General features: G+C 65.1%; 53 protein-coding genes, 1 tRNA gene, 2 pseudogenes and 2 riboswitches (1 of these 58 only partly in view). Of the genes and pseudogenes, 27 read left to right on the top strand and 29 right to left on the bottom strand.

Annotated elements, in window-relative coordinates; translation table 11 throughout:
- Positions 1-27: 27 nt before the first annotated feature.
- Both NNX35_RS11810 and NNX35_RS16205 read left to right on the top strand, forming a co-directional pair.
- Entirely contained in the window at positions 28-1158 is a 1131-nt protein-coding gene (locus NNX35_RS11810; protein ID WP_255867863.1) for a VIT1/CCC1 family protein, read from the top strand.
- A 51-nt stretch (positions 1159-1209) separates the two neighbouring features.
- Positions 1210-1566: pseudogene (locus tag NNX35_RS16205) on the top strand (hypothetical protein); the annotation flags it as partial.
- Positions 1567-1571: 5 nt separating this feature from the next.
- Here the strand turns inward: NNX35_RS16205 and NNX35_RS11805 are convergent.
- Positions 1572-1769, bottom strand: coding sequence for a hypothetical protein (locus NNX35_RS11805; RefSeq protein WP_255867862.1), 198 nt, complete (start codon positions 1767-1769; stop codon positions 1572-1574).
- A gap of 196 nt (positions 1770-1965) precedes the next feature.
- Here NNX35_RS11805 and NNX35_RS11800 point away from each other — a divergent pair, with 196 nt between their 5' ends.
- The 5 genes from NNX35_RS11800 (at position 1966) to NNX35_RS11780 (ending at position 9191) form a co-directional block, all read left to right on the top strand.
- The gene (locus NNX35_RS11800; protein WP_255863784.1) at positions 1966-2667 is read left to right on the top strand and encodes a hypothetical protein; all 702 of its coding nucleotides are present in this window, start codon (positions 1966-1968) and stop codon (positions 2665-2667) included.
- The gene (locus tag NNX35_RS16200) at positions 2664-4529 is read left to right on the top strand and encodes an alpha/beta hydrolase (protein ID WP_255867860.1); all 1866 of its coding nucleotides are present in this window, start codon (positions 2664-2666) and stop codon (positions 4527-4529) included. Before NNX35_RS11800 ends, NNX35_RS16200 begins: the two co-directional genes overlap by 4 nt.
- Complete coding sequence (locus tag NNX35_RS11790) at positions 4526-5110, top strand: hypothetical protein (RefSeq protein ID WP_255766714.1); 585 nt, start codon at positions 4526-4528, stop codon at positions 5108-5110. Before NNX35_RS16200 ends, NNX35_RS11790 begins: the two co-directional genes overlap by 4 nt.
- Positions 5111-5454: 344 nt before the next feature.
- Complete coding sequence (locus NNX35_RS11785) at positions 5455-7362, top strand: BCCT family transporter (protein WP_255766713.1); 1908 nt, start codon at positions 5455-5457, stop codon at positions 7360-7362.
- Positions 7363-7628: 266 nt separating this feature from the next.
- The gene (locus NNX35_RS11780) at positions 7629-9191 is read left to right on the top strand and encodes a S9 family peptidase (protein ID WP_255766711.1); all 1563 of its coding nucleotides are present in this window, start codon (positions 7629-7631) and stop codon (positions 9189-9191) included.
- Between the two features lie 64 nt (positions 9192-9255).
- Here the strand turns inward: NNX35_RS11780 and NNX35_RS11775 are convergent, their stop codons facing one another.
- From NNX35_RS11775 to NNX35_RS11755, 5 genes are all read right to left on the bottom strand, one after another.
- Complete coding sequence (locus NNX35_RS11775; protein WP_255766710.1) at positions 9256-10665, bottom strand: sugar porter family MFS transporter; 1410 nt, start codon at positions 10663-10665, stop codon at positions 9256-9258.
- 79 nt (positions 10666-10744) lie between these two features.
- Entirely contained in the window at positions 10745-11647 is a 903-nt protein-coding gene (gene sucD / locus NNX35_RS11770) for a succinate--CoA ligase subunit alpha (RefSeq protein WP_227923050.1), read from the bottom strand.
- Between the two features lie 36 nt (positions 11648-11683).
- The gene (gene sucC, locus NNX35_RS11765; RefSeq protein WP_255766709.1) at positions 11684-12853 is read right to left on the bottom strand and encodes an ADP-forming succinate--CoA ligase subunit beta; all 1170 of its coding nucleotides are present in this window, start codon (positions 12851-12853) and stop codon (positions 11684-11686) included.
- 202 nt (positions 12854-13055) lie between these two features.
- Positions 13056-15506, bottom strand: coding sequence for a DNA helicase PcrA (gene pcrA / locus NNX35_RS11760; RefSeq protein ID WP_255766708.1), 2451 nt, complete (start codon positions 15504-15506; stop codon positions 13056-13058).
- 87 nt (positions 15507-15593) lie between these two features.
- On the bottom strand, positions 15594-16397 hold the full coding sequence (locus NNX35_RS11755) for an inositol monophosphatase family protein (RefSeq protein WP_255863781.1): 804 nt from the start codon (positions 16395-16397) through the stop codon (positions 15594-15596).
- Between the two features lie 91 nt (positions 16398-16488).
- On the opposite strand from NNX35_RS11755, the gene NNX35_RS11750 reads away from it, so the two are divergent.
- Complete coding sequence (locus tag NNX35_RS11750; RefSeq protein ID WP_255766706.1) at positions 16489-17127, top strand: hypothetical protein; 639 nt, start codon at positions 16489-16491, stop codon at positions 17125-17127.
- Positions 17128-17148: 21 nt separating this feature from the next.
- Here the strand turns inward: NNX35_RS11750 and NNX35_RS11745 are convergent.
- Positions 17149-19110 (bottom strand): annotated as a pseudogene (locus NNX35_RS11745) (MMPL family transporter); the annotation flags it as partial.
- A gap of 84 nt (positions 19111-19194) precedes the next feature.
- On the opposite strand from NNX35_RS11745, the gene NNX35_RS11740 reads away from it, so the two are divergent.
- On the top strand, positions 19195-19728 hold the full coding sequence (locus NNX35_RS11740; RefSeq protein ID WP_255766705.1) for a MarR family transcriptional regulator: 534 nt from the start codon (positions 19195-19197) through the stop codon (positions 19726-19728).
- 33 nt (positions 19729-19761) lie between these two features.
- Positions 19762-19835 (top strand) — tRNA-Arg (locus NNX35_RS11735).
- A gap of 147 nt (positions 19836-19982) precedes the next feature.
- Here NNX35_RS11735 and NNX35_RS11730 read toward each other — a convergent pair.
- The 4 genes from NNX35_RS11730 to NNX35_RS11715 all read right to left on the bottom strand — a co-directional run bounded on the left by NNX35_RS11730 (position 19983) and on the right by NNX35_RS11715 (position 23634).
- A complete protein-coding gene (locus NNX35_RS11730) occupies positions 19983-20360 on the bottom strand; it encodes a VOC family protein (RefSeq protein ID WP_255766704.1) in 378 nt (125 codons plus the stop codon).
- A 147-nt stretch (positions 20361-20507) separates the two neighbouring features.
- A complete protein-coding gene (locus NNX35_RS11725) occupies positions 20508-21413 on the bottom strand; it encodes a carbohydrate ABC transporter permease (RefSeq protein ID WP_255867859.1) in 906 nt (301 codons plus the stop codon).
- Position 21414: 1 nt separating this feature from the next.
- Positions 21415-22332 carry a carbohydrate ABC transporter permease gene (locus tag NNX35_RS11720; RefSeq protein WP_255863777.1) on the bottom strand — a complete coding sequence of 306 codons (918 nt, stop codon included), beginning with the start codon at positions 22330-22332 and terminating at the stop codon, positions 21415-21417.
- Positions 22333-22395: 63 nt separating this feature from the next.
- On the bottom strand, positions 22396-23634 hold the full coding sequence (locus tag NNX35_RS11715) for an extracellular solute-binding protein (RefSeq protein ID WP_255766700.1): 1239 nt from the start codon (positions 23632-23634) through the stop codon (positions 22396-22398).
- Between the two features lie 287 nt (positions 23635-23921).
- On the opposite strand from NNX35_RS11715, the gene NNX35_RS11710 reads away from it, so the two are divergent.
- Complete coding sequence (locus NNX35_RS11710) at positions 23922-24092, top strand: hypothetical protein (RefSeq protein ID WP_255766699.1); 171 nt, start codon at positions 23922-23924, stop codon at positions 24090-24092.
- Positions 24093-24097: 5 nt separating this feature from the next.
- Positions 24098-24901, top strand: a complete 804-nt coding sequence (locus NNX35_RS11705) for a DeoR/GlpR family DNA-binding transcription regulator (RefSeq protein ID WP_255766698.1) — start codon at positions 24098-24100, stop codon at positions 24899-24901.
- 3 nt (positions 24902-24904) lie between these two features.
- On the opposite strand, the gene NNX35_RS11700 is transcribed toward NNX35_RS11705, so the two are convergent.
- Complete coding sequence (locus NNX35_RS11700) at positions 24905-26800, bottom strand: ABC transporter ATP-binding protein (RefSeq protein ID WP_255766697.1); 1896 nt, start codon at positions 26798-26800, stop codon at positions 24905-24907.
- A gap of 195 nt (positions 26801-26995) precedes the next feature.
- Between NNX35_RS11700 and NNX35_RS11695 the strand changes: the two genes are divergently transcribed.
- The gene (locus NNX35_RS11695) at positions 26996-28708 is read left to right on the top strand and encodes an ATP-binding protein (RefSeq protein ID WP_255867858.1); all 1713 of its coding nucleotides are present in this window, start codon (positions 26996-26998) and stop codon (positions 28706-28708) included.
- Between the two features lie 17 nt (positions 28709-28725).
- Here the strand turns inward: NNX35_RS11695 and fdhD are convergent, their stop codons facing one another.
- From fdhD to NNX35_RS11650, 9 genes are all read right to left on the bottom strand, one after another.
- Entirely contained in the window at positions 28726-29571 is an 846-nt protein-coding gene (gene fdhD, locus NNX35_RS11690) for a formate dehydrogenase accessory sulfurtransferase FdhD (RefSeq protein ID WP_255766695.1), read from the bottom strand.
- A 90-nt stretch (positions 29572-29661) separates the two neighbouring features.
- Complete coding sequence (locus NNX35_RS11685) at positions 29662-30957, bottom strand: molybdopterin molybdotransferase MoeA (protein WP_255867857.1); 1296 nt, start codon at positions 30955-30957, stop codon at positions 29662-29664.
- Positions 30954-31238, bottom strand: a complete 285-nt coding sequence (locus NNX35_RS11680; RefSeq protein ID WP_255867856.1) for a DUF6457 domain-containing protein — start codon at positions 31236-31238, stop codon at positions 30954-30956. The genes NNX35_RS11685 and NNX35_RS11680 overlap by 4 nt, the downstream gene beginning before the upstream one ends.
- 36 nt (positions 31239-31274) lie before the next feature.
- Positions 31275-31952 carry a molybdenum cofactor guanylyltransferase gene (locus NNX35_RS11675; RefSeq protein ID WP_255867855.1) on the bottom strand — a complete coding sequence of 226 codons (678 nt, stop codon included), beginning with the start codon at positions 31950-31952 and terminating at the stop codon, positions 31275-31277.
- On the bottom strand, positions 31952-32452 hold the full coding sequence (locus NNX35_RS11670) for an HNH endonuclease (RefSeq protein WP_230026408.1): 501 nt from the start codon (positions 32450-32452) through the stop codon (positions 31952-31954). Before NNX35_RS11670 ends, NNX35_RS11675 begins: the two co-directional genes overlap by 1 nt.
- A 243-nt stretch (positions 32453-32695) precedes the next feature.
- On the bottom strand, positions 32696-33487 hold the full coding sequence (locus NNX35_RS11665) for an NlpC/P60 family protein (RefSeq protein ID WP_255863769.1): 792 nt from the start codon (positions 33485-33487) through the stop codon (positions 32696-32698).
- Between the two features lie 27 nt (positions 33488-33514).
- Positions 33515-34315: an NlpC/P60 family protein gene (locus NNX35_RS16195; RefSeq protein ID WP_255867853.1), complete on the bottom strand. Its 801-nt coding sequence runs from the start codon at positions 34313-34315 to the stop codon at positions 33515-33517.
- 3 nt (positions 34316-34318) lie between these two features.
- Positions 34319-34477, bottom strand: a riboswitch (cyclic di-AMP (ydaO/yuaA leader).
- A gap of 148 nt (positions 34478-34625) precedes the next feature.
- Positions 34626-35282: a M23 family metallopeptidase gene (locus NNX35_RS11655; protein WP_255766686.1), complete on the bottom strand. Its 657-nt coding sequence runs from the start codon at positions 35280-35282 to the stop codon at positions 34626-34628.
- 111 nt (positions 35283-35393) lie between these two features.
- Positions 35394-35590, bottom strand: a riboswitch (cyclic di-AMP (ydaO/yuaA leader).
- 90 nt (positions 35591-35680) lie between these two features.
- Positions 35681-36379, bottom strand: coding sequence for a metal-dependent transcriptional regulator (locus tag NNX35_RS11650; RefSeq protein ID WP_255766685.1), 699 nt, complete (start codon positions 36377-36379; stop codon positions 35681-35683).
- Positions 36380-36596: 217 nt separating this feature from the next.
- Here NNX35_RS11650 and serC point away from each other — a divergent pair, with 217 nt between their 5' ends.
- The gene (serC, locus tag NNX35_RS11645) at positions 36597-37724 is read left to right on the top strand and encodes a phosphoserine transaminase (RefSeq protein WP_255867852.1); all 1128 of its coding nucleotides are present in this window, start codon (positions 36597-36599) and stop codon (positions 37722-37724) included.
- 45 nt (positions 37725-37769) lie between these two features.
- Here the strand turns inward: serC and NNX35_RS11640 are convergent, their stop codons facing one another.
- The 3 genes from NNX35_RS11640 to NNX35_RS11630 are packed head-to-tail and all read right to left on the bottom strand — an operon-like array spanning position 37770 to position 40091.
- Positions 37770-39050 carry an MFS transporter gene (locus NNX35_RS11640; RefSeq protein WP_255766683.1) on the bottom strand — a complete coding sequence of 427 codons (1281 nt, stop codon included), beginning with the start codon at positions 39048-39050 and terminating at the stop codon, positions 37770-37772.
- 54 nt (positions 39051-39104) lie between these two features.
- Positions 39105-39686, bottom strand: coding sequence for a DUF3027 domain-containing protein (locus tag NNX35_RS11635; protein WP_255867938.1), 582 nt, complete (start codon positions 39684-39686; stop codon positions 39105-39107).
- Between the two features lie 21 nt (positions 39687-39707).
- Positions 39708-40091, bottom strand: coding sequence for a cold-shock protein (locus NNX35_RS11630; RefSeq protein WP_227922981.1), 384 nt, complete (start codon positions 40089-40091; stop codon positions 39708-39710).
- A 211-nt stretch (positions 40092-40302) separates the two neighbouring features.
- On the opposite strand from NNX35_RS11630, the gene NNX35_RS11625 reads away from it, so the two are divergent.
- From NNX35_RS11625 to NNX35_RS11575, 11 genes are all read left to right on the top strand, one after another.
- Entirely contained in the window at positions 40303-40614 is a 312-nt protein-coding gene (locus tag NNX35_RS11625) for a hypothetical protein (RefSeq protein ID WP_255867851.1), read from the top strand.
- Between the two features lie 39 nt (positions 40615-40653).
- Positions 40654-43086, top strand: a complete 2433-nt coding sequence (locus NNX35_RS11620; RefSeq protein WP_255863765.1) for a helicase-associated domain-containing protein — start codon at positions 40654-40656, stop codon at positions 43084-43086.
- Entirely contained in the window at positions 43079-44725 is a 1647-nt protein-coding gene (locus NNX35_RS11615) for a DNA repair helicase XPB (protein WP_255867849.1), read from the top strand. Before NNX35_RS11620 ends, NNX35_RS11615 begins: the two co-directional genes overlap by 8 nt.
- A gap of 267 nt (positions 44726-44992) precedes the next feature.
- Positions 44993-45340, top strand: a complete 348-nt coding sequence (locus NNX35_RS11610; protein ID WP_255766678.1) for a DUF6507 family protein — start codon at positions 44993-44995, stop codon at positions 45338-45340.
- A complete protein-coding gene (locus NNX35_RS11605) occupies positions 45337-46485 on the top strand; it encodes a hypothetical protein (protein ID WP_255766677.1) in 1149 nt (382 codons plus the stop codon). Before NNX35_RS11610 ends, NNX35_RS11605 begins: the two co-directional genes overlap by 4 nt.
- On the top strand, positions 46485-46901 hold the full coding sequence (locus tag NNX35_RS11600; RefSeq protein WP_255867848.1) for a hypothetical protein: 417 nt from the start codon (positions 46485-46487) through the stop codon (positions 46899-46901). Before NNX35_RS11605 ends, NNX35_RS11600 begins: the two co-directional genes overlap by 1 nt.
- 4 nt (positions 46902-46905) lie before the next feature.
- Positions 46906-47361 carry a hypothetical protein gene (locus NNX35_RS11595; protein WP_255867847.1) on the top strand — a complete coding sequence of 152 codons (456 nt, stop codon included), beginning with the start codon at positions 46906-46908 and terminating at the stop codon, positions 47359-47361.
- Positions 47358-48209 (top strand): hypothetical protein, encoded by an 852-nt coding sequence (locus NNX35_RS11590; RefSeq protein ID WP_255867846.1) that lies wholly within the window; start codon positions 47358-47360, stop codon positions 48207-48209. Before NNX35_RS11595 ends, NNX35_RS11590 begins: the two co-directional genes overlap by 4 nt.
- Positions 48210-48287: 78 nt before the next feature.
- Positions 48288-49001 carry a response regulator transcription factor gene (locus NNX35_RS11585; RefSeq protein WP_227913521.1) on the top strand — a complete coding sequence of 238 codons (714 nt, stop codon included), beginning with the start codon at positions 48288-48290 and terminating at the stop codon, positions 48999-49001.
- Between the two features lie 4 nt (positions 49002-49005).
- A complete protein-coding gene (locus tag NNX35_RS11580; RefSeq protein ID WP_255867845.1) occupies positions 49006-50472 on the top strand; it encodes a cell wall metabolism sensor histidine kinase WalK in 1467 nt (488 codons plus the stop codon).
- A gap of 182 nt (positions 50473-50654) precedes the next feature.
- Positions 50655-50945, top strand: coding sequence for a WXG100 family type VII secretion target (locus tag NNX35_RS11575; RefSeq protein WP_227922954.1), 291 nt, complete (start codon positions 50655-50657; stop codon positions 50943-50945).
- A 128-nt stretch (positions 50946-51073) separates the two neighbouring features.
- On the opposite strand, the gene groL is transcribed toward NNX35_RS11575, so the two are convergent.
- The 4 genes from groL to NNX35_RS11555 all read right to left on the bottom strand — a co-directional run bounded on the left by groL (position 51074) and on the right by NNX35_RS11555 (position 54472).
- Positions 51074-52711, bottom strand: a complete 1638-nt coding sequence (gene groL, locus NNX35_RS11570) for a chaperonin GroEL (RefSeq protein ID WP_227922944.1) — start codon at positions 52709-52711, stop codon at positions 51074-51076.
- Positions 52712-53067: 356 nt separating this feature from the next.
- Entirely contained in the window at positions 53068-53271 is a 204-nt protein-coding gene (locus tag NNX35_RS11565; RefSeq protein WP_227913533.1) for a cold-shock protein, read from the bottom strand.
- Between the two features lie 201 nt (positions 53272-53472).
- The gene (locus tag NNX35_RS11560) at positions 53473-54096 is read right to left on the bottom strand and encodes a LytR C-terminal domain-containing protein (RefSeq protein WP_255766666.1); all 624 of its coding nucleotides are present in this window, start codon (positions 54094-54096) and stop codon (positions 53473-53475) included.
- A 67-nt stretch (positions 54097-54163) separates the two neighbouring features.
- Positions 54164-54472 carry a DUF3263 domain-containing protein gene (locus NNX35_RS11555; protein ID WP_370647038.1) on the bottom strand — a complete coding sequence of 103 codons (309 nt, stop codon included), beginning with the start codon at positions 54470-54472 and terminating at the stop codon, positions 54164-54166.
- A gap of 121 nt (positions 54473-54593) precedes the next feature.
- On the opposite strand from NNX35_RS11555, the gene NNX35_RS11550 reads away from it, so the two are divergent.
- Together NNX35_RS11550 and NNX35_RS11545 are read left to right on the top strand one after the other, a co-directional pair.
- Positions 54594-55373, top strand: a complete 780-nt coding sequence (locus tag NNX35_RS11550; protein ID WP_255766664.1) for a uracil-DNA glycosylase — start codon at positions 54594-54596, stop codon at positions 55371-55373.
- Between the two features lie 46 nt (positions 55374-55419).
- The gene (locus NNX35_RS11545) at positions 55420-56283 is read left to right on the top strand and encodes a siderophore-interacting protein (protein ID WP_255867843.1); all 864 of its coding nucleotides are present in this window, start codon (positions 55420-55422) and stop codon (positions 56281-56283) included.
- Positions 56284-56347: 64 nt separating this feature from the next.
- Here the strand turns inward: NNX35_RS11545 and NNX35_RS11540 are convergent, their stop codons facing one another.
- Positions 56348-57671, bottom strand: partial view of a threonine/serine exporter ThrE family protein gene (locus NNX35_RS11540; protein ID WP_370647048.1) — the 3' portion only. The gene runs 179 nt beyond the window's last position; 1324 of the gene's 1503 nt are visible here — the last part of the coding sequence; its start codon lies off the right edge, out of view; it ends in the stop codon at positions 56348-56350.

Genomic DNA, 57671 nt, shown 5'->3' with positions numbered 1-57671 from the left:
CCCGTTCCGGTCCCTGTCAGGAGCACCGTGAATTCCCATTCCTCGCCGGAGCCCGCATTCAGCGAATCCAGCGTTCCTTCCAACGCCGACAAAAAGCGATGGCGGCAGTACCTGGCCGATGAGCAGGCCGAAGCAGCGACCTACCGGTATCTGGCTGAACGCCGCGACGGTGAGGAACGCGACATCCTCCTGGCACTCGCCGAGGCTGAGGGCCGCCATGAAGAACACTGGCGCACGCTGCTGGGCGACGACGCCGGGCGCAGGGCCCGTGCTTCCTTCCGCAACCGGGCCCTCGGCCTGCTGGCCCGCCGTTTCGGCTCGGTGTTCGTGCTGGCCCTGGCACAGCGCGCCGAGGGCCGCTCCCCCTATGCCAAGGATCCCAACGCCACCAGCGCCATGGCCGCGGATGAACAGATTCATGAGGAAGTGATCCGCGGGCTGGCCACTCGGGGACGGACCCGGTTGTCGGGGAACTTCCGGGCGGCAGTTTTCGGCGCCAATGACGGCCTGGTCAGCAACCTTGCCCTCATCATGGGAATCGGCGCCACCGGGGTGTCCAGTACGTTCATCCTCATCAGCGGTCTGGCCGGCCTGCTTGCGGGGGCGTTGTCCATGGGCGCGGGAGAGTATGTCTCGGTCCGGTCCCAGCGTGAACTCCTGGATGCCTCCCGGCCCACCCAGATCACGCTTTCGGCTGCGAAGTCACTGGACATCGATGCCAACGAGCTGGTGCTGGTGTACCGGGCACGCGGGATGACCAAGGACGCAGCCGAGCACCGTGCGGCAGAACGGATGGGCCTCTACAGCTGCGACTGCGATCCGAGTTTCTCCCTCAACCCCGAAGCGGACGACGCTGAAAAGCACAATGAGCACGAGTCCGTAGGGACGGGCTTGGGCGCTGCCGCCTCAAGCTTCTGCTTCTTCGCATCCGGCGCGGTGATTCCGGTGCTCCCCTACCTGTTTGGTCTCACCGGGATGACCGCCGTCGTCCTCTCCTGCGTCCTGGTGGGCCTGGCGCTGCTGATGACCGGGGCGGTCGTCGGCCTGCTCTCCGGCGCCTCGCCCCTGAAGCGGGCGCTGCGGCAGCTGGCGATCGGGCTGGGTGCCGCAGGCGCCACCTATCTGCTGGGCCTGGTTTTCGGGACGACCGCCCTCTAGGACACGCAACATGGGCAGTTCTCCCCATGTACGGATTCCCTCCGGCGGGTTATGTTCTTCCTGACATTCAGGGGGAACTGTCATAGTGCGGCTCTCCCGCCGCCTCGCGACTGCAGCATTCATACTGCGGTCCGGGGCCTGTACAAGGGGGAGAAAATGGGCGCCTATGACATAGACGCTGCAGCAGTAGGCAGGATAATCACGGACACCGAGTCCATCCTGTTGCAGAACGAGAGTCTTTTCCTCGATCTGCAAGACCGGATCGACGGCGTTGAAACCGCGCTCGGCAAAAGTGGGGCAATCGCTGGGTTCTCGACGTTCGCTGCAGAGACGGTGATGCCGGGCGCCAAGACGGTAATCACCCGGAGCGATAATGCCGTCCTGGCAACCCGGCGGGCCCTGAACGCATACGTTCAGGGCGACGAGGAGATGGTGGCGAATGCGCAGCAAGCGGCAGCGAGCATCGCGCCGCTGGCCATCGGCGCAGGAGCCGCTGCAATCTCCCGCGGCAAGTTGGCACCCAGCGTGACTCCCGCACCGGCACCTGCTCCCGCTCCTGCACCCGCTCCCGTGCCAGCACCGGCGCCGGCCCCGTCACCGAGTGTGCGCATGCCGGTAGCTCCTGCCCCCGTTGCGCCCGCTCCGATTGCCCCTGCCCCGGCGCCAGCCCCGGAACCGGCACCCACGCCGGGCCCGGCAGCGGATGCGCCGGCTGACTGCTGTGAACCCGGGTGTGACTGCTGCGGACCGAAATCCCCGGGAGATGAACACCCCACCCCGCCCGACTACATCGGCAACCCACCCCGCATGCCAGAGCATCCCCTGCCCGGTCCCGTCCGAAACCTGCCATGGCTGCCGGGTCCAGGAAACGTACTCCATCCGCTGCCGGCGCCCCTCCCGGAGGCCAACCCGGGTGGACACATCGCCGAGCCTGCCCCCTACTACCCGGGCAACCCGGGTGGAAACATACTCCACCCGCTGCCGGCGCCCCTCCCGGAGGCCATCCCCGGTGGACACATCGCCGAGCCGGCGCCCTACTACCCGGGCGACCCGGGCCGCGGCGCTATGTGGCCCGGAATAGACCCCGGATTCTGGGCCGACCCTTCGCGTCCGGGCTTCGAGCGCCTTCCCGTCGAACTGCCGCAGGAGATCACGAAGATGCCCGACGTCATCCATGCCGAGCCGTGGATGCCGGAAGTCATCCCGTTCGAGCCAAGGCCCGACGTCATCCATGCCGAGCCGTGGATGCCGGAAGTCATCCACTTCGAACCAATGCCGATGCCCGAGATCATCGATATCAAGCCGATGCCGCTGCCGGAAGTCATCCACTTCGAGCCGATGCCGGATACAGCACCCGGCGACTTTGGGGGCGCCGGCGTCACACCCGAACCCACCCCCGTGCCGCGGGAAATCAACGGCATTCCAGTAGTCGACGCGATCCTCCTGGCTGACCAGGCACCGTCCGACGCGGAGCCCAACAAGACCCGCGGAAGGTGGGGTTTGACGTGAGCATCAATGTTGATCTGAGTGGTACCGATAATCTGCCCAACGAGGCGGCGCTGCTGGCTGCTGCCGCCAGGCTGGACAGACGCGTTGAACGCATGGCTGACACCTTGGACGACGCCCAGGCCAAGTGGCAGACCGTCGATTCCTTCTACCGCGCCCCGGAGGCGAACCTCGTGCACACGGCGATGGACAAACCGCGTGACAACGGCGAGGAGATCCTGCTTGCGGTGCGCTCCTCAAAACAGGCTTTGGAGGTCTTCGCAGAAGAAATCACCGCAATCAAGGCAAAACGCGCTGAACTCAAGGCCAAAATCGCAACTGCCCAAGCGCAAGACAAGCGCGAAGCCGAAATCATCGATGGAATCGGAGAATTCGGCTTCCTCGGAGAGGCTGTCAGCAAAATCGGGTCCGTCATGGACTCCGCGGACGCTTTCATGGACCAGTTCATGCTCCAGAGGGAAGCGGACCAGCTGGCGGCCGAACTGCAAAAGGCAGAGCAGGAGTGCAACCGGGCTCATAGGGCCTTGGTCCGCCCTACTGCTGATGTTCCGCCAATCAGCAAGGAAGCCCTGAACGAATGGGCTATCCAGGATGCCACCCAGGCCTACAACCGGGTGCAGAACTCCATCGGTGACCCGAGTGTAGCCATGCAGCAGTATCTTGCGCTCTTGGCCGGGCTCAGGCCCGACCAGATGGAACAGTTCCTGGCCCGTAACCCGGAGGCTGCGCTCTCGCCGCCGGCTCTCGGATCGGATCCCCAGAAAAACAAGGAAGCCTGGGCGAAGCTCACCCCGGAGCAACGCGCTGTCATCAGCCAGAAGGTGCCGTCCCTCGTAGGCAATCTGGAGGGCATTCCTTACTCAGACCGAACCGCTGCGAACAACGTGGCACTGGACCTGGCGCTGGCCCAGAAGCCGCTTCCGGATGCACAGCGGGATGTCCTCAAGGAAATAAAAGCGGCCGTCGATGCGGGTCGTGAAGACACAACCGTCCGCGGACTCATTTCCTTTGATCCCACGCACCCGCCGCTGGCCGCCCTGGCTATCGGAAATATGGATACTGCTGACAACGTCACATGGAATGTCCCAGGGATGGGAACGACCGCCGGGTCCATGGACAATTGGGCCGAGGGATCACAGAACATCTACGATGCCCAACTGAAGCTCGGCGGCGGCGAGCCGGCGGTAGTTGCCTGGATCGGTTACCACACACCAGGCATGCCGCCCTCCACCGAAGTCTTGGGCAACGAACATGCCCTGGACGGAGGTGAGCGCCTCGCCTCATCACTGAACGGCTTCAACGCTGCCAGCGACGGCCGCGACACCTACGTTTCGGTGGCAGCGCACTCCTACGGCACCACGACCACCGCCCACGGCCTGACCGGGATCGATTTTGACGTGGACTCCGTGGCGTTTTATGGCTCCGCTGGCCTGGACAACACGGCCCTGGCGGACATGCGCATTAAAGACGGGCCCGAGGGACAACCGGCACTCTTCGCCACCCAAGCATCCCAGGACCAGGTTGCCTGGACCGGCAACGTCCTCTCGCGGCGCACCAACCCATTGGGGGACGGTTTCGGGTCACATGAATTCAGTTCGGAAGGGGACGCAGAGCGGGAGCTCAAGCAGACCCTCGGGCACTCCGCCATCGGGGAGGACGGTGACAAATGGAATCCCCTGCACACCTACGATGAACATGGGTATCTGGACAATGGAACACAGAGCCTGGATTCCGTCGCCAAGATTACAACCGGAAACGGTGATGAGGTCCTACAGCGCGAGGAAGAATTAGCGGATACTTCGAGAGCCTTTGAAGAGAGACGGTCTGAGATGCCTTATTACCCGCACAGTTTTGGCAGACGATGAACCGGCTGACCCTGGCGGTTGGCTCGATCGCCCTTGCCCTAGCCCTAACGGTGGCCGGCTGCGCCACCCCGTTCGATTCAGAGGACACCATGAAAAGTGAAAACAGCGAAGCCGTGGATCAGTCCAGGCCTGCCTCGGAGCTGCTCGCCAGGATGCTGGAGCTGAGCGACGAAACCACTAAGGTCCACGGTGGACAGTGGACCTATTCCAATGATGCACGGTCCGCCTGGGACGGTACGAAAACAAGCGGGTATGTTGCATACACCTGCACGAGGCTGAAGCCCGGAAGCGGCGAGAAGCGCTCCTACCGTTACAGAACGATGATCATGGGCCCCGCAGTGGAAGACCCGGAAGCCGCCATGGAGAAGTACGTCTCGCACTTCGAACAGCAGGGATTCACCGAAACCAACCGCTACGATTCCCCAGTGCCTAAGTCCGTGGGATCGGGGTACTACATCATGGTTACCCTTCAGGATGAGGAGGGAAGCAAATTGGTTTACCAAGCCGGGAATCATCTCAGCAGCCTGACTTATGAAGGACCATGTTCCTACGATCCCGAGATGGAATTCCGGACCACCTAGGAAGACGACCAGCTCCACGGCGGCCGGTGGGTCCATGGTGCCCCAGACGGAAACATCCTGGTTTACCAGGCGCCCGTGGCCTAAGGCACAGCCGTGCCGTACGGCTCCTTATAGGGTGCTGTCCAATTTGACTTGGTGCGCCGCAGGCCGCGAGTCTGGAACTAACACTTGCGAATTATGTAAAGGGACGCAGAGGCTAGGCAGCGTTACTTTATCGATTCCGGAGGGACGGCGTACCGTCCGTCACACGCTCAAATAAAGAGTGGCTGCCATTCTGCCTGCCCGGGTCCCCCAACGAGGGGCTCGGGCCCTTTTGCGCTGACATGCTGACATAAGGAAGGCCTATGGCTACCACAGAAGGTCCACCGCGCGACGCCGGGAGGCACGCGGCGAATCCCGTCGCCCCGGTACCCGCCACCACCCACTCCTCCGTTGCCCCGGAGGATCCCTCCACTTCGTCGATGCCCATCGTGGAGCAGGAACACGAACTCGTCCAGCAGTTGATCGAGGGACAGCGCGAGCAGGAAGCGGCGCTCAGCCGCGGCGTGCCTGCGAAGCTCGACAAGGTGATCTTCGCCATCACCGGTGCCCTTGCGCTGGCGTTCATCGCGTGGGGCTTCTTCGGGACAGACAGCCTGTCCGCTGTCTCCTCGACGGCACTGGACTGGGTCATCACTAACGCAGGCTGGTTCTTTGTGCTCCTCGCCTCGTTCCTCGTGGTCTACGTGATCTGGCTGGCTGTGGGACGCTACGGCAAGATCCCCCTTGGCCAGGACGGCGAGGAACCGCAGTTCAAGACGATCTCCTGGATCTCCATGATGTTCGCCGCCGGCATGGGCATCGGCCTGATGTTCTACGGCGCGGCCGAGCCCCTGTTCTACTACATCTCCCCTCCCCCCGGCACCGTTGACGGCCAGACCCCCGAGGCCCTGCAGACGGCCATGGGCACGTCCCTGTTCCACTGGGGCCTGCACCCCTGGGCCATGTACGCCGTCGTCGGCATTGCCATGGCATACGGCACCTACCGTCTCGGCCGCCGTCAGCTGATTTCGTCGGCCTTCACCTCACTCTTCGGCGTGAAGCGGGTAGAAGGCCCGCTGGGCAAGGTGCTGAACATCTTCGCCATCTTCGCTACCCTCTTCGGCACCGCGGCTTCGCTGGGCCTCGGCGCCCTGCAGATCGGCAGCGGCCTGCAGTCGGTCGGGTTCCTCGGGACCGCCGGAACAACCGTCCTGGTCGCGATCGTCGCGATCCTCACCGGTTGCTTCGTGGCGTCCGCGGTTTCCGGCATTTCCCGCGGCATCCAGTGGCTGTCCAACATCAACATGGTCCTCGCGCTGGTGCTGGCCGCCATCGTTTTTGTTGTGGGGCCGACCCTGTTCATCCTCAACGTCATTCCGGCAGCGATCGGTGACTACGCCACCAACCTGGCGCAGATGGCCTCCCGCACCGAGGTGTCCGGCGATGAATCCATGCGCGCCTGGCTCTCCAGCTGGACCATCTTCTACTGGGCCTGGTGGCTGTCCTGGACGCCGTTCGTCGGTATGTTCATTGCCCGCATCAGCCGCGGCCGCACCATCCGCCAGTTCGTCACCGGCGTGCTGGTGGTTCCCTTCGTTGTCAGCGTGGCCTGGTTCTCCATCTTCGGCGGCGCCGCGATCGGAACGCAGCAGGAAGCGGCAGCCAACGGCACACCGGGACTCACCACAATGGTGGACGGTGAACCCACCATTGATTTCGACGGCTCGCTGTTCGACCTGATTGCAGCCCTCCCCATGCCGAACCTCCTGGCCACTGCGGTGGGTATCCTCGCCATGGTCCTGGTGGCCATCTTCTTCGTCACCGGAGCGGATTCGGCTTCCATCATCATGGCGTCGTTGAGCTCCAACGGGGCCGAGCACCCGTCCCGCGGTGTCGTTATCTTCTGGGGCGTCCTTACCGGCGCCGTGGGGGCAGTGATGCTGCTGGCAGGCGGCGACGACCCTGCCGCGGCGCTGGACGGCCTGCAACGGATCACCATTGTGGCCGCGCTGCCCTTCGCCGTGGTTATGCTGCTGATGACCATCGCCCTGGCCAAGGACCTGGCCAAGGACCCGCTCTCACTGCGGCGCCGGCTTGCCGTTTCCGTGGTGGACCGGGCCATCCAGGCCGGCGTGGACGAACACGGCTCCTCCTTCGACCTGCACACCACCGAGCACGACGACGGCCCGGACGCGGCAGTGTCGGCAACCACCGCCCCGGAACGCAAGTAGCTGCCCCGGTCGCTAAGCAATACGCGAAGGTCCCCGCACATAATCAGTGCGGGGACCTTCGCGTATATTTCCCATCAGTCCAACCTCATCCCGGGTCCACAGGGTGCTAAACCACAACACGGCACCGCACAATAGACGCCGTCGAAACCGGACCCCCAACGGGTGGATTTGCCTGCTGGCCTTGTGCCCTCTTCCTCCTCCTCATACCCTGCAGAAAGTTACCAACCGGTAACCACTCGCACTTTCCCGCAGACAATGAGGTCACCATGAGGAAACATCTGGGCATTTTGGCGGTGTCCGCCGCGCTTCTGGGTTCGTCCCTGGCCGCCGCGCCCGCCATCGCAGCGCCGGCGGCACCGGCTGTCGCTGCACCCGCGCCTGCCATCCGCACCGACGTCGTTATCACCAGCTTTGACGGCACCCCGATCCACACGAACTTCTTCCCCGCCACCGGCCTTGCCTCCGGCCAACAGGCACCCACCGTGATGGTGGGACCCGGGTTCGGGCTGCCCGGCGGGCGTATCCCGCTGAGTACCACCAGTACGCTGATCGGCTCCATCGGTATTGCTCCCCTGCGGGACGCCGGCTACAACGTGGTGACCTGGGACCCCCGCGGTTTCGGGCTCAGCGGCGGTGAGGCCTACGTCAACAATCCTGCCTATGAGGGCAGGGACGGGTCCGCGATCATCGACTACATTGCCGCCCAGCCCGAAGCACAACTGGAGTCCCCGGGAGACCCCGTCCTCGGCATGGCCGGGGCGTCCTACGGCGGCGGTATCCAGTTTGTCCTCGCCTCCCAGGACCAGCGCGTGGACGCCATCACCCCCACCATCGCCTGGAATGACCTGACCACCAGCCTGTACAAGGCCGGTTCCTTCAAGACCGGCTGGGGCGCCCTGCTCTGCGCCGAAGGAACGGCGCTGGGACAGCTGGGCTCGCTCGTGGGCAACCAGGGCGCCCTCTCGGCCCCGGTCCGCAAGGCCTGCCAGGAAGGGCTGACCTACCCCAACCAGCTCAGCGCCGAGTCCATCGCATACTTCGAATCGTTGACCCCGGACACCCTGTTCACCTCGATCACGGCTCCCACCCTGATCATCCAGGGCACGGCGGATACGCTCTTCACGCTGGATGAGGCCCGACGCAACTATGACCTCATCCGCAGCACCGGCACGCCTACCAAGATGCTGCAGTTCTGCGGCGGCCACGGGTTGTGCAATTCCACTGCCGGACCGGACCGGATCACTCCCGCAGTGTTGAACTGGTTTGCCCGCTATCTGCGGAACGAACCGGTGGATACCGGCGCGGCCTTCCAGTTCATCGACCAGGCCGGCGTGACCCGCGGAGCGCCCGGGTACCCGCAGGCCACCGGCGCCCTGACCGGTACCGGGAAGGGGTCGATCATCCTCTCCCCCGCTGCCATCAGCGGGGCAGTCGTGGCGGCCGCCGTCGCTCCGGTGGCAGTCAACGTCCCCATCAGCGCCCCCACGGTGACGACGTCGGTCTTCGGCGCACCGCAGCTGACGCTGACCTACCGCGGCTCTGCCCGGCAGGTCAACACCCATGTCTATGCCCAGATCATTGACCGGTCCAGGTCCTCCCTCGTGCTGGGCAACCAGGTCACACCGGTTCCGCTGATCCTGGACGGGAAGGAACACACCCTGACCATCCCCTTGGAAGAGGTTTCCTACACTGCCGATCCAAGCACCCGGCTGGTCCTGCAGGTCACGCCCGCCACCTCCGTCTACGCGCTGCCGAAGGCGACGGCGCTGACCAGCTTCACGGCGTCTGTCACCGTGCCCACCGTGGCCGCCTACCCGGCGATCCCCTAGGGTCGATTAGCGCACAAAGAAGGGAACCTGCCGGCGGCAGGTTCCCTTCTTTGTGCGCGGGTTCCTATTTGGTACCGGCAACCCGGAGCTGTTCTTCCACCTGCTCCAGGCTCTGTCCCCGGGTCTCCGGGACGAAGCGGCGGACAAATACCAGCGCCAGCAGGCCCAGCACCACGAAGATGAAGAAGGTCTTAGAGATGCCGATGGCGTCCATCAGGATCGGGAAGGAGAAGCCAACGGCGAAGTTGGTCATCCACTGCACGAAGACCGACAGGCCGATCCCCAGCCCGCGGACCTTCAACGGGAAGATTTCCGAGAGCATCAGCCACGTCACCGGCGAAACGGCGCCCTGCTGGAAGGCCAGGAACGTGACCGTCAGGGCCAAGATGATGTAACCGCGTACGCTGCCTTCGGTAACGAAGATGGATACCAGCCCGATCAGCAGCAGCGAGGACCCGGTACCGATCAGTCCGGTCATCAGCATTTGCCGACGGCGGACCCGGCCCAGCAGCCAGATACCGAAGATAGCCGCTGCCACGGACACCACGCCGTTGGCAATGTTGGCGGTGAGCGCCGCCTCGGTACCGAAACCGGCGTCGGCCAGGATCTGCGTGCCGTAGTACATAATCGCGTTCACGCCGGTGATCTGCTGAACGATGGACAGTCCCATGCCGATCAGCAGCACCCGCAGCAGCCAGGGTTCCGCGAAGTCCCGCAACGTGCCTGCCTGTGCCGATTCCTTCTCGGCCAGGCCACGCACCTCGTCATGTTCGGCCTGCGCGTCCTCCTCGCTGCGGATGCGGCGGAGGGCCGCGAGTGTTTCGGCGAAACGCCCCTTGGAGGCGAGCCAGCGCGGGCTTTCCGGAACAAAGCTCATTCCGATCCACAAGGCGATGGCCGGCAGCGTGGCCACCACGAGCATCCAGCGCCAGACCCCCTGGTCTTCGCCCCAGATGTTGCCGATCACCGCGTTGGCAACAAATGCGACCAGCTGTCCGGTGACGATCATCAGCTGGTCGCGGGTGACCATCTGGCCGCGGCGTTCAGCCGGTGCCAGTTCGGCCAGGAAAACGGGCACCAGCGCCGAGGCGCCGCCCACGGCCAGGCCGAGCACAATCCGGGACAGCACCATCACGGCGATCGTTGGCGCCAGGGAGGTGCCAAGGGTTCCAATCAGGAAGACGACGGCGAGACCCATCAGGATCCGGCGCCGGCCGAACCGATCGGTCAGCTTCCCGGAAATAGCCCCGCCAAATGCCGCGCCAAAGAGCAGGCTGGAGGTGATCAGGCCTTCGGTGAAGGGGGTCAGGCCCAGATCGTCTTCCATGTAGGGCAGGGCGCCGTTGATGACGCCGGTATCGTAGCCGAACAGGAAACCGCCAAGGGTGACGATCCAGGACGCACGGCGAAGCGCCCGTCTATGCGGGGAAGCCTTGGAAGCCCGGTCGGGGCCGGCTGTTACTGTGGTGGACATTTGCGACTTTCTTGGCTGCGACGCACAAAACCCCCGTCCCGCGGAAAAATCCGTTGGACGGGGGCGTGCAGTTACTGAACTAGAGGGCTGCGTAAACTTCGCGCAGCAGCGTAGCGGTCTCGGACGGCGTCTTGCCGACCTTCACGCCCGCGGCCTCGAGGGCTTCCTTCTTGGCCTGTGCCGTTCCGGCGGAGCCGGAGACGATGGCGCCGGCGTGGCCCATGGTCTTGCCTTCGGGAGCCGTGAAGCCGGCCACGTAGCCGACAACCGGCTTCGTGACGTTGGCCTTGATGAACTCTGCGGCACGCTCTTCGGCATCGCCGCCGATTTCGCCGATCATCACGATGGCCTTGGTTTCGGGATCCGCTTCGAAGGCAGCCAGTGCATCGATGTGGGTGGTGCCGATGACCGGGTCGCCGCCGATGCCGATGGCGGTGGAGAAGCCAAGGTCACGCAGCTCGTACATCATCTGGTAGGTCAGGGTGCCGGACTTGGAGACCAGGCCGATGGGACCCTTGCCGGTGATGTTGGCGGGCGTGATGCCTACCAGCGCTTCGCCGGGGGTGATGATGCCGGGGCAGTTCGGGCCGATGATGCGGGTGACCTGGTTGCCGTCAGCGTCCACCTTGGACTGGGCGTGGGCCCAGAACTCGGCGGAATCCTGCACCGGGACGCCTTCGGTGATGACGACGACGAGGCTGATGCCGGCGTCGATCGCTTCCATCACGGCGTCCTTGGTGAAGGCCGGCGGCACGAAGACGATGGAGACGTCGGCGTCGGTCTTGTCGATGGCCTCGGCAACGGTGCCGAAGACGGGCAGTTCAACGTCGCCGTGGGTGACGGTGGTGCCTGCCTTGCGGGCGTTCACGCCGCCGACAACCTGGGTGCCGGCCTTGAGCATCAGGGCGGTGTGCTTGGTGCCTTCGCCGCCGGTGATGCCCTGAACGATGACCTTGGAGTCCTTGTTCAAGTAGATAGACATAGGTGGGTTCTCTCTTCTAGGTTTCGACAGGCTCAGTTAGCGAGCAGCGTAAGCGAGCTCGGCGGCCTTGTCGGCGCCTTCGTCCATGGTGGTGGCCAGGGTGACCAGCGGGTGGTTGGCCTCGGCAAGGATGCGGCGGCCTTCCTCGACGTTGTTGCCGTCGAGACGGACAACCAGCGGCTTGTTGGCTTCGTCGCCCAGGATTTCCAGGGCCTTGACGATGCCGTTGGCCACGGCGTCACAGGCGGTGATTCCGCCGAAGACATTCACGAACACGGACTTGACCTGGGAGTCATTCAGGATGACGTCCAGGCCGGCGGCCATGACGGAGGCGGAGGCGCCGCCGCCGATGTCCAGGAAGTTCGCGGGCTTCACGTTGCCGTGCTTTTCGCCGGCGTAGGCAACGACGTCGAGCGTGGACATAACCAGGCCTGCACCGTTGCCGATGATGCCCACTGCGCCGTCGAGCTTGACGTAGTTAAGGTCGTTTTCCTTGGCCTTGGCCTCGAGCGGATCCGCAGCGTCCTTGTCTTCCAGCGCGGCGTGGCCGGGCTGGCGGAAGTCGGCGTTTTCGTCCAGGGTGACCTTGCCGTCGAGGGCCAGGATCTCACCGCTGCCGGTCTTCACCAGCGGGTTGACCTCGACGAGGGTGGCGTCTTCCTTGGTGAAGACATCCCACAGCTTGATGATGGCGTTCATAACGCCCTCGCGCAGCTCGGGGGCGAACCCGGCGGCGTCGACGATCTCGGCGGCCTTGGCGGAGTCGATGCCGACGGCGGGATCGACGGCAATGCGGGCGAGTGCGTCGGGACGCTCCACGGCCAGCTGCTCGATCTCCATGCCGCCCTCAACCGAGCACATGGCCAGGTAGTTGCGGTTTGCGCGGTCCAGCAGGACCGAGAAGTAGTATTCCTCGGCGATGTCGGCACCCTGGGCGATCATCACCGTGTTAACGGTGTGGCCCTTGATGTCCATGCCGAGGATGTTGGATGCGTGCTCGAAAGCTTCATCGGCGGTCTTGGCAACCTTCACGCCGCCGGCCTTGCCTCGGCCACCAACCTTGACCTGCGCCTTGACGACTACAACGCCGCCGATCTTCTCAGCAGCAGCTTTGGCTTCTTCAGGGGTGTGCGCCACGATTCCGGCGAGCACGGGTACTCCGTGCGCCTCAAACATATCGCGCGCCTGATATTCAAACAGGTCCACGGGCTAGTGTCCTTCTACGTCGAAGTAGGGGTTTACATGCGATCTGGCGATCGCAGAGCAGATGCATCCGGCCGGTCTGCCCCACGAGGAACTTTAGTCCCTTGGGGCAGAACGCCGATCCCAGACTACCCCTTTAGTGATAAAGCACACAGTTCTATCGTTTGTAGAAAATGCCCGGCCTGAGTTATGAAAACGTCCCCGCTCAGCTCTCTTTGGTGAGCGGCGCGTAACGCAGCAGCAGGCGTTTTTCGCCGACGTCGAATTTCACCTTCGCCACCGTCTTGTCCCCTGCGCCTTCCACCGCCAGCACAGTGCCGGAGCCGAAGGAGGTGTGGTTGACCCTGTCGCCTGCCGACACGGACACCACTTCCTTCTGCGGCTGCACGCGCCCGATGGCCTTGGCTACGGGCGAGTTGGCGGTGCTGCCGCCGGTGCCGCTCGCCGCTCCGGCGCCCCAGGAGGATCCGCCGTAGCGGCTCGAGGTGATGCTGCCGCCGCCGCCCCAGGTGGGACGGTCCATGCCCTCGCGCTTCCACTCAATCAGCTCGGGCGGCACTTCACCCACAAACTGGCTGGCCGGGTTGTACTGGCTCTGGCCCCACATGCTGCGGACCTCGGACCGGGTCAGGTACAGGCGCTGCCGTGCCCGGGTCAGTCCCACGTAGGCCAGCCGCCGTTCCTCGGCCAGTTCGGCCGGGTCAGTGGCCGAACGCTGGTGCGGGAACAGGCCCTGCTCCATGCCGGTGAGGAAGACCACCGGGAATTCCAGCCCCTTGGCGGTGTGCAGGGTCATCAGGGTCACCACACCCTGGCGGCGGGATTCCTCGACGGCGGCCGCGACTTCCTCCGCCGAGCCCCCGGGGGCATCGGGGATGGAATCGGCGTCTGCCACCAGGGAGACCTGCTCCAGGAACTCGCCGAGCGAACCCTCTGGATTGTCCCGCTCATATTCACGGACCACTGCCACCAGTTCGGCCAGGTTCTCCACCCGGGATTCGTCCTGCGGGTCGTTGCTGGAGCGCAGCTGGGCGAGGTAGCCGGTCTGTTCGAGCACGGCTTCCAGGGCGGCGGACGCGCCGGATCCGCTCGCCACCTCGGCGAGGTCGTCGATCAGCTTGACGAAGCCGTTAATGGAATTGAGTGACCGGGTGGCCAGGCCCGGAGCCTCCTCGGCACGCCGCAGGGCTGCCATGAAGGAGATCCGCTCGCGTTCGGCCAGCGCGGCCACGGAGTACTCGGCACGGTCGCCGATGCCCCGCTTGGGTTCGTTGAGGATCCTGCGCAGGTTTACGACGTCGTCCGAGTTCACCAGCACGCGCAGGTAGGCCAGCGCGTCCTTGATTTCCTTGCGTTCGTAGAACCGGGTGCCGCCGACCACCTTGTAAGGCAGGCCCACCCGCACCAGGACGTCTTCCAAGGAGCGGGACTGGGCATTGGTGCGGTAGAAGACGGCGACGTCGCCGGGGCGCAGGTTTTCCTCGTCCTGCAGGCGGTCGATCTCCTCCGCGATGAAGCGGGCTTCCTCGTGCTCGTTTTCGCCCACGTAGCCGATGATCTTTTCGCCGTCGCCCTCCGCGGTCCACAGCCGTTTTTCGGGGCGGTTGGGGTTCCGGGAGATGACTGCGTTGGCGGCGTTGAGGATGGTCTGCGTGGAGCGGTAGTTCTGCTCGAGCAGGATGGTCCGCGCGCTCGGGTAGTCCTTTTCGAAGTCATTGATGTTGCGGACATCGGCGCCGCGGAAGGCGTAAATGGACTGGTCGGAGTCGCCCACCACGGTGAGTTCGGCCGGCGGTACGTCCAGCGTCTCGTCGTCGCTGCCCACCAGTTCGCGGACCAGGGCGTACTGCGCGTGGTTGGTGTCCTGGTACTCGTCCACCAGGATGTGCCGGAAGCGCCGCCGGTAGTACTCGGCGACACCGGGGAACGCGCGGAACATAAACACGGTCTGCGCGATCAGGTCGTCGAAGTCCATGGCGTTGGCCTGGCGCATCCGCTGCGCGTAACCCTTGTAGACGTCTGCGACGGCCTGCTCGAAGGGATCGGAGTAGTTGGCCGATTCCGCATAGGACTCTTCGTCAATGAGTTCGTTCTTCAGGGCGGAGATCTTGTTCATGATCGACTTGGGCGTGAAGCGCTTCGGGTCCAGGTCCAGCCCCTTGGCCACCAGCGTGATCAGGCGCAGCGAATCCGCCGAGTCGTAGATGGAGAAGTTCGAGTTCATCCCCACGGTCTTGGCTTCCCGGCGCAGGATCCGCACGCACGAGGAATGGAAGGTGGAGATCCACATGGTCTTCGCGACGCCGCCCACCAGGTTTTCGATCCGCTCGCGCATTTCAGCGGCGGCCTTGTTGGTGAAGGTGATGGCGAGGATCTGGCCCGGGTTGGACCGCCCGGTGGCGAGCAGGTAGGCGATCCGGTGGCTGAGCACACGGGTCTTGCCCGAGCCGGCGCCGGCCACGATCAGCAGCGGGGAACCGGCATGCTTCACCGCTTCCTCCTGCTGGGGATTCAACCCCTGCAGCAGGTCCGCGGCCCGGCTTTCATCCGCGTAGGAGGAGCCCCTTCGCTCGGTGCCGGAATGCGGCGCCTTTGCGGCAGGCGCCGGTTCAGCTTTGCGGGGTGCGGGAAAGAGTGGATCAAAGAGATAGTCCATGATGGCTTTAAGTCTAGGCGCTGCGGCCGACATTCCGGTGAGCGTCCAAACCGTCCGCTCCGGCGGGAGCGTCCCGGGCCGAACCGGTCAGCCGGAGGTGAGGGCTGCGTGGATCTCGCGGACGGCGGTGGCGGTGCCGGCAATGTGCCAGCGGAAGCCGTGGACTTCGACGACGGCGGTGCTGCCGCCGGCGGCTCGGACTATGGCCTTGCCCGGCAGCCAGTCCCATTCCGGGCAGCTGTGCTGGAACCAGGCGCCGGACTGGCCGGTGGCTACGCGGGCCAGGTCGCAGGAGCCGGACCCCATCATCCGGATGGTTGCGGCCCGAGAGGCCGCCGCAGTCCAGGGACCGGTCACCTCGGGGCGCAGCAGCCAGGTGGGGTGGATATAGGTTCCCGCGGACAGGCGGTCCAGCGGTTCGTCGTCGGGTGGAACAATAACGGATCCGTTGAGCATGGCCGGGAACCCCTTCCCGCCGATCCACAGCCGGTCTTCCTGCGGCTGGTAGATGGCGCCGAGCAGGACATCCGGATCTCCGGGAGAGTCGTGCGGACCGGGTTCGGACCGGAGGGCGATGGCCGAGCACCAGTACGTGGACCCGGCGAAGAAGTTGTAGGTTCCGTCCACCGGGTCGATGACCCAGGACCGGCCGGAGGTGCCCTGGTGGCTGGCGCCCTCCTCCCCCACAATCCCGTCGTCCGGACGCAGCTGCCGCAGCCGGTTTACCACCAGGGCTTCGGCCTCGCGGTCCGCGGCGGTTACGACGTCGGACACCGAGGTCTTCTCGCTGGCGGTCAGCCCTTCCGAGCGCATGCGCAGGGCAAGCTGCCCGGCCTCCTGCACCAGCTCGGCGGCGAGGTCGAAGTCTTCGGGGGATGCAACGGCACTCATAGCCCCCAGCGTAGCCGTCCGCCGCCGCTCCGGACAGGCGCACACGGGGCGGCTCATCCTGGTGCGGGGCCGGTGCGGCCATACTGTATCTATGGGAAAAACCGCCGCGCAGCGCGCCGCCAAACACGGACTCCAAGCCGGACAGCCCCGCCCGGGCGGCCCGGGACCAGCAGGTATGCCCGCCGGGCCGCAGGGCAAGAGCAGTCCGGGGCTGCTTGTCATTGCGGGCGTGGTGGCAACGCTGTTCCTGTTCTGGTACCTGCACCTCATGGTGCCGGGCCAGTTGTCCCAGCTGGCGGACGGCCTGTCCATGCCCGATTCCATGGTGTTCGGCTACGGCGAAGACCATCTGGCCGCCCTGCGCAGCGCCATGGACGAGGAGGCGCTGGGCCGGCTCAGTTACGTGCACAAGACGGCCGGGACGCTCTTTCCGCTGATCTTCGGCCTGACCTGGCTATTGATCATCGGACTGAACACCCAGCGCCGGGCGTTGCGCTGGGTGCTCTTCAGTGCGCCGATCCTCTTTGTGGTGGCCGACCTATGGGAGAACATTGCCATTGACAATGCCCTCGGTGCGGTCGAACTATCGAGCGGAGATGCCGCCCTGGCCGGCACGCTGACCGTCGCCCGCTGGATCCTGCTGGGGCTCAGCCTCGTGGCGTCCGTGGTGTCCGTCTTTACCCGCGGGGTTGGACGGCCACCAGAACTTGTCGCCGAGGACAAAGGTTAGGGCCGGGACCACGACGGTCCGCACCAGCAGCGTGTCGAACAGGACGCCGATGGCCACGATGATGCCCACCTGGGTCAGGGTCACCAGCGGCAGGACGCCGAGGACCGCAAAGACGGCCGCCAGCAGGATGCCGGCGCTGGTGATCACGCCGCCGGTGGAGCGCAGTGCCGCCAGCATCCCCTGCTTGGTGCCCATGGTCGCTGCGTTCTCCCGGGCGCGGGTGGTCAGGAAGATGTTGTAGTCCACACCCAGGGCCACCAGGAACAGGAACGAGTAGAGCAGTGTCTGCACGTCCATGGCCGGGAAATCCAGCACGTTCTCGAACAGCAACCAGCTGAGACCGGTTGCGGCCAGGAACGTCAGCAGCACGGAGGCAACCAGCAGCACCGGCGCCACCAGGGAACGCAGCAGGATCATCAGCACAAGGAACACCAGGGCGATCACGGAGGTGCCCACCAGGACGGTGTCGTGCTGGTTCGCTGCCAGCTGGTCCACCCGTTCGGCCGCCTCGCCGCCTACCAGTGCCTCATAGTCCTCACCGGCCAGGTCGTTCCGCAGGTCGGTGATGAAGGTGTTGGCTTCGTCGGTGCCGGCCTCGTATCCGGTGACCAGTTCCACCCGGGTACGTCCGTCATGCTCGGTGCCGGGGGTGGCTGCGGTGACGCCTTCGATGCCCGAGAGCTGCGCGACGGCGTCATCCGCTGAATCGGTATCCACCAGGACGGTGACCGGTGAGGATGAGCCGGCCGGGAAACCTTCGGAAAGCGTCTCCGCGGCGGTGACCGCCTGAGGCTTGTCCCGGAACTGCTCGTTTTCGCTCAGGCCGATCTGCAGGGTGAACAGGGCGCTGCCCAGGGCCAGCAGTACCAGGACGGCAGTGCCGGCAATGGTCTTGGGCCGGCGTGCGGTGGCTTCACCGAGGCGGCCCCAGAACTTGCCTTCCTTGGCCGGGTCCCCGACCTTGGGCACAAAGGGCCAGAACAGTTTGCGCCCCAGCAGCACCAGGGCCACCGGCAGCAGGAACAATGCGCTGAAGATGGCCAGGACAATGCCGATGGCTGCCGAGAACCCGAGGCCGCGGTAGCTCTGGGTATCGGCGAACAGCAGGGTGAGCAGGGCCAGGATGACGGTGCCGCCGCTGGCAATGATCGCTTCGCGGGTACGGGTCAGGGCTTTGCGCATGGCCTCGTACACCGAGTCGTGGACGCGCAGCTCCTCCCGGTACCGGGCAATGAGCAGCAGGGCATAGTTCGTGGCGGCACCGAAGACCAGGACGCTGGTAATGCCTACGGCGGACGGATCCACGGTGATTCCCGTGGCCGGGGCCAGCAGGTCCACTACCTTGGCTGCCAGCTGTTCGATGGCGCCGACAATCGCCAGCGGCACGATCCAGAGCCACGGGGAACGGTAGGTGATCAAAAGCAGCACGGCGACGACGCCGGCGGTGACGGTCAGGAGCACAAAGTTGGCGCCGGAGAACACTCCGGCCAGATCGGCGCTGAACGCCGCCCCGCCGGTCAGCTCTGCCTTAACGCCCTCCGGGGCGGCATCGGAAACGGCCGTCCGGAGCTCTTCGACCTCGGCAGAGACGGCGTCGCCGTCGTCGGCGGCTGCCTGCAGCGTCAGCGGAACAATTGCGACCAGCCGGTTCTCGGAAACCACCGGCGGAACCTGCGGCGGCGGGCCCGAGGCCCCGACCTCCGTGGCGGCTGCGTTGATCCCGGCGATGCCGGCAGTATCCGCGTCCGTCAGCGGACCGCCGTCCTCGCGGGAAACCACCACAATGGCGGAGGATTCCTGCGCGTCAGGGAACTCCTGGAGCAGATCGGCGACCTGTGCGGACTGGTACTTGTCATTCAGTCCGCCCACGTCGGTGGCGTCGTTTTCCTGTGCCGGCAGGGCGAACAGGCCGATGATGACGGCCACCCCGATCAGCAGCGTGACCCACGCCGTCTTGGCGTTCTTCACTATCCCTGCATACATGCGCTTCTCCAAGCCGTCTAAAGTATCTCTGTTCGAAAGTATCTTAGATATAGAGATACTTCAATTCCCAGTTACTATTAGTTTGTGGAGGACAAAGAGCTACGGCGGGATATCGTCGACGCGCTCCGCGGCATGAGCCTGGATGGACAGCGTGTCGCGGACGCTTTCGCGCACTCGAACGGCCTGAATGCCACCGACATGCGTGCCTTGGTGCTCATCATGGAGGCCGAGATGCGGCATGAGGCCCTAACCGCCGGGCAGCTCAGCGCCCGGCTGGGCACCTCCTCCGGAGCCACCACAGCGGTGATCGACCGGCTGGAGCGCATCGGGCACATTCACCGCAACCGCAGCCATGCGGACAGGCGGAAGGTCACCCTGCACTTCGAACCCCTGGCAATGCAGCTTGCCGGCGCCTACTTCGGCCCCCTGGGCGCCCTCACCGACGAGGTCATGTCACGGTACACGGACACTGAGCTGCGCACCATCCTGGGCTTTATGCAGGCCATCCGCGACGCCTATGACCGACACATTAACGACCGGCAGTCCGACGGCGCCGCCGCCCCCGTCACCGGCGGCGCTCCGAACGGGCTGCAACCACCCAGCGTGAGAAACGGGTAAGCTGGAACCGCCCGCCGGGAAGCCCGGCGGTCCGCCCTCGTAGCTCAGTAGGATAGAGCGGCCCTCTCCTAAAGGGCAGGTCGTCGGTTCGATTCCGGCCGGGGGCACATTTTTCTTTAACGGCCGCGGAGGCGGCCGACGGTGGCGGGTCACGCGGAGCTGTTCCAGCAGCGGGAACAGCAGGCCGGTGCGGGCCGCTCCGGCCCTGGCACCACACTCCTGGTGGAAGGGATCGTATCCGTCGAGAGGTGCTGTTACTCGTTGGGCGCCCTATCAGTCCATATGCCGAAGGACACCCCACATGAATCTTGGAACGTTGCGAACCAGCGGTCATCGCCGCCGAGGTCGGTTCTGCTTCGTTCGACTTGGCCGCCAAGCTCTCTGACTCGTGAGAGGAAGCCTTCGAGGTCATCAGTTTCGAAATAGACCCGGGTTCCGGCCGTAGGCGCTGTCCCTTCGGTTGCACGCTGAAGACCGCCAATTCCCGACCCGCCACTTCTGATGATCCAGCAGCTCGCATCGAGCTCTGAATCCTCGAAGGCGGGGGCGAACGTCCAACCTTGGAGATCGCAATGGAACGACATGAACTTCTCGGGGGCTTCGGTCTCGACTTCCCACCAGACGACGTTCATAAGGGCATGCTAGCGGACGGCCAGCGGCCTTGGTGCCGAGGCCCGCTTCAGCCCGCACCCCGCGTACTGGACCGAGTGGGCTCACGGTGCTCAGCCCGCGCTTCCCGGTCCAGACGAGGACTATGACCGACCGGCTGCCGTTCGCGCCTATTTAACGGCGCCGGCCGTGAGCCCGCCGATCAGGCGCTTCTCGATAACCGCGAACAGGATAATCACCGGCACAATCGCCACGATCGAAACGCCAAACACGTATTGCCAGCTGGTGGCGTACTGGCCGATGAATTTCGTCAGCGCCACGGACAGCGGCTGGTTCTCCGCCGTGGACATGATGACCAGACTCGCCGCGAACTCATTCCAGGACGAAACGAAGGTGAAGATCACTGCCGTAACGATCCCCGGCCAGACCAGCGGCAGATTGATCCGGAAAAGCACCTTGAGCCGCCCCGCGCCGTCGATCTGCGCCGCCTCGTCAATCTCGCGGGGAACTGCGGCAAAGAAACTGTGCATGATCCACAACGCGAAGGAAAGATTGAAAGCCGCATTGATCAGGATCATGGCGAGCCAAGTGTCGTTGAGGTCCAGCCACAGCATCTGGCGGAAAAGCCCCGCGGTCAGCACCGCCGGCTGCAGCATCTGGGTCACGATCACCAGGAACAGGAAGACTATCCGGCCGGGGAAGCGGAACCGGGCCGTGTAATAGGCCGCCGGCGTGGCCACCAGCAGCACCAAAAGGGTGGCAAACACGGCAATGATGATGGTCGAAACCAAGTTGTAGCCCAGGGGCGTTTCCGGCGTGTCCCACATGGACTGGTAGTTGCCGAACTGCAGGCCCTCCTGCGGAAGATACTCAGGCGGAACAGACAGGATTTCCGGGCGGGTCTTCAACGAGCCGACGAGCATCACCAGATAGGGCGCCAGGAACAGCAGGGCGATAACGGCACCGGCAGCGGTACGTCCCCACATCCGCCGGGCACTGACATTATCCGCATACCGGCGGGGGCGTGCGGATGCCGGAACAGCAGTGCGGATAGGGGCCGGGGCAGCGATGGCCAATTCATGCCTCCTTCATCGGTTTGACGATCTTCACGTACGCGGCCACGATCACCAGCACGACGGCGAAGTTCACCACGCTGAGCGCGCTCGCCACGTCCAGGCGCCGGTCAAACTGAAGCACTTTGAAGATGTACGTCATCAGGGTGTCCGCGCTGTAGCCGGGAATGGATCCCGTCATGATCCGCAGGATCGGGAGGTTATTGAAGACATTGATGATGTTGATCAGCACGGCGACTGCGAGCGCGCCGCGCAGCTGGGGCAGCACCACGCTGAAGTAAGTGCGTACCGGTCCGGCGCCGTCCATTTTCGCTGCTTCAAGGGCATCCCCGGGAATGGCCTGCATCCCGGCGAGCAAGGTGTAGGTGGTGAACGGAAGGGACACGAACACCCCCACCGCGATGGCCGCGCCGAGGGCGGTGGCAACATTCTTGGTGAAACCGTAGGAGGCGTCCAGCAGCCCGACGTCGACCATGAACTTGTTGATGATCCCGTAGTCCCGGTCCAGCCCGTAGTAAAACACCGTCGTGGTCATGACTACGCTGGCTGCCCAAGGGACCACAACCGCCATCCGGACGAGCGTTCGGCCCGGGAACGGCTTGTTGAGGAAGTTCGCCAGGGCCAGTGAAATGACCACGGTCAGGGCAACCACAACCGTTACCCACACGACAGTGTTGAGGAGGACCCGGGGCAGGTTGGGATCCTCGAACACCGTCCGGAAATTTGCCAGCCCTACGCCTTCCACGTTCGTACCGGCCTGGCTGATGCGGCGGGTGGAGCTGTAGATCATGTAGCCGGCGGGAAAGATCACCACGCCGAACACGAGGACCAGCACCGGCCCGATCCATGGCAGGGCCGCCCATCCACTTTCACTGTTCCGAAGCTTCTGCCGGCGCACCCCCGGGTGGCGGACTGTACTCATAGGCTCAAACCGTTCTGGACCGGGAGGGGCCGCATCGGTGGACACGGCCCCTCGGGACGGGTGTCAGGCTGCGTCGGCCTTGGACTGGATCTGCTCCAGTACTGTCTGTGCGTCCTGGTCCTCCAGCTGGCCCATAAGGGACTTGAACGCTCCGTCGGTCGCGTTCCAGGCGGGGTTGGTGGTCGGATAGAACTCGGCGGTCGGCAGCATGTCCAGGAACGGCTTCAAGCTTTCGTCCGAGCCCATCGCCTCGGATCCGCTCTTAGTGGTGGGCAGGAAACCTTCAGTCTCCACCCAGTCCACGTAGTTGTCTTCGGTGTAGAAGAAGTCCATAAACGCCTTGATGGCCTCCTGCTTGTCTTCATCGTTCTTGAAAGCCATCAAGCGGTCCGCGACCCCGAGGGTGGAAGGTTCGCCGCTGTTGGTGGGGACGCTGGCAATCCCGTAGTTCAGGTCCGGGTTCTCTTCCTCAATCTGGCCAACGGTCTGCGGCAAGGCGTAGACCATCCCGATCTGCCCCTGTGCGAAGACGTTGATCATCGGAGTGCGCTGGGTGGCGCCCGGATCCGGCTGGGTGACGCCGTCGGAGATCATTTTCTTCATGAACTCTGCTGCCTCGAGGTTCTCGGGCGTGTTCACCGCGATCTCCGACTCGTCCCCGAAACCGCCGCCGTTGCCGGCGAACCAGATGAGGCTTTCGCCCTGCGCCTCTTCCGAGCCGAGCGGCATTCCGTACCCGGGAACACCGGTGGCCGAAATCTCCTGGGCTGCTGCATGGAGCTCGTCCCAGGTGGTGGGAGGGGCCTGGATGCCTGCAGCATCGAACAGATCCTGGTTGTAGAACAGGGCACGCACCGAAGCGATCAGCGGCAAGCCGTACTGGGTACCGTCGAGCATCTCGTTTTCTGCGAACGACTCCTGGAAGTCGGCGATGGTCTCCTCCGAGGCCACCTCGTTCGCCGGATAGAGCAGCCCCTCATCCGCAAAAGCAGAAAATGCGCCGCCGTTGTAAATGTCGGGTGCCTCTCCGGCCTGGATTTTCGTCTGCAGCACCGATTCCAGGTTTTCCCAGGACTCCACCTGCAGGTTCACGCTGATGTCCTCGTTGGCTGCTTCGAAATCTTCGATGACCCCTTCCCAAAGGGCCTTGGTGCCGTCGGAATAGCTGGGAACAAGCAGGTCCAGGGTAGTAGCCCCGCCTTCCTCGCCCGAGTCCCCGCTGCCCCCGAAACCGCAGGAAGACACCGTGAGCGCTCCCGCCGCGGCTAGGGCCATCATGCCGGTTCGAAAGTTGCTCTTCATTGGATCCTCTTTCAGACAGTCACGGCCGGGCCGCGAATCCGAGCCACGACGCCGGGGCCGTCAGACGGCCTGAGCACCCTTGGCTGATGATGGAACTTGATAGCAAAACGCGTTATTCGATCAGCGAACATCAGTTGAGGGAAGATACTGGCCTTCCTACCCCCGCCCGTCAAGGGGTTAGCCGCAGCACGTGCTCGGATCTTGGCCTGATTGGTTCTGATCTATAGACAGCAACTTCAATCAGAGCCCATCATTGACCAACTTTCGTCCAACGGGGAGGAACTCCGATGACCCTCACCTCCACACGTGCGCTAATGGACCGTGCTGCTGCGGCTGGAACGGGCCTCGGGAGCTTAAACGTGCTGCATCCGGACCATGCCGATGATGAAGAGCTGGTCTGCGAAGCGGTCCGGCTGTCATCCCTCTTCTACCGGGCCGAGCCTACGGACCTAGGCTGAAACCGATGGAGAAGACCGAGCGGCTCAACGCGATCCTCGACCTCCTTGCCGCCCGCGGGCACGTGCAGGTTGAGGAGATAGTAGTGTCGCTCAAAGTGTCCCCGGCTACTGCCCGGCGGGACTTGGACAGCCTCGCTGCCCAGCGGCTCTTGAGCCGGACCCGTGGCGGGGCAACCATGGAAGCAGTGGCCTATGACCTGCCCACGCGCTACTCGCGCGACGAGCATACCGCTGAAAAGCAGGCCATAGCCCGGGCTGCGTCCGCCTTGGTGCCCAAGGGCGCCGTGATCGGCTTGTGCGGGGGAACCACCAGCACCGCCATCGCCCAGGCGCTGGGCATGCGGCGGGATCTCATGGAACCGTCAAACCGGCCAACCCTTACCGTGGTCACGAACGCCATCAACATCGCTGTCCAGCTGGTCGTCCGCCCCAATATCCGGGTCATGGTGACCGGCGGGGTCGTGAATCCGCGCTCTTATGAACTGGTTGGGCCCTACACCGACGTCATCCTGCAGCGTGTGGCGCTGGATCTCGCGTTTGTCGGGGTCAACGGCCTGGATGCCGAGGTGGGTCCGACGGTCAGCGACGAAGGGGAAGCAGCCGTGAACTCGCTGATGTCCCGGAGGGCCTCGGAAACCTACGTCGTCGCCGATTCCTCGAAAATCGGAAACCGGAGCTTTGCCACGCTCAGCGGATACGTCTTTAGCAACCTGATCACGGACAGCGGTATCTCCGACAGCGACAAGGCTGCCTTCGAGAGCCGCGGCACCCGGGTCCTCGTAGCACCAGTGGAAAGCAACATCAGCTAGCTATCAGGACAGGTCCGCGGAGTTCCGTTCCTCGTCCCGGGCCACGGCGAACTGGGTGTTGTACAGCTCCGCGTAGCGTCCGTCCCGCGCCAGCAGTTCCGCGTGCGTTCCCTGTTCCGCAATCCGGCCGCCCTCGATAACCAGGATCCGGTCGGCATTGCGGATGGTGGAGAGCCGGTGGGCAATCACGACGGCGGTCCGCCCCTGCAGCGCTTCGCCCAGGGCGGCCTGCACAGCGGCCTCGGACGTGGAATCCAAAGCGGCGGTGGCCTCGTCCAGGATCACGATCCGCGGCTGGGCCAGCAGCAGCCGCGCGATGGTCATCCGCTGGCGCTCCCCGCCGGAAAGCCGGTAGCCGCGCTCCCCCACCATCGTTTCCAGCCCGTCCGGCAGGGACCGCACCATGTCCTCCAGCCGCGCCCGGCGCAGCGCATCCCAGACTTCCTCTTCACTGGCTTCGGGGTTGGCCAGCAGCAGGTTGGCCCGGATGGTCTCGTGGAACAGGTGCCCGTCCTGGGTCACCATGCCCAGCGCCTGCCGGATACCGGCGAAACTCACGTCCCGCACATCCGTACCGGAGAAGCGCACGGCACCCGAATCGACGTCGTACAGCCGTGCCAACAGCTGCGCAATGGTCGATTTGCCCGCTCCCGAGGTTCCAACCAGGGCGACGGTCTGCCCCGGTTCAACGCGGAAGGACACTCCGTGCAGGACTTCCTCTCCGCCGCGGGTGTCCAGGACCGCCACCTCTTCCAGCGACGCGAGGGATACTTTCTCCGCGGTGGGATAGGCAAACCGGACGTCGTCGAACTCCACGCTCAGCGGTCCGGCCGGCACCGGCGCCGGGGATTCCTTCTCACGGATCAAGGGACGAAGGTCCAGGATTTCGAAGACCCGCTCGAAGCTCACTACCGCGCTCATGATCTCCACGCGGGCGTTGGCCAGGGAGGTCAGCGGCGCATACAGCCGGGTCAGCAGTAGCGCCAGGGTCACGACGTCGCCCGTGTTCAGGTTGCCCTGCAGCGCCAGGTAACCGCCCAGCCCGTAGACCAGGGCCAGGGCCAGTGCGGATACCAGGGTCAGGGCCGTCACGAAGACGGCCTGCATCATTGCCATCTTCACGCCGATGTCCCGCACCCGGGAGGCACGGAGCGCGAATTCGCTCGACTCGGCGTCGGGCCGTCCGAACAGTTTGACCAGGGTGGCACCGGGTGCGGAGAACCGCTCGGTCATCTGCGTACCCATGGACGCGTTGTGGTTGGCAGCCTCCCGGCGGAGCGCGGCGAGCCGGCCGCCCATCCGCCGTGCCGGCAGCAGGAACACCGGCAGCAGCAACATGGCCAGTACGGTCACCTGCCAAGAGGTTCCGAGCATCACGATGAGGGTCAGCACCAGGGCGACGACGTTGCTCACCACACCGGAAAGGGTCCCGCTGAAGGCCTGCTGGGCGCCGATGACGTCATTGTTGAGCCGGCTGACCAGCGCACCCGTGCGCGTGCGCGTAAAGAAGGCAATGGGCATCTTCTGGACGTGGTCGAACACCGCGGTGCGCAGGTCCAGGATGACGCTTTCCCCGATGCGCGAGGAAAACCAGCGCGTGGCAAGGGAAACTGCCGCGTCCGCCACCGCGACGGCGGCAATCAGCAGGGCAAGCCGGATCACCACGGCCGGTGCCGTGCCGGCCACAATGGAGTTGACCACCTGCCCGGCCAGGACCGGGGTCGCCACGGCCAGGAACGCGCCCACCACGGACAGCAGAACGAAGCCCAGGAGCCGCGTCCGATAGGGAGCGGCAAAGCGGACAATCCGCTTCAGGGTTTCCCGTGAAATCTTGCCGTCAACGCCCTTGGCGCGGGAGATCTGCATCAGCGAACCCCACGCTGCGCCTTCCATGCTCATGTCTGTTCCTCCGATATCCGCACGTTCCAGCTTAAACCCGTCCGGAGTCCGATCCCTGCCGATCGCTAGTGGCTGAAACCGCAGCGGAATCCGTTCCGGGGACGCAGTGAATCAAGTCACAAGTTTGGCTCCGGGCGCTGGTACACTTCGAATCGCTGCCCCTGGAGCTGAACCGGGCACAGACGAAAGGCCGTAATGCCCCCGGCACTCAAACCCTTCGCCGCCCCCACGGGCGACGCCTCTTCGGAGGGCAACACTCACGGCGCACAGCCGCGCCCCACGGCGCTGGTTGCCGTTGAACAACCCGAGGTCTTCTCCGTCGTGGCCGGAATCCTCGCCGCTGCGGGCTTGGATACAGTCCCCGTGGTGGACCTGGACGAGGCCATGGAAGCTGCACGCGCCGGCTCCCCGGTGTTGGCGGTGGTGGATTCCACGATCCGCCAAGTCGTCGGAATGGACATGCTCAAGCGCCTCCGGCACGAACCGGCCATGACCAAGCTGCCGGTGATCCTCGTGGCAGGCGAAGCCGGGCTGGACATGGAATTGATGGTCGACCTGGGCATCGCCGACTTCGTGGCCAGCCCGGTGGACCCCGAGGACCTGGCACGCCGGATCAACCTCATCCTGGCCACCGCCCGGGCGCGCAGGGACCGGCGGGCGGCCACGTCGCGGCTGCGGGAGGACACACGCCGTATTTCCGCCGCCATCCGGGCCACTAATGATCCGCAGCAAATGGCCGAGGTAGTGGTTCACGGACTCGGAGCCACCTTCGAAGCGGACCATGTACTGCTGGTGACTTTCCCGGATGAGCGCGTTCCGGAACTGGCACTGGCGTGGAGCCGCGAGGAAACCTCCGGAGGCATTCCCTCGCTGAACGCACATACCGCGGGCGAGCTGGCCGAAATGCTCTGGGAGCGGGGCCGGGGAATGGCAGTGGAAGACCATGGCCAGCCCGCCGATGAGCCGGTACCGATAAGCGCGGAATCCCGTGCTGCCGGGCTGCGCACCTCCGTGATTGTGCCGCTCGGCCACGGGGACAAGGCTTTCGGGCTGCTCTGGCTTGCCGGCGAGGGTGCCCCGCGGGACTGGACGAGCACGGAGATCTCCCTGATCCAGCATGTCAGCGGCAACCTGGCGCACGGCCTCGTGCAGGGCAACCTCATTACCGCTCAGCGGATGGTACTCAAACGCCAACGGGACCTGGACCAGGCGAAGACTGATTTCGTGGCCACGGTCAACCACGAACTGCGGACACCGCTGACCTCGATCACGGGCTATCTGGACCTCATCCTGGACGGCTCCGGCGGAGACATCCCGGACGACGTCGCGCAGATGCTCAAAATCGTTGGCCGCAACGCCGTTCGACTCAACCAGCTGATCAGCGATCTGCTGACCATCTCCCGGCAGGATGCGGACGAGATCAACCTCGAGGTGGAGGAAGTGGACCTGGAAGAACTCCTGCGCGCCGTTGCCGCCTCACTGGCACCGGCCGCCGGGGCCAGCAGCCTGGACCTGCGGTTGGAGCTGGGTACCGACCCCTTGCTGGTTGACGGAGACCGCGCCCAGCTGGAGCAGGTCTTCACCAATCTCTGCTCCAACGCCGTGAAGTTCACGCCGGCCGGCGGAACCGTGCAGATCAGTGCCGCCCTGGTCCAGCCGGACGGCGCCGGCCCCGGCGTGCGGGTACAGATCCGCGACACCGGAATCGGCATCCCGGAAGGGGACCTGCCCAACCTGTTCCGGCGTTTCTTCCGTGCCTCCAACGCCACCTCCGCTGCCATCCCCGGTACCGGCCTGGGGCTGGCCATCGTCCAGGACATTGTGCTTCAGCACGGCGGCGAACTGGGGATTGCTTCCAAGGTGGGCGAGGGCACCACGGCAACGGTCCAGCTTCCAGCCGCCCGCTAGGGTCCGGACAGCCCCGGCTAGACCGGCGCGGGGGCCGCAGCCAGGATCCGTTCCGGCGCGGAATAGCAGTTCAGGGACGTACCGCGGCTGAATCCGATCAGCGTCAGGCCGGCGTCCTTGGCCAGATCCACGGAAAGCGCGGACGGTGCACTGACGGCGGCAAGGACCGGAATACCCGCCAGCTGGGCCTTTTGGACCAGCTCGAAGGACGCCCGTCCGGATACCTGCAGCACCATGCCGCGCAGCGGAAGCATCCCGGCACGCAGTGCCCACCCCACCACCTTGTCCACCGCATTGTGCCGGCCAACGTCCTCGCGCAGGCACAACAGCTCGCCGTCGGCGTTGAAAAGACCCGCCGCATGGACGCCCCCGGTCCGGTCGAAGACTTTCTGGCCTTCGCGCAGCCGGTCCGGCAGGGCAGCCAGCATGTCCAGCGGGAGACGCACGCCGTCGGAGGACGGATCGAAGTGCGAGGACTTACGGACCGCCTCGATGGAAGCCGTTCCGCAGATGCCGCAGGAGCTGGACGTATAGACGTGCCGTTCCATCCCGGTGTCAGGGAGCGGGGTACCGGGCCGGAGCTGGACATCCACCACATTGAAGGTCTGCTTGCCTTCGTCATCCACTCCGGCGCAGTACCGCAGGCTGATGAGCTGGGCCGGATCCCAGATCACCCCTTCCGAGACCAGGAATCCGGCCACCAGGTCAAAGTCATCGCCGGGGGTCCGCATGGTGACGGTGAAGGACTTACCCATCACCCGGATTTCCAGCGGTTCTTCCCCCGCCAATACGTCATCCCGCCGGCTGACGTTCCCGTCCAACCGGAAGCGTGTGACCCGCCCTCGCTGGGTAACCCGTCCCATGGTGTCTCCCTGTCTTTAGTGCATTGACTCTGGCTCCGGGTGGCCGGGGGTCCCCGGGTTGTCCCGCTCCGGCTTGACCGGTGTGCGGGCTTATCCGGACGGTGCGCGGTTGACCTGCCACGGCAGGGGCAGCGCCATCACGGCCTGGTCCCTGATGCAGCCCTCCGGCGGCACCACCATAACGGCGTCCGCCTCGGCCAGTCCGCGGAGCATTCCGGAGCGGAAATACGGCGACGGCATGGCCCGGTCTTCCTGGATGCTGCAGGGAACCAGCCGGGTCCGTCCGGGCAATGGTTCCAGATCCACGCCGGCCAGGACATGCCGTTCACGGGAAATCGGTGCCCCGCGGAGTCCGTCCAGCAGCGGTTGGACGATGGTGAAGACCGCCATCATCGCGGCCAGCGGGTTGCCGGGCAGCGCTACCAGCAGGCGGCCGTCCTGCAACCGGGCCAGCATGGTGGGATGGCCCGGACGCATCGCGATTCCGTCAATGAGGAGTTCAGCCTCGACCTCTTCCAAGGCCCGGCGCAGGTGATCCGCGTCGGAACGTCCGGTGCCGCCGGTAGTGACAAGGACGTCGCCGGAAGACATTGCGATGGAGAGTTCGTCCGAGGCTTCGCTGCTCAGCGCCGCCACCACGTCCTCCAGCCGGTCCGGCAGGCGCCGGACGACGTCGATGCGTCCGCCCAGCATCGTGATCAGCTGCGGCAGCTGGGGTCCGAAGGTGTCCCGGACCTGTCCGGGCTCGGGCAGGCCGGCTTCGATGACTTCGTCCCCGGTCAGCAGCAGGGACACGCGCGGGGAACGCAGCACCGGCAGGGTGTCATGTCCGCACACGGCAGCCAGTGCAATATGGGCCGGGTTAAGCATCTTGCCCGCAGGGATGGTGGTCTCCCCCGCTGCCGCCTCTTCTCCGGCCGGGCGGATATGTTCGCCGGCGCGCGGTTCGGATTCCTTGGCGCGGTCGCTGAGCGTCAGCTGCGGCGGCGTTGTGGCCGACACGCTGCCGCTTTCGGAGCGCAGCACGGCTTCGGCGCCTTCGGGGATAAGCCCGCCGGTGAGGATTTCCACGGCCTCGCCCGGCTGGAGCGCGCGGCGTCCCGATTCGCGGTGGATCTGCCAGCGTTCCACCTCGGGTTCCTCATGGGTCATGACAGTCCACGGCGGCGGTCCGGCAACAACCCATCCGTCCATCGCGGCGGAGGCGTAATGCGGCACCGGTTGCAGGGCAGTGGTTTCGAGGGCCAGGATCCGGCCGAGTGCCTCGTCCAGGGGCACCGTCTCATACGGCAGCGGACGGGCCGCTGCGTAGGCGGCGTGGCGGGCCTGCGCCCAGGACGCATTGGGCTGGGCCGGCAGGATAACGGGTGCGGGATGTTCGCTCATTGGGCGTCTCCTTCCGTTGCGGCGTTCCGGCACTGTTCCGTGGCTACGGCCATGGCCGAACGCATGGCGACGACGTCGTCGGCCTGGCCGCTGCCGGCGGCGAGGCCAGCCGCGTACCCGACAATGAAGGTGGTCAGCGGGGCGGCAGGCCGCACCACGCTGTGCGCAGCGGCTGCAGCCAGATCGAGGACAGCGGAGACATCCACCGGTGTGCCCTCGAGTTCCAGTGCCTGCAGCAGCTTGCCGCTCCACGCCTCGAGTTGTTCCTGCTGGCTTGCCATTCGTGCTCCTTCGTTTCGCTTGGGGACCGCCCGGTGCTACGGCAGGTCCCCGGCGCTCACACCCAGGGTTTGTGCATCGTTCCAGGTGTCAACATCGGCTGTACTCGTCGGGGGAACATCAACACCCCTCCATTGCACCCTAGCAAGCAACGCCTTCATCGACTTGTTCGCTAGACCCTCCGCGGCCAGGGAAGCCACAGCGGCGCGCAGGTCAGCGGTGCGGTACAGCGCTGCCAACGGCTGGCGGTTGCCGCTGGAGTCCACTGCCAGCAGGCTCTCGGCGGGCGGCACAGCGGCTGCATCCAGCAGGGCCCGGACGGCGGCGGCGATCTGCGGCATATCGCAGGCCAGGACCATCGTCCAGGGGCTTCGGCCCCGGTCCTTGAGGCCGCCCTCATTGAGGCTGCCGCTGCTCTCGAGGGCGGCGAGGGCGGCGACGGCGGCTCCGACCGCTGCTGCGGGGCCTGCGTAGGCCGGCTCCTCCCGGACCAGCAGGGGCGTCCCCGCGGACCCGGCCAGCACTATTGAGCTCAGCAGGTTCGACAGTTCCGGCGGCCCCGCGACGGCGATGTTGTGTGCATCCGGCACTGCGGCAAGGGTGGTTTCCAACAGGGTACTGTCCCCGGCCAGGAGCAGCGCCTTGGGTGTGCCTCCAAGGCGTGTGGAACGGCCGCCGGCCAGGACGACTGCATCATACGGAGCCGTAGCGGACATCAGGCAGCCGTGTCATTCTGCAGGAACGGGTCCCACTGCGGTGAGGGACGTTCAAGTTCACGGATCTGCCAGCGCGCGCCCCGGGGCGCCTTGGGAGAAATCCGCAGCTCCCAGCCAAGTTGCGCCAGTGTCCTGTCCCCTTTGGTGTTATTGCAGCGCAGGCAGCAGGCAACCAGGTTCTCCCAGCTGTCATCGCCGCCGCGGGACCGCGGGACCACGTGGTCCACGGTAGCCGCCGCCTTCCCGCAATAGGCGCATTCATGGTTATCCCGGCGCAGGACGCCCCGCCGGGTGGCTACGGTGCCCTCCCGGTAGGGAATCTTCACGTACCGGTGGAGCAGGATCACCGAAGGTCTGGGGAGGATTTCGTTGGGGCCGACCACCGGCTCGCCGCTTTCCGCCACCACACTCGCCTTTCCATTCAGGACCAGCACCAAGGCGCGGCGGAAGGTGATCACGGCCAACGGTTCATATCCAGCATTCAGAACGAGAGTGCGCATGCACATACCTCTTCGCCTGCCGCCCGCGAACCGGTGAGTACAAGACACCGCTCCGCCAACGGCACATCGGATTGTCTATGCAAGAGTAGAACGCGATCGCGTTCTTGGCCATTTATGCCGGTGGTACAGGGGTCCGCTCCCTGCCCACGGCACCCCGCCTGCCTCCGCGCCCGGACTGCGGCTTAACAAGGCAAGGCCCCTCCCGAAGGAGGGGCCTTGCCAAGATGCTGTACCGGGAGCTGCCTAGCCGCCTACGCGGATGTAGACGCCGCCGGAGCCAAGCTCGGCCGGAGCTACAACGGTGGATCCACCGTTGAAACCGCCGTGCACTGCCTGTCCGCCGCCCACATACACGGCGATGTGGGCCATGCCCATCCCGCCGTCTGCGTAGTAGATAAGGTCACCGGGGATGGCCTCAGCTGCACTCACCGTCCGTCCAAGGGTGAGGTAGCTTGCCGGCCAGCCGTGGTGATTGATTCCGGCCGCGGCCAGTGCGTTGGTAACCAACCGGGTGCAGTCCTGGCCGATGCCCAGCTGCGCGTAGGCAGCGGCTGCAATGGTGGATGCCACGCCGGAAGGGGCGCTCTGCGCCGGTGCCGGTGTGCTGAGGGTTGTGGCCTGGACAGCAGGCACCGTGTTGGCAGGAGCACGCGTGCCGGCAGCAACGGCTGCCGGTTTCGCAGCCGCAACGGCAGCAGGCGCCTCGGCAGCCGGGGCTGCCGGTTCCGCCACGGGTGCCGGAGTGGTGCCCGCAATGCTGTCGCGTTCGAACGAAACCGTCGCGTTTTCGGAGACCTGGAGGATCTTGACCGAGGAAAGATCCAGGGTGCTCGTCTGGACGTCACGCATGGTGTCTGCCCCGGACGCATTGGCCGCGACGCCGGTGGTCAGTACCAGCCCGGAGGCTGCCGCAATCACGGCGGCCTGGCGGCCCACCGTTCCGGCGTTGGCACTGACGGCGCCGGCAAGCGCGTTCAGCGTAGTGGTGCGTTCCACCGGCGCCCGGTGGCGGGCGCGCTCAATTGTCGAGGTCATGATTATCTCCGCGTCTCGAATTCCGGGTTAGCTGACGCGGACGAAGCTGACGCCGCCCAGGTCCGAGAGGCTGTGCAGGCCGGTGTTCATGCCGTTGAGTCCGCCGCTGATGACCTGGCCGTTGCCTACGTAGATCGCGACGTGGCCGCCGTTGATCACAAGGTCGCCGGGAGCCGGGCTGGAAACTACGGAACCGAACTGGAAGAACTGGCCGGGGGCCAGGTCGCCGACGGACTTGCCGACGGAGCGCAGTGCGTTCTCGACCATGGCGGTGCAGTCCTGTGCCACACCGATCTGGCCGTAGGCGGAAGCAACCAGGCCGGCTGCGACGTTGCCGGAAGCCGGAGCTTCGACCGGAGCCGACATGGAGGAGGCTGGCTTTACGGCGGGGCCGGAGGCTGCCGGGGCGGCGGTGCGGGCGGCTGCGGCGTTCTTGGTGGCTGCTGCCTGGGTTGCTGCTGCGGCCTGCGAGGCTGCGAGCTCTTCTGCTGCCTGGGCTGCGGCCTCTTCTGCTGCAACCTGTGCGCGGTATTCGGCGCCGGAGATGGAGCTAGGGGCAACCAGGGGAAGCTCGAACGGTGCGTTGGCGGGAGCGGTAACGCTGCCGGCCACGATGTTCAGGGGGGTTGCTGCGAGTGCCTGGCGGTCCGTGCTTACGGAAGCCTGTGCAGGAAGTCCGGCAGCCAGCACGAGGCCGGATGCTGCAACTACGACGGCGGCCTGGCGGCCTACGTTTCCGGCGTTGCTGCTGACTGCCTTGGAAAGTGCAGTGATCGGGTTGGTCTGTACGGTGGCAGCGCGACGGCGGCCATGAGCGTTTGATGACACAAGTTTGCCTCTCCCAATTGCCTACGAGGTGAGCTGTCGGATTCGGATGGGAGTCACCCGGTTGCCCGGCCAATGGCCTTTTGCAACTTAACCCCAAGGGTTTCTTTCGAAACCCGAAATTGGTTCCCCCGCCTCTGCCATGCGATTCTGCGAACGGACTTCAAACAGTGGCAGAGCTAGGCGATCTGTTCGAAGGTGCCCCACCTTTGGCGAATCGGGCACGAGGATGAGCGTACAGCAACATTTGAGGTATGTCACGTTCCGATCACGAAACGATATTCAACTGGTTACAACCAATTGATTTAAGTGCTTACAACCAATTCAGCGGGTCCACTACTTCGCCGTTAACCATGACCTCGAAATGCAGGTGGCAACCCGTTGAGGAACCGGTTGTACCGCTCGCACCGACCAGGAATCCGCGCTCGACTTCAGTGCCCACGGTGACGGCAATATTGGAAAGGTGGTTGTACGTGGTCTGGACTCCGTTGCCGTGATCTACCACCACGCGGTTGCCACCGCCGTAGGGATGCCAGCCGGCGAAGACCACGGTGCCGGATGCCGCAGCGTTGACCGCTGTACCGCAGGCGGCGGCGAAGTCCTGTCCGTTATGCATCTCGCCGTGCTCCCCGGTAATGGGGCTGACCCGGTGGCCGAACCCGGAGGTCTGCACCAAAGAGGCGTCCAGGGGCGTGGACAGCGTGCCCTTGGCCGCGGCAGGGACCGCATGCGAGCCGGCGGCAACCGTAATGGAGGCCAGCTTGGCGTCCGGGTCGTATTTGCTGCTCAGCCCGGCCCGGGCGAATCCGATATCGGCATTCGGGTCGGCCGAGACGGGTGCGTCGACCGCCACCGGCTCGAGCTGGACCGGATCGTCCGCTGCCGCATGCGTGGGCATGGCAGCCGTGAGGATCAGGCCCGACGTGGCAGCGGTAATAGCCACCTTCTGGGCGGCACCGCCCACGGACACGGACTTTGTTTCGGCGCGCCGGCGGCCTGACGGTGAGGCGTTGCGCGGGCGCACAGGTGCATTAGGAGCTGACGCGCGGCGTCGGCCCGAAGCAGCATGCTTCGACAAGTTTTTCCCTCTCATGGATCGCCTGCGAAGTTAGCTGTCGGATTCGAGTAGAGAAACTCGGCCTTTCCGGAAAAGGCGGGCCTCACCTGCAACTATGCAGGAAATGCCGCCGGCTTCCGAAAGGCTTCACCCCAAGGCAGCAATGCTGCCGGAAAGTGGGTCCTCCGCCCCTGCCTGGACGAGTTTAGTGCTCCGGTCCGCTGGCAGGGCTCGGCGGACGGACCGGATAACGATGGTGTTTCAGCGTCGGAACTCACTATAGGGTAAATGTCACAAAAGTGACCATTCCGTTACCCAACGGGAGAAACAAAGACGTGGGAGGCCACTTCCGTAGGCAGTTCCAAGGCACCCTCGATGCCGGGAACACGAACGGAGATATAACCGCCGACAACTTCTGCCGTTATCTGCGCTCCGGGCCGCAATCCCGCTTCGTCCAGCTGGGTCAGCAGTTCTGGTTCCACCTGGATGGGTTCCGCCAGCCGGACCAGCCGAAGCTTGGTCCCCGGCTCGGCCGTCGCGACGGTGGACACCAGGTCGACGACGCCGGCGATGAACACTTCCGCCGCCACCCCGCCGATCCCCTCGAGGCCGGGAATGGGATTGCCGTAGGGCGATTCCGTGGGGCGGCCCAGCAGCTCATACAGGCGCCGTTCCACACGCTCGCTCATCACATGTTCCCAGCGGCAGGCTTCGTCATGGACGTAGGCCCAGTCAAGTCCGATGACGTCCGCAAGGAGCCGTTCGGCCAGGCGGTGCTTGCGCATGACCTCGGTGGCCCGGCGCCGGCCCAGTTCCGTCAGTTCCAGCCGACGCGTCCCGGCAACCACCACGAGCCCGTCACGTTCCATTCGCCCGATGGTCTGGGAAACCGTGGGCCCGGAGTGGCGCAGCCGTTCGGCAATGCGTGCACGGAGGGCAACGATGTTCTCTTCTTCCAGTTCCAGGATGGTCCTGAGATACATCTCAGTGGTGTCAATGAGATCCGTCATGACGGGCCGCTCCTAGCAAGGGAGGAAGAAAGGCAGCGCACCGCTGCCCCGGGGGTGTACGCCAACACGTTAGCCTATCCGCCGGACCGCCCGATAATTGCGCGGCACCGGGCACAGTCCCTGGTGGCGGGCGTCATACATCGCGGGCTCCCGAGCCTGTACGGCAGAATGGAAGTGCATATCCGCCACTGTCGAAACCCGCTTGGAGCGTCACACCATGGGCGATACCGCCGCACTGAAAATTCCCGCTGGGCTCCTTCCGAAGGACGGCCGATTTGGTGCCGGTCCTTCCAAGGTACGCCCGGAACAGATGTCCGCACTCGCAGCAGCGGGAGCCAACCTGCTCGGCACCTCCCACCGGCAGGCTCCGGTACGGAACCTCGTGGGCAGCGTCCGTGAAGGCCTCATGGAGTTGTTCTCGGCGCCCGAGGGTTACGAGGTTGTCCTGGGCGTGGGCGGTTCCACCGCGTTCTGGGACATCGCGGCCTTCGGCCTGGTCCAGGAGAAGGCCCAGCACCTTTCCTTCGGTGAATTCGGCTCAAAGTTTGCGGCGGCCACCAACAAGGCTCCGTTCCTCGCGGCATCCAGCATCATCACCTCCGATCCCGGCACGCGCCCCGAGCCTGCAGCGGAGGCCGGCGTCGACGTTTATGCCTGGCCCCAGAATGAGACCTCGACCGGTGTGGCTGCCCCCGTCCGGCGGGTGGAAGGCGCCGACGCCGGCTCCCTGGTCCTGATCGATGCCACCTCTGCCGCGGGCGGCCTGGATGTGGACCTGGCCCAGGCCGATGTCTATTACTTTGCACCGCAGAAGAACTTCGCTTCCGACGGCGGACTGTGGCTGGGCATGTTCTCTCCGGCTGCGCTGGAACGGGCGGCCCGGATCAATGCCGGGGACCGCTGGATCCCGGATTTCCTGAACCTGCAGACCGCCGTCGACAACTCGAGGCTGAACCAGACCTACAACACGCCGTCGTTGTCCACGCTGGTGACCCTTAACGCGCAGATTGAATGGCTCAACGCCAGCGGCGGACTTGCCTTCGCCGCGGGCCGGACCGCTGAGTCGGCGGGGCGGATCTATTCGTGGGCCGAGAAGTCCCCGGTGGCCACTCCGTTCGTCACCCGTGCCGAGGACCGTTCAAATGTGATTGCCACGATCGATTTCGAGGCAGGCATCGACGCCGCGGCAATCGCCAAGACCCTGCGTGCCAACGGCGTGGTGGACGTGGAGCCCTACCGCAAGCTCGGCCGCAACCAGCTGCGGATTGCCACCTTCGTGGCCATCGAGCCCGACGACGTCAGCGCCCTGCTGGAGTGCATCGACTTTGTGATCGAGAATTCCTGACCCGCAAGGCCGCCCCGCAACAGGGGCCGTGGCAGGACCCGGACGCTAGGCGTTGTCCGGGTCCTGCTGCTTTTCCGGAGTGTCCGTGGTCATGCTCAGCCGGCGCGGCAGGCTCCGGTCATAGTGGAACCGCATGCCGTAGGTGCGCCAGGCCCAGACGAATCCGATCGCGGCGGCCAGCAGACCGGAAGCTGCGGCAACGCCCAGGCTCCAGCGGGGACCGAAGGAGTTCGAGACCCAACCCACCACGGGGGCACCCAACGGCGTGCCGCCCATAAAGATGGCGAAGTACAAGGCCATGACCCGCCCGCGCATGATCTGGGCCGTGGTGGTCTGGACATACGCGTTGGCGCTGGTCATCAGGGTCAGGGCAAACAGGCCCACGGGGATCAGCGAGACAGCGAACAGGATCAGGCTGGGTGCCATGGCGGACAGGATGCAGGCCAGGCCAAAGGCTCCGGCCGCACCGAAGACAAAGCGCAGGCGGGGCCGGTCCCGCCGCGCGGACAGCAGGGCGCCGGCGACGGATCCGATGGCCATCACCGAATTCAGGACGCCGAAAATACCGGCGTCCCGGCCGAACTCGGTACGTGCCATGGCTGCTATATAGATAGCGAAATTCATGCCGAAGGTCCCCACGATGAAGATCGCGAGCATCACCATGATCAGGTCCGGCCGGTGCCGCACGTACGCAAGTCCGGCCCGGATGCGCCCCTTCCCCGGCGGTGCCTTGGGCAACACGCGCAGCTCGCCGGCACGCATTTTCAGCAGCGCAATCACCATTGCACCGAACGTCACGGCGTTGAGGACGAAGACCAGGCCCGGACCCACGGCCACGGTCAGGAGACCGGCGACGGCGGGGCCAATCATCCGTGCCCCGTTAAAGGAGGCACTGTTAAGGGCGACGGCGTTGGGCAGGTCCCGCTCGGAAACCACCTCCGAGACAAAGGCCTGGCGTGCCGGCCCGTCGACGGCGGACACTACGCCCAGCGCCAGCGCGAACGCGTAGACGTGCCACAGCTCGGCATGTCCGGAGAGCACCAGGAGCCCCAGCGCCAGACCCAGGCCGCCCATGCTGACCTGCGTGAGCAGGAGGACCTTACGCCGGTTGTACGTGTCGGCGATCAGGCCTGACCACGGGGCCAGGAGCAGCTGCGGCCCCAGCTGCAGCGCCATAACGATTCCCATGGCCGCCGCGTCCTGGTCGGTCAGGATGTCATAGACAAGCCAGTCCTGCGCCGTACGCTGCATCCAGGTGCCGATGTTCGACACCAGGGCACCGATAAACCAGATGCGGTAGTTGAAAATGCGAAGGGAACGGAACATCAGTCCAGCGCCCCCTTGGGGATAGTGAACCCTGTTGCCGCAACCGTCACGGGATTATTCGTCCTCCTGAGCACCTGTCGCTTCGGCGTGCTGTTCGCCGGCTCGTTCCTGATCAGCCTCGTCCTGCTGCCCGTCGTCGTCCGGGCCGGCAAGTTCGGCCTGTTCCTGGTCAGCCTGTTCCTGATCAGCCTGTTCCTGCGCGCGCTGTTCCTGGGCCTGCTGTTCCTGTTCGGCAGCAATGTCTTCCGGACGCAGCCGGTCGGACCAGGGCACCCACTCGGGAGCCAGCAGCGCGTCGTCCGAGGGAAGCAGGCCCACTTCGGACACCGTTACTTTCTTGCTCCGGGGCATACGGGCAACCGTGGAGTACCAGTACCACCCGCGGTAGCCGGGACGCAGGGAAGAGAACCGGTGGGTCACCACCCGTTCGGCGTCGGCGGCTGCACCCAGGTAGTTGCCTACTTCGCCTTCAGACACCACTTCCAGCAGTCCGGCGCGGGCTTCGGCCACGGCGGCCGCGAGCACGGCGTCGGGCTTTCCCGGCCGCCGCGGGGCGCGCTTGCGAACCGCGGGAGCAGCAGCGGCGTCGGTGCCGGGTTCAGGGGACGGGTCGGGAGAGGGAATTTCCGGTCGCATAGTCACTTCAGTGCACTTACCTTATATATCCAGATCATCGGCAACGGCCCGCAGGACGGCAGCTACCTTGGATGCGTGCTTCTTATCCGGGTAGCGGCCGCGCCGCAGTCCGTTGGAAATACCGTCCAGCAGCTTGATCAGGTCCTCGGTGATCACGGCCATGTCTTCGGCATCCTTGCGGGTTGCCCTGGCTACCGACGGCGGGGCCTCGAGAATGCGGGCGGAAAGGGCCTGCGGTCCGCGGCGGCCGTCCGCAACACCGAATTCCATGCGGGTGCCGGGCTTGACCTCGCTGACTCCCGCAGGCAGGGCCGAAGCGTGCAGGAAAACTTCCTGCCCATCGTCCGTGGCCAGAAACCCAAAACCCTTACCAGTGTCGAACCATTTGACCTTGCCGATGGGCACTTCGGTTACCTCGTTCTTAGTTTAATCGCAGCAGGACACCTGCTGCAGGAATGGTCGTGACCCGCGTTGGCCCGCCAAGCCCGAAGCGGCGCCGGAGTACCTTTGGTGATACTACGGGGAAGTCTGTTCCCTTTAGAATATCCCGACACGGGAATGGGGCACCAAGGCCTCCCCTTTGTCCCGCAGTTTTCCGCTGTTAGCGTTAATTACCATGAGCAACACCCCACCGGAGAAGGTCCGGGTCCCCGCGGCACGCGCAGAGAAGCAGTTTCCGGCACCCCACACATCACCGGATCCCCGAGTTCCTCCCCGCAAGTCGCCGCTCCGCCGGTTTACTGCCGTCCTTGCGGCCGCGCTGGCACTGTTCGGACTGGGTACGCTCGCTGCGGTGCTGATCCTCTACCTCGGGAGCCAGGCAGTGGCGCCTTGGCTCATTGCCGCATCCCTCTACGCACTCCCCCTCGCGTTCCTGCTTATGGCGGGCCTGGTGATCGACGGAATCAGGCGGCGGCGCCGGGGCTGATCGGTCCGTTTTTCTCCCCACTCAGGTAACGTGGTTTTGATGTCCGCGATTCGAGCCTTGGCCGAAGATTTAGCAGCACGCAGTGATGACCAACTGCGTGAATTGCTCGCGGCCCGGCCCGACCTGGCGCTCCCCGCCGTGCCGGACTTCCAGGCTCTCGCAGCGCGTGCTTCGACACGCGTCAGCGTCCAGCGGATCCTCGAAAAACTGACGGCACCGCAGCTGCAGGTCCTGGAAGCGGTGGACCTGACCACCAACGAAGATTCCCAGCTCAGCACCACCGCTTCATGGTTGAAAACAACAATCTCGGGCTCAACCATCAAATCCCTCGATGCGATCCTGGGCCACCTGCATTCCCTGGCCCTGCTGCGGCGGGCCAAGCCGCACCCCGGAGCACCGAAGGCTGATGCCTCCCGCCGGTTCTATCTACCCGTCTCGGTCCTCGGCGAGGCGCTGGGCGCCTACCCAGCCGGGCTGGGAAGGCCGTATTCCACCTTGGCGGCCCAGCATCCGGAGTTCGGGCAACGCCTGGTCGGCATCGTCGAGGGGCTGCGCAGCAGCGGACTGCCCATAGAGAAGGCAGACACCCCCGCCACCGCCGCCCATTCCCTGCATCATCTGGTCTCTGATCCTGCGGGCTGGGCGACGCTCATGGAGGGCGCTCCGCCGCAGACAGCAGACCTGCTTCGCCGGTTCAAGTATTCACCGGTGGGCACCATCCCCAAGAAAGCCGCCATGGGACGGGCCGTCCTGGACAACCCCTCCCCCACCCCGGTGGAGTGGCTCGTGGCCCGTGGCCTCCTGGTCCCCTTGGACGCGCTTCACGTGGAACTTCCGCGGCCGGTGGGCCAGGCCTCCCGGGGCCATGTAATCGTCGCGGACTTCCAGTTGGAAGCGCCCCGGCCGGTTCCCCGCAACGTCGCCCGCAACCTGCGGGACAACGCCGCGTTTGGAGCGGTGGCGGAAACCCTGCGGCTGGTTACGGAACTGCTGGCGCTTGCGGCCGAGAACCCGATCGGGACGCTCCGCTCCGGAGGCGTTGGCGTGCGCGAAGTGCGCCGTCTCTCGGAATCGCTGCGGCTCGACGGTGCCGCTACGTCCTGGCTGCTGGAGCTGGCGGCCCTGGCCGGGCTGATCACCCTGGATGCTGCAACCTCACGCTGGGGCACCACCGAGGGAACCTGGCTTACCCAGAACCGTGAGGATCAGTGGCGTCGATTGGTGGAAGCCTGGCTGGATGCGGACCGCGCACCGTCCCTGGTGGGCGCACCCCTGCCGGCAGGCGGAGCAGTGAACGCGCTGGCCGCAGAAGTTTCCCGCCCGGACGCCCCCGTCGTCCGCCGTCGGGCACTGGAAATGCTTGCCCTGCTATCCGATGTCGAGGGTGCGGGCGAAAACGAGACTGTCGGTGCCTTCGACACCGAGGACCTCATCAGTGCCCTGACCTGGCACCAGCCGCGGCTGCAGCGGCGTTTTGCCCGGCTGGTTCCGGGCATCCTGAAGGAGGCAGCCCAGCTGGGGCTGCTCGGTTCAGGGGCGTTGACCGTGCTGGGGTCGGCCGTTGCCGGCAGCGACTATGCCCGTGCCACCTCCGTACTGCGTGACGCCCTGCCTGCGCCATTGAACTCCTTCCTGCTGCAGGCTGACCTCACGGCGGTGGCGCCCGGGTACCTGGAGCCCGGCGTCGCCCGGGAGCTGGCCCTGATTTCCACGGCGGAAGGCCAGGGCCCGGCAACGATCTACCGGTTCTCGGCCGAGTCCATCCGGCGGGCACTCGATGAAGGGCTCGACGCCGACGGCATCCTCGCCTTCCTGCACCAGCATTCCGCAACGGATGTCCCCCAGCCGCTGCGCTACTTGGTGGAGGACACGGCAGCCCGGTACGGCCGGCTGCGGGTGGGTGCGGCGGGATCTTATCTGCGCAGTGATGACGAGGCCGGGTTGAACGCCCTGCTGGCGGACCCGCGGACCGCTTCACTGGGCCTGGTGCGGCTGGCCCCGACGGTGGTCGCAGCCAATGTGCCAGCCAAGGAACTCACCTTTTCCCTTCGGGAACTCGGCTATCCCCCGGCGCTGGAAGGCCCGGCACGCAAGCCGGTCGGCTCCCATCGGATGATCCCTGTGCCGGCGCCGTCCTCCTCCCGGGCCCGGCTGAATCCGTGGGAACTTACGGATGAGGACCTGGACCGGCAGCTGGCCGCACTGCGCGGCGGAGGACCCGTCCCGCACGCGGGCGAGAGCCAGTCCCTGGTCAGCCTGGAAACCCTGCGCAAGGCCATCCGGACCAAGAGTTCGGTGCGGATGGGCGTGGTGGATGCCCAGGGGAATCAGCGGCAGGAGATTTTCGTTCCCCTGTCAGTGAGCGACGGCAGGGTCCGGGTCTATGACCCGCGCAGCGACGTCGAACGAACAGTGTCAGTACACCGGATTATGGACGTGGAAATAGTGGAGGGTAGCCCGGCACATGGTTGACGGACCGTTGATTGTCCAGAGCGATAAGACGATTCTTCTGGAGGTCGATCATGAACAGGCAACCGAGGCCCGGCACGCCATCGCGGCTTTCGCCGAACTCGAGCGTGCCCCCGAGCACATCCACAGTTACCGGCTGACGCCGCTGGGACTGTGGAATGCGCGGGCCGCGGGGCTCGACGCCGAACAGGTCCTGAACACGCTGCTTATGTACTCCCGCTTCCCCGTGCCGCACTCGCTGCTGATCGACATTGAAGAAACCATGTCCCGGTACGGGCGGCTGCGGCTGGAGAAGGATCCCCAGCACGGGCTGGTGCTTCGCACCAACGACTATCCGGTGCTCGAAGAAGTAATGCATGCCAAGAAGATCCAGCCGCTGCTCGGCCCCCGGATCGACGGCGAAACCGTCGTGGTGCAGTCCGCCATGCGCGGCCAGCTCAAGCAGCTGCTGCTGAAACTGGGCTGGCCCGCCGAAGACCTGGCCGGTTACGTGGACGGCACGCCGCATCCGATCCTGCTCAATGAGGACGGCTGGGCGCTGCGCCCCTACCAGAAGCTCGCCACCGAGAACTTCTGGGCCGGCGGTTCCGGCGTGGTGGTCCTGCCCTGCGGTGCGGGCAAAACCCTGGTCGGGGCGGCGGCCATGGCCACCAGCTCCACCACCACCCTCATCCTGGTGACCAACACCGTCTCCGCCCGGCAGTGGAAGGATGAGCTGCTGAAGCGCACGTCGCTGACCGAGGACGAAATCGGCGAATACTCCGGCGCGGTGAAGGAAGTCCGTCCGGTCACCATCGCCACCTACCAGGTCCTGACGCTCAAGCGGGGCGGGCTGTATCCGCATCTGGAACTGCTGGACGCCAACGACTGGGGCCTGATCATCTACGACGAGGTGCATCTGCTGCCCGCACCCATTTTCCGGATGACCGCGGACCTGCAGGCCCGGCGCCGGCTGGGCCTGACCGCCACCCTGGTCCGCGAGGACCGCCGCGAGGGCGAGGTCTTCTCCCTGATCGGCCCCAAGCGCTACGACGCCCCGTGGAAGGACATCGAGGCGCAGGGCTACATTGCGCCCGCCGAGTGCGTCGAGGTCCGGGTGGACCTGCCGCGGGACGAGCGGGTGGCCTATGCCATGGCTGAAGACGGGGACAAGTACCGGCTGTGCTCGACGTCGGAAACCAAGACCGGCGTCGTCGAACAGCTAGTGAAGCGCCATGCCGGCGAGCAGACCCTGGTGATCGGACAGTACCTGGACCAGCTGGACGAACTTTCCGAGCGCCTTGACGCACCGGTGATCAAGGGTGACACCCCGGTGAAGGAACGCCAGCGGCTCTTCAACGAATTCCGGGAAGGTGCACTGAGCACCCTCGTGGTGTCCAAGGTTGCCAATTTCTCCATCGACCTGCCCGAGGCCTCCGTGGCCATCCAGGTCTCCGGTTCCTTCGGCTCCCGGCAGGAAGAGGCCCAGCGGCTGGGCCGGCTGCTGCGACCCAAGGCGGACGGCAAGGCAGCCCACTTCTACACCGTTGTTGCCCGTGACACCCTGGACCAGGACTTCGCGGCCAAGCGGCAGCGGTTCCTCGCGGAGCAGGGCTATGCCTATTCCATCCTGGACGCCACGGACATCGAAAAGCCGGTGTAGCCCCGGGCACGGCTTCGGCGAGGGACCTTCCCCTCTGCGCCCATAACGCCGTATCGCCAAAAGACCGATGCCGCTTTCCCTCCGAGCGGCATATCCGCCTATCTGGCAAACTGCCTATGGCAAAAGGCCTGGAACGCATATTGGGCGCTTTGGCAATTGCGTTGATGTCCATGGGTAGTTCTCCCCATGGACATGCGCTTGTCCAAGGACATACGGTAAACCGGTGTCGCTGGCGGAGCTTTTTTGCAGGGGGAAGGATAATGGGGGATGTCACTTAATGGGTGGGATATCGACGTCGCGGGAACCCGGGGCGTGATAGTTCAAGCCAGAACAGAACACCGAGAACTTGGCACAGAAGGAAACGTTCTTCGGAATGCCCTGACGGGCGCTGCGGAAAGTGTCAACAGCGGACTTATCACCGGCGCATTGATGGAAGTCTATGAGGGCTACCTGGGCCCGCTGGTAGCGAGTGCAGTTCAGCGCGCCGATAAAGTTCTTGATGAAACCGCAAATGCCATCCATGCGTACATCGACGGCGACCAGGTTATGGCGGAGACCGCCAATCAGCAGGCATCCATCGCTGCTCCCAGCGTAGATCCGGAGGCGGACAAATGAGTGCGGATGCGCTGCCGGTCCTTCCGGACCCGGACCTGATTATTTCCGATGCCGCGCTGATCGCGGCCTCCGGTACCCGTGCCGCCCAGTCCGGAAACGAGCTTGTTACTATCTGGAACGGCGTTCAGCCGCATTATCAGGCCCCGGAACAGGCGCTGGTGTACGAAGCGATGAAGCCGGTAACCGTCTTCACTGACGAAGCGCAGATTGTGACCCTCCTGATCGAATCTGCGTTGAACACCTTCGCGGAGGCGGTCCGCGGCATGCAGGCCCGGCACAGGGAGCTCGTTTCGGCGGCCGGCACCTCCTATCCCGAATCAACTGATGACGATCCTGATTACGGCAAGAACAAGGAAGCTGAAGTTGCCGCCGGCATCTCCGCCCTGGCGCAGGAGTACGCTGCAGCGGAGGAAGCCTGCGCCGCAGCCATCCGGCAGGCCGACCCGGCCAAGCTCCCCGATTCTCCCGGCTTTACGGACACCCCCGCTTGGGACATAGCCAATGATGCGGCCGACAATGTTCTGACCAGGATCCATCAGGAAAGGGTCCGGGTCACTGTTTCCAGCACCGTCCACGTCCAGACCCTCGACATCAGCCGGGTGTTTATTACCTATGCAGACGGCACCGTGGTTCCGGCCACTCGGGCCACGCTAACCACCACCGTGGAACTGCGCATACAACAGCACGAATACGAGCGCACCGTTCTGGTGGCCAATGATGAACTGGCCAATATGCCTCCGTGGGCGAAACGGGCGGGTAATGCGCTGGGCGCACTGGACATCGGCCTCTCCATTTATGACAACGTGACCGAAGAGTGGAACCAGGACCTGATAGACCATCCCGAATATGACACGGGCGAGCGGGTAGCGAGTGCGGCCAAAAACGTGGCTTTCGAAACCACGGGATCTGCCTTGGGCGGAGCAGGCGGCGCTTGGGCTGGTGCGGCGGCTGGAGCCGCCATCGGGTCCATTTTCCCGGGCCCGGGAACCCTGATCGGCGGCATCGTCGGCGGCTTTGTCGGCGGATTCTTCGGCGGAGCAGCCGGCGAGGCTGCGGGCAGTTACGCCCAGGACAAGACCGAAGGTAAAAGCCATGAGGACTCATGGAATGGCGCAGTCAAGGAGTTCTGGGGTTCACTATGGTAATGCAGGAATACTTGGTCTGGATCGGTATATATACGGTTGGTGCAGCAATGCTCATATCCGGAATTGCTGCTTACCGCGGTAAGTGGCGGCGGTGGGTCCGCCACATGATGGCATATGAAATGGGGAAACATCCGCAGTTCGGTTTCTTGATGCTTTATGCCGGGCTTGCCGTGGTTTTCGGAGCATCAGCAGGAGTGGCGGGAAGCCTACGTGCGCCTGATTTCCTGGGTATTGGCTTTCAGGCGCTGGCCGGACTGTCGGTCCTCCTGTGTATCGCCGCCGTGACCCGGTTACCCAGGCCCCTTCTTCCGGCTTGGTACCGCCGGTGGATCGATAACGGCGCCGTGAAGGAAGACATATTGCATACCGGCGGCGACCCGGTCACCACGTGGGTGCGTAAGCGTGCCGGAAGGTAAGGGAATGCTGGAACCACTATTGCGTGAAGAATCCCGGTTTTGTTCCATCGGCAGGCCGCATGACTGGGAAATCGGCGGTCTAACGGATTCCGCTGATCTGGTCCTGGCCGCACCCGTGGCTGCTGAAGGGGCCTTCCGTCCGAGCGTTGTCGTCAACAGCTTTCCGTACACGGGCAGCATGGAGAAACTGAGCACACTGGTCCTCTCCTACGCCCACGCCATGCTGCAGGACGTCTACTTTATTTCCGTGGACAGGTTCCCTCCCGCCCGCGGGGAGGGCCGCATCATCGAGTACACGTATTCCAGCGGCGGACTCGCCGTGCACTGCCGGGTGGATGTGCATCAGACCGCCGGCCACGGAGTCCTGGTTACCACCTCGTGCGCGTCCGCGGAGCTAGGTGCCTACGATGACGTCCTTGAGCTTATGTGCTCGTCTGCGCAGATTAAGGAGCCGGCGTGACCGAGATGTATGTTCCCACCCGCGAACCTTCCCTCGAAGAGGTTGCAAGCCGCCTGGCAGGTGTCCCCCTCGAGCGTTTAAGCGGCCTTCGGGCGAAGCAACCGTTTGCCTCCGACGGACCATGGCTCGATCCGGCGGCGGCGTCCCTGCTGCACAGGGTCGCCCAGAACGGCCGGATAGGACGGCTGGAGCGATCGGGCAACGGAGCGTCTATCAAGGTCCTGGCCGACGCGGGGCTTCTGGACAGCGCCGGACGGCTTACCCCCGGCGGCAAGGTCATTACGCGGCCGCTCGACCAGCCAGCGGCGGTCCTTCACTTCAGGGCTTCCTCCCTGGGACAAGCGACCGAGCTGCAGGTTTGGTTGGACGGAACCAACGCACTCATGCTCGCCGGCCCCTCGGCGGGCGTGTTGGCAAGCCCGTCCGAAATACCCGCGGACACCGCCGGAAAGCTGCAGTTGAAGTTCGTGAGCCTCCATGAGCTCTTCCCTGTTCTCGCGGCATGGCTGGGGATTTCGCCGGCATGGAACCTGCCTGTCTCTCCCGCTGCCTTTCCTGTGGAGATCCTCAACGAGAGGCACCGGGACTCCGGGGCCCCGCTGCCTGAGGGGGCGGACGAAGCCTTGTCGTATGCCTGGTCCCAGCCGTGGTTCCTCTGGCATCTCGTGATGGACCCGGCCACGGACGAGGGTGTGGGGTATCTGAATGCCGGCGGCGCCGGCCACTATCGCGTGGTGGCCGACGAGGACCAGGCAACCCTGGCTTCCATCCCCTCAGCCAATGTCTACCGCCATTTAGTTGACCTCGTCGAGTCCGTTCGTTTCCAGCGTCCTCCTCGGTTTGCGTAGCGCGCTTCACCGGGCATTTCCAGAAATCATCCTGCCCGCCTACAGACAACGTCCAGCTAAATGTAAGAAACTGGGCAGGTGAACAAATCGTCTGCACCCGAAGCACGCCTCCTTGTTGTCGATGATGAGCCCAACATCCGCGAGCTGTTGTCCACGTCGCTGCGGTTCGCCGGGTTCGACGTCGTCGCCGCCGCCAACGGCCGCGAGGCCCTCGCCGCCGTCGACTCCCACAACCCGGACCTCGCGGTCCTGGACGTGATGCTCCCGGATATGGACGGCTTCACGCTCACCCGCCGGCTGCGCGCTGCCGGACAGCATTTCCCCGTGGTCTTCCTGACCGCCCGCGACGACACCGAGGACAAGGTCACCGGCCTCACCGTGGGCGGCGACGACTACGTCACCAAGCCCTTCAGCCTCGACGAGGTGGTGGCCCGCATCCGTGCCGTACTGCGCCGCACCCAGCCGCTGGAGGACGACGACGCCGTCATCCGCGTGGATGACCTGGAGCTCGACGACGACGCCCACGAGGTACGCCGCGGCGGCGTCACCATCGACCTCTCCCCCACCGAGTTCAAGCTGCTGCGCTACCTGATGCTGAACCCGAACCGTGTCCTGTCCAAGGCGCAGATCCTGGACCACGTCTGGGAATACGACTTCAACGGAGACGCCTCCATCGTGGAGTCCTACATCTCCTACCTGCGCCGCAAGATCGACCGCAGCCCGGACGCGCCGGCGCTGATCCAGACCAAGCGCGGCGTCGGCTACCTGCTGCGGTCCTCGGAGAAGCGCTAGGACCTTGATAAGGCGCTGGAAATCCGCTTCACTTCGGTCGCAGCTGCTCGCCATCATGGCGGTGCTCATGGTGGTTACGGTGACTATCACCGGCTTCGCCACCATTACCCTGCTGCGCCAGATACTCGTGGACCGGCTGGACGCAGACATCGACGCGAATGCGTCCAAGGTGTCGCGCTACCTGCTGGTGAACGAGCCGAGTACTGATGCCTCGCTGTTCCGGTACTACGGGCTGTACCTGAACGAAGACGGCAGCCATGGTCCGGCCACGCACTCGGAGTCGGCAACGGACATCCCGAACCTCGGTAACTACACCTCCGATCAAGTGGAGGCGATGGGTACCGAGGGCTTCGATGTCCGCGGCACCGAGCCGACGTCCAAGGGCTGGCGGGTACGCATCTACGATTTCGAGAACCTCCCCGGTTCCGTCGCCGTTGCCATCCCGCTGGACTCGGTCGCCGCGACCGTGGACGAGGCGGCGTCGCTGGTGTTTTCGGTCGGGCTGCTCGGAACCCTGGGCGCCACGGGGATCGCCTACTGGGCAGTCACCCGGCAGTTCCGTCCGCTGAGCCAGGTGGAAAAAACCGCTGCCGCCATTGCCGCAGGTGACCTGTCCCGCCGAGTGGAGGTGGGCAACCCGGCCACGGAAATCGGCCGCCTGTCCCGCTCACTCAACGCCATGCTGGCCCATATCGAAACGGCGTTCGCCGCCCGCACCCAGTCTGAACGCAAGATGCGCCGCTTCGTCCAGGATGCCTCCCACGAGCTCCGGACCCCGCTGGTGACCATCCGCGGATTCTCGGAGCTGTACCGTCACGGTGCCCTCCAGGAACCCGAAGAGATCTCCGCCGCCATGGGCCGGATCGAGAGCGAAGCCAAGCGTATGGGACAACTGGTCGAGGACCTCCTGACCCTGGCCCGGGTGGACGAGCAGCGCCCGCTCGAATACGAGCCGGTGGACCTGATGATCCTGGGCAACGACGCCGCACTGGACGCGCGGGCCAGCGCACCCGATCGGAACATTCGGGTGGTGGGGCTGGACGGCCACGCGCCGCAGAGCGCACCCACCATGGGAGACGAGGCCCGGCTGCGGCAGGTCGTGGCGAACCTCATGACCAACGCCCTGCGCTACACACCGGCGGGTTCCCCCATCGAAGTGGCAGTCGGAGTTGCCCCCGTTATCCATGACCGGATGGATGCGGTACTGGAGGTACGGGACCACGGGCCCGGGATTTCCGAGGACGACGCCGCACGGGTGTTTGAACGCTTCTACCGCGCCGATTCCTCCCGCTACCGGGAGACCGGCGGCACCGGCCTCGGGCTGGCTATCGTGGCGGCACTGGTGGCCCAGCACGACGGGACGGTGCGGCTGGCCGAAACAGAAGGCGGAGGCGCCACCCTCTCCATCCGCCTGCCCTACCGCGCTCCGGAGCAGTTCCCCGAGCGTCCGGACGAGGCTGGCGACAACTGACCCTCCCCGGGCGCACGCGGGGGCTCCAGAGGGGCAGGAGGGACCGTGCTGCCCTCCACAACGTGGTTCCCCGACGCAGACCCGCCGCGGCAACTCCACACCCGTTGGTGGTCCGCGCGTTGACGGCCGTCTGCCACCCTACCCTTCCGGTATCCGATCCAAGCCGCTACCAGGAGGAAATCATGCCTTTATTTGCCGTGGACAGCGAGGCGCTGGCTGCCAAGAGTGCCGAAGTGCAGGGAACCATCGAACGCCTGCGGGCAGACGTGAACGGAATGCAGGCCGGGCTGGCCTCGTTGAGTGAGATCTGGCGGGGATCGGCGTCGTCCAATTTCCAGCTGCTGGTTACCGACTGGCGGGCTACGCAGGCCCGGGTGGAGGAATCGCTGGACAGCATCAACCAGGCGCTGGCCTTCGCATCGGCGCAGTACGCCGAGACGGAGGCGGCGAACACTTCGCTCTTTATGCACTGACCGCGCCGCCGATGCCGGGGGCTGCACCGGCGCTTGGCAGGGCGGTACGCCCTTAAATGCAAGAAGCGCGGCACCCGGTCCGGGTGCCGCGCCTCTTACTTACGCTTTAGGCAGGAGCTGCGGGGGGCTTAGAAGCCGCCCATGCCGCCCATGCCTGCCATCTCGTCAGCGCCGCCCATAGCGGGGGCCGACTTCTCCGGCTTGTCCGCAACCACTGCTTCGGTGGTCAGGAACAGGCCGGCGATGGAAGCTGCGTTCTGCAGGGCAGAGCGCGTTACCTTTACCGGGTCGTTGATGCCGGCAGCCAGCAGGTCTTCGTACTCGCCGGTTGCTGCGTTCAGGCCGAAGCCTTCGGGCAGGCCGCGGACCTTGTCCACAACAACGCCCGGCTCCATGCCGGCGTTGAAGGCGATCTGCTTCAGCGGAGCGTCGATGGCAACGCGGACGATGTTGGCGCCCGTTGCTTCGTCGCCCTCGAGGGACAGGTTGGCGAAGGCCTTGAGGCCGGCCTGGATGAGGGCCACGCCGCCACCGGCAACGATGCCTTCTTCAACGGCAGCCTTTGCGTTGCGGACAGCGTCCTCAATGCGGTGCTTGCGTTCCTTCAGCTCAACCTCGGTTGCCGCACCGGCCTTGATGACTGCAACACCGCCGGCCAGCTTGGCCAGGCGTTCCTGCAGCTTCTCGCGGTCGTAATCCGAATCGGAGTTCTCGATTTCGGCACGGATCTGGTTGACGCGGCCGGCGATCTCTTCAGCGTCGCCTGCGCCTTCCACGATGGTGGTCTCGTCCTTGGTGACGACAACCTTGCGTGCCTTGCCCAGCAGGTCCAGCGTGGCGTTTTCCAGCTTCAGGCCAACCTCTTCGGCGATGACCTGGCCACCGGTGAGGATGGCAATGTCGGCCAGCTGTGCCTTGCGGCGGTCACCGAAGCCCGGTGCCTTGACGGCTACGGACTTGAAGGTGCCGCGGATCTTGTTGACCACCAGGGTTGCCAGGGCTTCGCCCTCAACATCTTCGGCGATGATCAGCAGCGGCTTGCCGGACTGCATGACCTTCTCGAGGACGGCAACGAGATCCTTGACGTTGGAGATCTTCGAGTTGACGATCAGGATGTACGGATCCTCAAGGACCGTTTCCTGGCGCTCGGCGTCGGTGACGAAGTAACCGGAGATGTAACCCTTGTCGAAGCGCATGCCTTCGGTGAGTTCCAGTTCCAGGCCGAAGGTGTTGGACTCCTCGACCGTGATGACGCCTTCCTTGCCCACCTTGTCCAGTGCTTCGGCAATCAGGTCGCCGATCTGCTGGTCACCGGCGGAGATGGAAGCCGTAGCGGCGATCTGCTCCTTGGTTTCGATCTCCTTGGCAGATGCAATCAGTTCGGCGGTAACGGCGGCAACAGCCTTCTCGATGCCGCGCTTCAGGCTCAGCGGATCGGCGCCGGCGGCAACGTTGCGCAGGCCTTCCCGGACCAGTGCCTGGGCGAGGACAGTTGCCGTGGTGGTGCCGTCACCGGCAACATCGTCAGTCTTCTTGGCAACTTCCTTGACCAGCTCTGCGCCGATCTTCTCGTAGGGATCGTCCAGCTCGATCTCCTTGGCGATGGAAACGCCGTCATTGGTGATCGTGGGGGCGCCCCACTTCTTTTCGAGGACCACGTTGCGGCCACGCGGGCCGAGGGTCACCTTGACGGCGTCGGCGAGGATGTTCAACCCGCGCTCGAGGCCGCGGCGTGCCTCTTCTTCAAATGCAATGATCTTGGCCATAACGGCTATCGTCCTTCCGGAACAGTCATGCTTGGAGCAAAATGTTGCATTCCTGGCTGGGGTGCCCGCGACGGACGGATCGGCTCGCGCGATCTCTTTACGCGCTCCCCGTTCCTCACCCCAGTGGGTTGCTTGTTCACTCAACACCGTCGGACATTTAGCAGTCATCCGGCAAGAGTGCTAAGTCAATAATTAGCACTCCCACACACTGAGTGCAAGCGATCACGCCGACATGCCACCCGGTTCACATTCGTTCCCGACCGCAGCCGGCGGGCGAATGCAAAAGCAGCGGCGGAGCCGAAGCTCCGCCGCTGCCGATCCCGTCCCCAAGCCGAGAGGGTGTTACTTGGAGTGGCCTACACTGCGCGGACTTCCTCGGCCTGCGGACCCTTCTGGCCCTGGCCGATTTCGAACTCCACCCGTTGTCCTTCTTCCAGCGTCCGGTAACCCGATGCCTGGATGGCGGACCAGTGGACGAACACATCCGTTTCGGCTTCGTCGAGGGTAATAAAGCCGTACCCTTTTTCACCGTTGAACCACTTGACGATCCCCTGCGCCATGATCTTTCTCCAACCTAGATTCCGATGCCGCCCTCCGGCGGCATGCTTGGACGCCGGAGGCGCCGGATCCGTCCCTCTGTCGGTTCCCGGGGGAGGCCGAGGTCAGCAGCGCAAACCGGCTGGCATCACTCTAACTACGGTGATCCCGATCACATACAGGCGTGTTGATAACGTTATGGTCTTTTTACCCGAACGCCCCGTTTACCGGTATCCGGGGCCCAGGATCACGGTGACGCTGGTGAAGCCGGGTGTTTCCAACGCGGGAATGCCCAGCTGCGCACCGATTTCCTGCGCATTGGCAGCCAGCTCCGGTGAGCTGTAGTAGACGCCGGATCCCTGCTGGGGCGCACCGGCCCAGTTGGCCACCGTTCCAACTGCCCATCCTGCAGCGGACATCCGTCCGGAAACGCCTGCACCAAGTCCGGTCACGCCGCTGGCGTTGAACACTGCAACCGGCTGGGTACGGTCAATCGCGGGCGCAGTCGGCGTCGGCGTTGGAGTGGGCGTTGGAGTGGATGCCGGAGCAGGACTCGGTGAGGCATCCTCGGCCTTCGCCTCGGGAGTCGGTGTGGCTGCAGCTGAGGCGGACGCGGAAGCAGGGGCCGAAGCCTGTGCCTCCGGGGACGGACCAGCGGAACCGGAACCGATGCCCAGCCGCGGCAGGACAAAGTAGGCTGCCAAGCCGATCAGCAGAGCGAGCACACCCACGGTGATCAGCAGCCCCAGCCCGTTGGAACGCGAGGGAATGAGGCGTTCGCGGTGCACGCCCTGCCGCGCGGACGTTTCGGGGACCTTGTCGAACTCATCCCGAGGGTATTGGCTCATTGTGGAGTTTCAATCCTTGTTCTGATGGCGCCGCGTACTGGGCGGCCAACATTGGAGGGAACCGGCGCTAGACGCCTGTGCCCAGGCGGCGGGCGGTACGGGCACGCTGGCGGGTCGTACGTAGTCTACGCAATCGTTTGACCAGCATCGGATCATGGGCGAGGGCTTCCTCGGTATCAATCAGGGCGTTCAGGACCTGGTAGTACCTCGTGGCCGACATCCCGAAGAGGTCCTTGATGGCCTGTTCCTTGGCACCGGCGTATTTCCACCACGCCCGTTCCAACGCGAGCATCTGCTGTTCCTGGGCACCCAACGGGCTGTCCGGGTCCACTGCGTCATCGAGGGAAAACCGCTCGGTTTCGGCCGATTCCGCCACATTCACTCCCAAAAAGATCCCTGTATATATCTACCGCCCATGCTAATTGGGAATAACAGGCTTGTCATTTACGGCAGTCGTCGGCAAGACACCGCAAACGCACCGGTGACAAAATGGACCAGTGAGCACTGACGAACCCCAGCTTTTTTCCTACACCGGCGAAGCCGCACCGGGCGAAAACACCCCTTTTCCTTTCGCCGCACCCACACGCCTTGAGGACCTCATGGCTCCCGATTGGGCCCATGTGCTGGCCCCGGTGAAGACGCGCCTTGAAGAAATAGCCGCCGAGCTGGACGCGGAGCGCCGCGCCGGTCAGCGAATCCTGCCCGCACCCGGCAACATCCTGCGCGTCTTCCAACGTCCGCTGGCCAGTGCCCGCGTGCTGATCGTAGGCCAGGATCCGTACCCCACCCCCGGGCATGCCGTAGGCCTCTCCTTCTCCGTAGGGAAGGGCGTACGTCCGCTTCCCCGAAGCCTGAACAACATCTTTACCGAGCTCAACGCCGATCTGGGAATCACCCCCTCCCCCTCCGGAGACCTCAGCGCCTGGGCGGATCAGGGGGTGGTCCTGATGAACCGCGTACTCACGGTACGTGCCGGGGAAGCAGGCTCACACCGGAAGCGGGGATGGGAGGAAATCACTGAGCTCGCCGTGCGCGCACTGGCTGCCCGCCGCCGCCCGGACGGCACGCGCGTTCCCCTGGTTGCCGTCCTGTGGGGACGCGATGCCCAGGGCATTGTCCCGTTCCTCGGCGGTGCGCCGACCGTCGAATCCGCGCACCCCAGTCCCCTGTCGGCCTCACGCGGGTTCTTCGGTTCCCGACCGTTCAGCCGGGTTAACGAACTGCTGGCGCAGCAGGGCGCCGACCCCGTGGACTGGCGGCTTCGCGGGGAGCGGTAAGGGCGGCGCGATACGGTAGTTACAGGCCCTTTCCTAGGAGACACCCATGCCCGACCCAATGACTTCCCCGCGCCCGCAGGAGCCGGAGTCTCCAGCTCCCCGCCGCCAGCGCCCCCTGCTGACCCTTGAGGTTCTCCGCCGCGAGCAGATCAGTGAGCATATGGTCCGCGTGGTTGCCGGCGGACCCGGTTTCGACAAGTTCCAGCCCAACAGCTGTGCCGATGCCTACTGCAAGATCTGGTTTGGCCCGCAGGGCCGCCCGATTGACGGTACCGAGGACCTGGACACCATTCGGGCGCGGAGCGAACGGGAGCACTGGCCGGTGTCCCGCACCTACACGGTCCGGGACGTGGATCTTGAAGCACGCGAAATCAGTATCGACTTCGTTGTCCACGGAGATGAAGGCCTGGCCGGGCCGTGGGCGGCCTCGGCAGAGCCGGGGGAACCCTTGACCTTCTCCGGCCCCGGGGGCGCCTTCAACCCCGATCCCGACGCCGACTGGTACCTGCTGGCTGTCGACGAGTCAGCCCTCCCCGCAGCTGCCACCGTGCTCCGCGCGCTGCCGCAGGACGCCGTCGGGCAGGCATTCATCGAAGTCGCCGGCCCCGCCGACCGCCAGCCGGTGCCGAAGCCTGCGGGAGTGGAGCTGACCTGGCTGTACCGCGGGGACGTCCCCGCGGGGCGCAGCCGGATGTTGACCGACGCCGTTTCGGCGACGCCTTGGCGGGATGGAACCGTGCAGGTCTTTGCACACGGCGAGCGGGAGGCAATGAAGTCCCTGCGCGATGTCATGTTCAGCCACCGGGGACTGGAGCGCAGGCAGGTCTCCCTTTCCGGCTACTGGGCTGCGGGACGCACCGAAGACGTCTTCCAGGCCGAAAAGCGCACGCCGGTCGGCAAGATTCTCTAGCCCGGACGGCAAGGAGCCCGGCCCGCTGCAGCAGCGGGCCGGGCTCTTGTCTTTTTTGGTGCTGCTAACGCCGCCGGTTACGCCGGTCGTTGCCGTTGAGGTTGCGGGTGAAGGGCCGGCCCAGGTTATCGCCGAGCACCACGCCGCCGGAGATGGCCAGAATGACGGTGAGCGCGTCAAACAGGCCCACCACACCCTGGTACATCTCGTCGGTACCGATGCTCAGGCCGTACATGGACCGGAAGATCGCCAGCCCCGGGAACAGGAACAGAACGGCCGGCACCGCCACGATCAGCTGCGGGGCACCCATCCGCAGGGCGACAATGCGGGCCACCATGCCGATGAAGATGGCGGCCACCGCCGGGGTAAGGCGCGGCCCCATGCCGCCTGCCTCCACCAGCTGGTAGACCAGGAAACCGGCAGTGCCGATCAGCACCGTGGGCAACACCAGCCGGCGCGGGGACTGTTCGACAATGCAGATGGCTCCCAGCGCAATGGCCAGCAGCAGCAGGGTCACGGCGAAGGAATACTGTGACGAGGCCACATCGGTAACGTTCAGCCGGCCCATTCCCATCAGGGCACCCAGGACGAGCGCGACGGCGATGCCGGCCACCAGTGCGCCGAAGGTCAGGAACGCGGACAGGAACCGGCCGGACGCCGTGACCGGGAATCCGTTGATCGCATCCTGCACGGCCGAGACCAGACGGCCGGTGGGCAGCATAACCAGGATGCCGCCGGCAACGACGATGCCCGGGGAAATGGGCACCTCCATGGACCAGAACAGCATGGCCATGGCCGTGACCACAAAGCCGCTGGCCGCCGTCGTGAAGAAGTCCGGGACCCGCCACCTGCCCAGCACGCGCTGGAGCAGGCTGACCATCACCGTGCCGGCGAATCCCACCAGTGACGCGAGCGGGCCGCCGCCGATAAACCCGACGATGGCGGCTGCGAACACCCCGGCGGATACCGTCACGGCCCAGCGCGGGAAAGGCTTGGGCTGGTGCGTGATCTCGTTGAGCCGGTTGGCCGCCTCGGCGCGGGAGAGCCCGCCGTCGATGATGTCGGTGACCAGCTGGTGGACCAGGCCAAGCCCGGCATAGTTGTTCGTCCAGGAACGGACCACGCGCATCACCGTGATGGGGGTCTGGTCCTTCGGAGAGTAGTTGAGCAGCACCGACTGGTTGGTGATGTCCACTTCGATGCTTTCCAGCCCGAATGCGGCGGTCACGGCAATGATGGCGGTTTCCACCTCCAGCGCGCCGGCACCGTAGCGGAACATGGATTCGGCCATGCCGAGGGCCAGGTCCAGGGTCTTGCGGGCATTCGCGTCCGGCCCGGCGGTGCGCACGAGCGGATTGGCATAGGGGCTGCCGGCCAGTCGTTCCACA

This window comes from Arthrobacter sp. zg-Y844 (assembly GCF_024385465.1).
Taxonomy (GTDB): Bacteria; Actinomycetota; Actinomycetes; order Actinomycetales; family Micrococcaceae; genus Arthrobacter_B.
Note: the sequence above shows the minus strand (reverse complement) of the source record. Positions and strands in the feature narration are given on the sequence as shown.

Coding starts and splice junctions, on each gene's coding strand:
- NNX35_RS11755 (WP_255863781.1), bottom strand. CDS start 16,397: ATGAGTGCCGTTGCATCCCCCGAAGACTTCGACCTCGCCGCCGAGCTG.
- NNX35_RS11610 (WP_255766678.1), top strand. CDS start 44,993: ATGTCACTTAATGGGTGGGATATCGACGTCGCGGGAACCCGGGGCGTG.
- NNX35_RS11805 (WP_255867862.1), bottom strand. CDS start 1,769: ATGCGCACACTCGGTGACGGGGCCGGCGCCGGTGCTGGCACGGGAGCG.
- NNX35_RS11670 (WP_230026408.1), bottom strand. CDS start 32,452: ATGCGCACTCTCGTTCTGAATGCTGGATATGAACCGTTGGCCGTGATC.
- NNX35_RS11575 (WP_227922954.1), top strand. CDS start 50,655: ATGCCTTTATTTGCCGTGGACAGCGAGGCGCTGGCTGCCAAGAGTGCC.
- NNX35_RS11605 (WP_255766677.1), top strand. CDS start 45,337: ATGAGTGCGGATGCGCTGCCGGTCCTTCCGGACCCGGACCTGATTATT.
- NNX35_RS11730 (WP_255766704.1), bottom strand. CDS start 20,360: ATGAACGTCGTCTGGTGGGAAGTCGAGACCGAAGCCCCCGAGAAGTTC.
- NNX35_RS11565 (WP_227913533.1), bottom strand. CDS start 53,271: ATGGCGCAGGGGATCGTCAAGTGGTTCAACGGTGAAAAAGGGTACGGC.
- NNX35_RS11675 (WP_255867855.1), bottom strand. CDS start 31,952: ATGTCCGCTACGGCTCCGTATGATGCAGTCGTCCTGGCCGGCGGCCGT.
- serC (WP_255867852.1), top strand. CDS start 36,597: ATGGGCGATACCGCCGCACTGAAAATTCCCGCTGGGCTCCTTCCGAAG.
- sucD (WP_227923050.1), bottom strand. CDS start 11,647: ATGTCTATCTACTTGAACAAGGACTCCAAGGTCATCGTTCAGGGCATC.
- NNX35_RS11685 (WP_255867857.1), bottom strand. CDS start 30,957: ATGAGCGAACATCCCGCACCCGTTATCCTGCCGGCCCAGCCCAATGCG.
- NNX35_RS11650 (WP_255766685.1), bottom strand. CDS start 36,379: ATGACGGATCTCATTGACACCACTGAGATGTATCTCAGGACCATCCTG.
- NNX35_RS11560 (WP_255766666.1), bottom strand. CDS start 54,096: ATGAGCCAATACCCTCGGGATGAGTTCGACAAGGTCCCCGAAACGTCC.
- NNX35_RS11715 (WP_255766700.1), bottom strand. CDS start 23,634: ATGAAGAGCAACTTTCGAACCGGCATGATGGCCCTAGCCGCGGCGGGA.
- NNX35_RS11665 (WP_255863769.1), bottom strand. CDS start 33,487: ATGACCTCGACAATTGAGCGCGCCCGCCACCGGGCGCCGGTGGAACGC.
- NNX35_RS11750 (WP_255766706.1), top strand. CDS start 16,489: ATGGGAAAAACCGCCGCGCAGCGCGCCGCCAAACACGGACTCCAAGCC.
- NNX35_RS11620 (WP_255863765.1), top strand. CDS start 40,654: ATGTCCGCGATTCGAGCCTTGGCCGAAGATTTAGCAGCACGCAGTGAT.
- NNX35_RS11710 (WP_255766699.1), top strand. CDS start 23,922: ATGACCCTCACCTCCACACGTGCGCTAATGGACCGTGCTGCTGCGGCT.
- NNX35_RS11700 (WP_255766697.1), bottom strand. CDS start 26,800: ATGAGCATGGAAGGCGCAGCGTGGGGTTCGCTGATGCAGATCTCCCGC.
- groL (WP_227922944.1), bottom strand. CDS start 52,711: ATGGCCAAGATCATTGCATTTGAAGAAGAGGCACGCCGCGGCCTCGAG.
- NNX35_RS11775 (WP_255766710.1), bottom strand. CDS start 10,665: ATGTCCACCACAGTAACAGCCGGCCCCGACCGGGCTTCCAAGGCTTCC.
- NNX35_RS11790 (WP_255766714.1), top strand. CDS start 4,526: ATGAACCGGCTGACCCTGGCGGTTGGCTCGATCGCCCTTGCCCTAGCC.
- NNX35_RS11800 (WP_255863784.1), top strand. CDS start 1,966: ATGCCAGAGCATCCCCTGCCCGGTCCCGTCCGAAACCTGCCATGGCTG.
- NNX35_RS11695 (WP_255867858.1), top strand. CDS start 26,996: ATGCCCCCGGCACTCAAACCCTTCGCCGCCCCCACGGGCGACGCCTCT.
- fdhD (WP_255766695.1), bottom strand. CDS start 29,571: ATGGGACGGGTTACCCAGCGAGGGCGGGTCACACGCTTCCGGTTGGAC.
- NNX35_RS11780 (WP_255766711.1), top strand. CDS start 7,629: ATGAGGAAACATCTGGGCATTTTGGCGGTGTCCGCCGCGCTTCTGGGT.
- NNX35_RS11635 (WP_255867938.1), bottom strand. CDS start 39,686: ATGCGACCGGAAATTCCCTCTCCCGACCCGTCCCCTGAACCCGGCACC.
- NNX35_RS11680 (WP_255867856.1), bottom strand. CDS start 31,238: ATGGCAAGCCAGCAGGAACAACTCGAGGCGTGGAGCGGCAAGCTGCTG.
- NNX35_RS11600 (WP_255867848.1), top strand. CDS start 46,485: ATGCAGGAATACTTGGTCTGGATCGGTATATATACGGTTGGTGCAGCA.
- NNX35_RS11625 (WP_255867851.1), top strand. CDS start 40,303: ATGAGCAACACCCCACCGGAGAAGGTCCGGGTCCCCGCGGCACGCGCA.
- NNX35_RS11705 (WP_255766698.1), top strand. CDS start 24,098: ATGGAGAAGACCGAGCGGCTCAACGCGATCCTCGACCTCCTTGCCGCC.
- NNX35_RS11615 (WP_255867849.1), top strand. CDS start 43,079: ATGGTTGACGGACCGTTGATTGTCCAGAGCGATAAGACGATTCTTCTG.
- NNX35_RS11640 (WP_255766683.1), bottom strand. CDS start 39,050: ATGTTCCGTTCCCTTCGCATTTTCAACTACCGCATCTGGTTTATCGGT.
- NNX35_RS11720 (WP_255863777.1), bottom strand. CDS start 22,332: ATGAGTACAGTCCGCCACCCGGGGGTGCGCCGGCAGAAGCTTCGGAAC.
- NNX35_RS11545 (WP_255867843.1), top strand. CDS start 55,420: ATGCCCGACCCAATGACTTCCCCGCGCCCGCAGGAGCCGGAGTCTCCA.
- pcrA (WP_255766708.1), bottom strand. CDS start 15,506: ATGGACTATCTCTTTGATCCACTCTTTCCCGCACCCCGCAAAGCTGAA.
- NNX35_RS11785 (WP_255766713.1), top strand. CDS start 5,455: ATGGCTACCACAGAAGGTCCACCGCGCGACGCCGGGAGGCACGCGGCG.
- NNX35_RS11595 (WP_255867847.1), top strand. CDS start 46,906: ATGCTGGAACCACTATTGCGTGAAGAATCCCGGTTTTGTTCCATCGGC.